The organism is Kitasatospora sp. NPDC088160 (assembly GCF_044741445.1).
Lineage (GTDB): Bacteria > Actinomycetota > Actinomycetes > Streptomycetales > Streptomycetaceae > Kitasatospora.
On the sequence record NZ_JBIUSS010000001.1, the window covers coordinates 336,253 to 392,444 of the forward strand.

The 56,192-nt window shown below is 73.0% G+C and carries 51 protein-coding genes, 1 pseudogene and 1 riboswitch (2 of these 53 only partly in view); of the genes and pseudogenes, 36 read left to right on the plus strand and 16 right to left on the minus strand.

Annotation, left to right across the window (positions count from 1 at the left end):
• On the minus strand, positions 1–1,253 hold the 5' portion of the coding sequence (locus ACIOGZ_RS01405; protein ID WP_400984358.1) for an AMP-dependent synthetase/ligase. Its footprint begins 649 nt before the window's first position; the window shows 1,253 of its 1,902 coding nt (coding positions 1–1,253); the start codon lies at positions 1,251–1,253; the stop codon falls past the left edge of the window.
• 548 nt (positions 1,254–1,801) lie between these two features.
• Here ACIOGZ_RS01405 and ACIOGZ_RS01410 point away from each other — a divergent pair.
• The 5 genes from ACIOGZ_RS01410 to ACIOGZ_RS01430 all read left to right on the plus strand — a co-directional run bounded on the left by ACIOGZ_RS01410 (position 1,802) and on the right by ACIOGZ_RS01430 (position 8,060).
• Positions 1,802–4,687, plus strand: coding sequence for a nitrate- and nitrite sensing domain-containing protein (locus tag ACIOGZ_RS01410; RefSeq protein ID WP_400984361.1), 2,886 nt, complete (start codon positions 1,802–1,804; stop codon positions 4,685–4,687).
• Entirely contained in the window at positions 4,684–5,103 is a 420-nt protein-coding gene (locus ACIOGZ_RS01415) for a roadblock/LC7 domain-containing protein (protein ID WP_063349983.1), read from the plus strand. The genes ACIOGZ_RS01410 and ACIOGZ_RS01415 overlap by 4 nt, the downstream gene beginning before the upstream one ends.
• Before the next feature lie 8 nt (positions 5,104–5,111).
• Positions 5,112–5,642 carry a DUF742 domain-containing protein gene (locus ACIOGZ_RS01420; protein WP_400984364.1) on the plus strand — a complete coding sequence of 177 codons (531 nt, stop codon included), beginning with the start codon at positions 5,112–5,114 and terminating at the stop codon, positions 5,640–5,642.
• A gap of 130 nt (positions 5,643–5,772) precedes the next feature.
• Positions 5,773–6,321 (plus strand): ATP/GTP-binding protein, encoded by a 549-nt coding sequence (locus tag ACIOGZ_RS01425; protein ID WP_350875683.1) that lies wholly within the window; start codon positions 5,773–5,775, stop codon positions 6,319–6,321.
• A gap of 908 nt (positions 6,322–7,229) precedes the next feature.
• A complete protein-coding gene (locus ACIOGZ_RS01430) occupies positions 7,230–8,060 on the plus strand; it encodes a winged helix-turn-helix domain-containing protein (RefSeq protein ID WP_400804987.1) in 831 nt (276 codons plus the stop codon).
• Between the two features lie 81 nt (positions 8,061–8,141).
• Here ACIOGZ_RS01430 and ACIOGZ_RS01435 read toward each other — a convergent pair whose 3' ends face one another.
• Complete coding sequence (locus ACIOGZ_RS01435) at positions 8,142–8,924, minus strand: IclR family transcriptional regulator (protein ID WP_363579304.1); 783 nt, start codon at positions 8,922–8,924, stop codon at positions 8,142–8,144.
• 522 nt (positions 8,925–9,446) lie between these two features.
• Here ACIOGZ_RS01435 and ACIOGZ_RS01440 point away from each other — a divergent pair.
• From ACIOGZ_RS01440 to ACIOGZ_RS01465, 6 genes are all read left to right on the plus strand, one after another.
• Positions 9,447–10,469 carry an ABC transporter substrate-binding protein gene (locus ACIOGZ_RS01440; RefSeq protein WP_363579302.1) on the plus strand — a complete coding sequence of 341 codons (1,023 nt, stop codon included), beginning with the start codon at positions 9,447–9,449 and terminating at the stop codon, positions 10,467–10,469.
• A 112-nt stretch (positions 10,470–10,581) separates the two neighbouring features.
• Positions 10,582–11,610 (plus strand): NrtA/SsuA/CpmA family ABC transporter substrate-binding protein, encoded by a 1,029-nt coding sequence (locus tag ACIOGZ_RS01445; protein WP_363579300.1) that lies wholly within the window; start codon positions 10,582–10,584, stop codon positions 11,608–11,610.
• Complete coding sequence (locus ACIOGZ_RS01450; protein ID WP_363579298.1) at positions 11,607–12,473, plus strand: ABC transporter permease; 867 nt, start codon at positions 11,607–11,609, stop codon at positions 12,471–12,473. The genes ACIOGZ_RS01445 and ACIOGZ_RS01450 overlap by 4 nt, the downstream gene beginning before the upstream one ends.
• Positions 12,470–13,228, plus strand: a complete 759-nt coding sequence (locus ACIOGZ_RS01455; protein WP_363579296.1) for an ABC transporter ATP-binding protein — start codon at positions 12,470–12,472, stop codon at positions 13,226–13,228. Before ACIOGZ_RS01450 ends, ACIOGZ_RS01455 begins: the two co-directional genes overlap by 4 nt.
• A 63-nt stretch (positions 13,229–13,291) precedes the next feature.
• The gene (locus ACIOGZ_RS01460) at positions 13,292–14,197 is read left to right on the plus strand and encodes an ABC transporter substrate-binding protein (RefSeq protein ID WP_363579294.1); all 906 of its coding nucleotides are present in this window, start codon (positions 13,292–13,294) and stop codon (positions 14,195–14,197) included.
• A gap of 3 nt (positions 14,198–14,200) precedes the next feature.
• Positions 14,201–15,274 (plus strand): LLM class flavin-dependent oxidoreductase, encoded by a 1,074-nt coding sequence (locus ACIOGZ_RS01465; protein ID WP_363579292.1) that lies wholly within the window; start codon positions 14,201–14,203, stop codon positions 15,272–15,274.
• 115 nt (positions 15,275–15,389) lie between these two features.
• On the opposite strand, the gene ACIOGZ_RS01470 is transcribed toward ACIOGZ_RS01465, so the two are convergent.
• On the minus strand, positions 15,390–16,379 hold the full coding sequence (locus ACIOGZ_RS01470; protein WP_363579290.1) for an aldo/keto reductase: 990 nt from the start codon (positions 16,377–16,379) through the stop codon (positions 15,390–15,392).
• A 380-nt stretch (positions 16,380–16,759) separates the two neighbouring features.
• On the opposite strand from ACIOGZ_RS01470, the gene ACIOGZ_RS01475 reads away from it, so the two are divergent.
• The 6 genes from ACIOGZ_RS01475 to ACIOGZ_RS01500 all read left to right on the plus strand — a co-directional run bounded on the left by ACIOGZ_RS01475 (position 16,760) and on the right by ACIOGZ_RS01500 (position 21,405).
• Positions 16,760–17,779 (plus strand): LLM class flavin-dependent oxidoreductase, encoded by a 1,020-nt coding sequence (locus tag ACIOGZ_RS01475; protein ID WP_363579288.1) that lies wholly within the window; start codon positions 16,760–16,762, stop codon positions 17,777–17,779.
• A 240-nt stretch (positions 17,780–18,019) separates the two neighbouring features.
• Positions 18,020–18,586 (plus strand): TetR/AcrR family transcriptional regulator, encoded by a 567-nt coding sequence (locus tag ACIOGZ_RS01480; protein ID WP_363579286.1) that lies wholly within the window; start codon positions 18,020–18,022, stop codon positions 18,584–18,586.
• A gap of 134 nt (positions 18,587–18,720) precedes the next feature.
• Positions 18,721–19,335, plus strand: a complete 615-nt coding sequence (locus tag ACIOGZ_RS01485) for a DUF4865 family protein (RefSeq protein WP_363579653.1) — start codon at positions 18,721–18,723, stop codon at positions 19,333–19,335.
• A gap of 17 nt (positions 19,336–19,352) precedes the next feature.
• Entirely contained in the window at positions 19,353–19,802 is a 450-nt protein-coding gene (locus tag ACIOGZ_RS01490) for a carboxymuconolactone decarboxylase family protein (RefSeq protein WP_363579285.1), read from the plus strand.
• A complete protein-coding gene (locus tag ACIOGZ_RS01495; RefSeq protein ID WP_363579283.1) occupies positions 19,799–20,791 on the plus strand; it encodes a phosphotriesterase in 993 nt (330 codons plus the stop codon). The genes ACIOGZ_RS01490 and ACIOGZ_RS01495 overlap by 4 nt, the downstream gene beginning before the upstream one ends.
• A gap of 95 nt (positions 20,792–20,886) precedes the next feature.
• Positions 20,887–21,405: a GNAT family N-acetyltransferase gene (locus tag ACIOGZ_RS01500; protein ID WP_363579281.1), complete on the plus strand. Its 519-nt coding sequence runs from the start codon at positions 20,887–20,889 to the stop codon at positions 21,403–21,405.
• Positions 21,406–21,780: 375 nt separating this feature from the next.
• On the opposite strand, the gene ACIOGZ_RS01505 is transcribed toward ACIOGZ_RS01500, so the two are convergent.
• Complete coding sequence (locus ACIOGZ_RS01505) at positions 21,781–22,545, minus strand: SDR family oxidoreductase (RefSeq protein ID WP_363579279.1); 765 nt, start codon at positions 22,543–22,545, stop codon at positions 21,781–21,783.
• Positions 22,546–22,687: 142 nt separating this feature from the next.
• On the opposite strand from ACIOGZ_RS01505, the gene ACIOGZ_RS01510 reads away from it, so the two are divergent.
• Positions 22,688–23,332 (plus strand): TetR family transcriptional regulator, encoded by a 645-nt coding sequence (locus ACIOGZ_RS01510; protein WP_363579277.1) that lies wholly within the window; start codon positions 22,688–22,690, stop codon positions 23,330–23,332.
• Positions 23,333–23,519: 187 nt separating this feature from the next.
• Complete coding sequence (locus ACIOGZ_RS01515; protein ID WP_363579275.1) at positions 23,520–24,662, plus strand: alpha/beta hydrolase-fold protein; 1,143 nt, start codon at positions 23,520–23,522, stop codon at positions 24,660–24,662.
• Positions 24,663–24,755: 93 nt separating this feature from the next.
• Here ACIOGZ_RS01515 and ACIOGZ_RS01520 read toward each other — a convergent pair whose 3' ends face one another.
• Positions 24,756–25,085 (minus strand): MoaF-related domain-containing protein, encoded by a 330-nt coding sequence (locus tag ACIOGZ_RS01520; RefSeq protein ID WP_063349998.1) that lies wholly within the window; start codon positions 25,083–25,085, stop codon positions 24,756–24,758.
• A gap of 209 nt (positions 25,086–25,294) precedes the next feature.
• Between ACIOGZ_RS01520 and ACIOGZ_RS01525 the strand changes: the two genes are divergently transcribed.
• Together ACIOGZ_RS01525 and ACIOGZ_RS01530 are read left to right on the plus strand one after the other, a co-directional pair.
• Positions 25,295–26,632 (plus strand): lipase, encoded by a 1,338-nt coding sequence (locus tag ACIOGZ_RS01525; RefSeq protein WP_363579273.1) that lies wholly within the window; start codon positions 25,295–25,297, stop codon positions 26,630–26,632.
• Positions 26,633–26,866: 234 nt separating this feature from the next.
• Positions 26,867–27,033, plus strand: a riboswitch (cyclic di-AMP (ydaO/yuaA leader).
• Between the two features lie 2 nt (positions 27,034–27,035).
• Positions 27,036–28,370, plus strand: coding sequence for a glycoside hydrolase family 16 protein (locus ACIOGZ_RS01530; RefSeq protein WP_363579271.1), 1,335 nt, complete (start codon positions 27,036–27,038; stop codon positions 28,368–28,370).
• A 19-nt stretch (positions 28,371–28,389) separates the two neighbouring features.
• Here the strand turns inward: ACIOGZ_RS01530 and ACIOGZ_RS01535 are convergent, their stop codons facing one another.
• Both ACIOGZ_RS01535 and ACIOGZ_RS01540 read right to left on the minus strand, forming a co-directional pair.
• A complete protein-coding gene (locus tag ACIOGZ_RS01535) occupies positions 28,390–28,875 on the minus strand; it encodes a hypothetical protein (protein ID WP_400805004.1) in 486 nt (161 codons plus the stop codon).
• Positions 28,876–29,224: 349 nt separating this feature from the next.
• Positions 29,225–30,022: an IclR family transcriptional regulator gene (locus ACIOGZ_RS01540; protein ID WP_363579268.1), complete on the minus strand. Its 798-nt coding sequence runs from the start codon at positions 30,020–30,022 to the stop codon at positions 29,225–29,227.
• 188 nt (positions 30,023–30,210) lie between these two features.
• On the opposite strand from ACIOGZ_RS01540, the gene aceB reads away from it, so the two are divergent.
• Together aceB and ACIOGZ_RS01550 are read left to right on the plus strand one after the other, a co-directional pair.
• Complete coding sequence (aceB, locus tag ACIOGZ_RS01545; protein WP_363579266.1) at positions 30,211–31,863, plus strand: malate synthase A; 1,653 nt, start codon at positions 30,211–30,213, stop codon at positions 31,861–31,863.
• 153 nt (positions 31,864–32,016) lie between these two features.
• Complete coding sequence (locus ACIOGZ_RS01550) at positions 32,017–32,403, plus strand: gamma-glutamylcyclotransferase (RefSeq protein WP_363579264.1); 387 nt, start codon at positions 32,017–32,019, stop codon at positions 32,401–32,403.
• A gap of 287 nt (positions 32,404–32,690) precedes the next feature.
• On the opposite strand, the gene ACIOGZ_RS01555 is transcribed toward ACIOGZ_RS01550, so the two are convergent.
• The 7 genes from ACIOGZ_RS01555 to ACIOGZ_RS01585 all read right to left on the minus strand — a co-directional run bounded on the left by ACIOGZ_RS01555 (position 32,691) and on the right by ACIOGZ_RS01585 (position 38,653).
• Positions 32,691–34,076 carry an 8-oxoguanine deaminase gene (locus ACIOGZ_RS01555; protein WP_400984374.1) on the minus strand — a complete coding sequence of 462 codons (1,386 nt, stop codon included), beginning with the start codon at positions 34,074–34,076 and terminating at the stop codon, positions 32,691–32,693.
• Between the two features lie 68 nt (positions 34,077–34,144).
• Positions 34,145–35,608, minus strand: coding sequence for a nucleobase:cation symporter-2 family protein (locus ACIOGZ_RS01560; protein WP_363579260.1), 1,464 nt, complete (start codon positions 35,606–35,608; stop codon positions 34,145–34,147).
• A 274-nt stretch (positions 35,609–35,882) separates the two neighbouring features.
• Positions 35,883–36,803: a factor-independent urate hydroxylase gene (pucL, locus tag ACIOGZ_RS01565; protein ID WP_400805009.1), complete on the minus strand. Its 921-nt coding sequence runs from the start codon at positions 36,801–36,803 to the stop codon at positions 35,883–35,885.
• A 32-nt stretch (positions 36,804–36,835) separates the two neighbouring features.
• Positions 36,836–37,171, minus strand: coding sequence for a hydroxyisourate hydrolase (gene uraH, locus ACIOGZ_RS01570; RefSeq protein WP_400984377.1), 336 nt, complete (start codon positions 37,169–37,171; stop codon positions 36,836–36,838).
• A 105-nt stretch (positions 37,172–37,276) separates the two neighbouring features.
• Positions 37,277–37,780, minus strand: a complete 504-nt coding sequence (gene uraD, locus ACIOGZ_RS01575) for a 2-oxo-4-hydroxy-4-carboxy-5-ureidoimidazoline decarboxylase (RefSeq protein WP_400984380.1) — start codon at positions 37,778–37,780, stop codon at positions 37,277–37,279.
• A 250-nt stretch (positions 37,781–38,030) separates the two neighbouring features.
• On the minus strand, positions 38,031–38,411 hold the full coding sequence (locus ACIOGZ_RS01580; protein WP_363630691.1) for a helix-turn-helix domain-containing protein: 381 nt from the start codon (positions 38,409–38,411) through the stop codon (positions 38,031–38,033).
• On the minus strand, positions 38,408–38,653 hold the full coding sequence (locus tag ACIOGZ_RS01585) for a thiamine-binding protein (protein WP_079136014.1): 246 nt from the start codon (positions 38,651–38,653) through the stop codon (positions 38,408–38,410). Before ACIOGZ_RS01585 ends, ACIOGZ_RS01580 begins: the two co-directional genes overlap by 4 nt.
• 224 nt (positions 38,654–38,877) lie before the next feature.
• On the opposite strand from ACIOGZ_RS01585, the gene ACIOGZ_RS01590 reads away from it, so the two are divergent.
• From ACIOGZ_RS01590 to ACIOGZ_RS01650, 13 genes and pseudogenes are all read left to right on the plus strand, one after another.
• The gene (locus tag ACIOGZ_RS01590) at positions 38,878–39,723 is read left to right on the plus strand and encodes a TIM barrel protein (RefSeq protein ID WP_363579252.1); all 846 of its coding nucleotides are present in this window, start codon (positions 38,878–38,880) and stop codon (positions 39,721–39,723) included.
• Positions 39,724–39,852: 129 nt separating this feature from the next.
• A pseudogene (locus ACIOGZ_RS01595) lies at positions 39,853–40,743 on the plus strand (2-hydroxy-3-oxopropionate reductase); the annotation flags it as partial.
• 424 nt (positions 40,744–41,167) lie between these two features.
• Positions 41,168–42,310, plus strand: coding sequence for a glycerate kinase (locus ACIOGZ_RS01600; protein ID WP_363579249.1), 1,143 nt, complete (start codon positions 41,168–41,170; stop codon positions 42,308–42,310).
• A gap of 221 nt (positions 42,311–42,531) precedes the next feature.
• Positions 42,532–43,935 carry an allantoinase AllB gene (allB, locus tag ACIOGZ_RS01605; RefSeq protein ID WP_363579247.1) on the plus strand — a complete coding sequence of 468 codons (1,404 nt, stop codon included), beginning with the start codon at positions 42,532–42,534 and terminating at the stop codon, positions 43,933–43,935.
• Between the two features lie 9 nt (positions 43,936–43,944).
• Positions 43,945–45,204, plus strand: a complete 1,260-nt coding sequence (gene alc / locus ACIOGZ_RS01610; RefSeq protein WP_363579246.1) for an allantoicase — start codon at positions 43,945–43,947, stop codon at positions 45,202–45,204.
• Positions 45,205–45,305: 101 nt separating this feature from the next.
• Positions 45,306–46,766, plus strand: a complete 1,461-nt coding sequence (locus tag ACIOGZ_RS01615; protein ID WP_363579244.1) for a catalase — start codon at positions 45,306–45,308, stop codon at positions 46,764–46,766.
• 326 nt (positions 46,767–47,092) lie between these two features.
• A complete protein-coding gene (locus tag ACIOGZ_RS01620; RefSeq protein WP_063350013.1) occupies positions 47,093–47,872 on the plus strand; it encodes an IclR family transcriptional regulator in 780 nt (259 codons plus the stop codon).
• Between the two features lie 266 nt (positions 47,873–48,138).
• Complete coding sequence (locus ACIOGZ_RS01625) at positions 48,139–49,071, plus strand: metal-dependent hydrolase (protein ID WP_363579243.1); 933 nt, start codon at positions 48,139–48,141, stop codon at positions 49,069–49,071.
• Between the two features lie 116 nt (positions 49,072–49,187).
• Positions 49,188–50,273, plus strand: coding sequence for a PDR/VanB family oxidoreductase (locus ACIOGZ_RS01630; protein ID WP_363579241.1), 1,086 nt, complete (start codon positions 49,188–49,190; stop codon positions 50,271–50,273).
• Between the two features lie 27 nt (positions 50,274–50,300).
• Positions 50,301–51,164, plus strand: coding sequence for a M24 family metallopeptidase (locus tag ACIOGZ_RS01635; RefSeq protein WP_400805020.1), 864 nt, complete (start codon positions 50,301–50,303; stop codon positions 51,162–51,164).
• Positions 51,161–52,999 carry an SDR family oxidoreductase gene (locus tag ACIOGZ_RS01640; RefSeq protein ID WP_400984385.1) on the plus strand — a complete coding sequence of 613 codons (1,839 nt, stop codon included), beginning with the start codon at positions 51,161–51,163 and terminating at the stop codon, positions 52,997–52,999. The genes ACIOGZ_RS01635 and ACIOGZ_RS01640 overlap by 4 nt, the downstream gene beginning before the upstream one ends.
• 74 nt (positions 53,000–53,073) lie before the next feature.
• A complete protein-coding gene (locus tag ACIOGZ_RS01645) occupies positions 53,074–53,412 on the plus strand; it encodes a PIN domain nuclease (protein WP_400805024.1) in 339 nt (112 codons plus the stop codon).
• Between the two features lie 34 nt (positions 53,413–53,446).
• Positions 53,447–54,067, plus strand: a complete 621-nt coding sequence (locus tag ACIOGZ_RS01650) for a LysE family translocator (RefSeq protein WP_400984388.1) — start codon at positions 53,447–53,449, stop codon at positions 54,065–54,067.
• Positions 54,068–54,076: 9 nt separating this feature from the next.
• Here the strand turns inward: ACIOGZ_RS01650 and ACIOGZ_RS01655 are convergent, their stop codons facing one another.
• Both ACIOGZ_RS01655 and ACIOGZ_RS01660 read right to left on the minus strand, forming a co-directional pair.
• On the minus strand, positions 54,077–55,333 hold the full coding sequence (locus tag ACIOGZ_RS01655; RefSeq protein ID WP_400843593.1) for an XdhC family protein: 1,257 nt from the start codon (positions 55,331–55,333) through the stop codon (positions 54,077–54,079).
• A gap of 116 nt (positions 55,334–55,449) precedes the next feature.
• A protein-coding gene (locus ACIOGZ_RS01660) for an NCS2 family permease (protein ID WP_363579227.1) crosses the window boundary here: on the minus strand, positions 55,450–56,192 show its end. The gene runs 760 nt beyond the window's last position; the window shows 743 of its 1,503 coding nt (coding positions 761–1,503); its start codon lies off the right edge, out of view; the stop codon is at positions 55,450–55,452.

A 56,192-nucleotide genomic window follows, 5' to 3' on the forward strand; every position in this document is an offset into this window, starting at 1 on the left:
GCGGCGGACGTCTCGGTCAGCCCGTAGCCCTCGTACAGGTGCAGGCCGGCGCCGGTGAAGAAGAGGCCGAGCTCGCGGCGCAGCGCGGAGCCGCCGCACATCACGCTGCGCACCCGGCCGCCGAGTACGGCCCGCAGCCGCTGGTAGACGGTCCGCTCGTAGGCGAGGTGGCGCAGCCGCAGCTTGGGGCTGGGCCCGGGTCCGCGCCCGAACGCCTTCTGCTCCCGGGCGGCGGCCCAGTCGACGGCCACCTGTCGGGCCTGTTCGAAGAGTTCGCCGCGCCCGGCGTCCTCGGCGGCCCGCCGGGCCTGCTGGAAGATCTTCTCGAAGACGTACGGGACGACGTGCAGGAAGGTCGGCCGGAAGGACTCCATCGCGGGCAGCAGGGCGTCGGTGGAGACCTCGGGGACGTGTCCGATCCGGAAGCCGCCGCGGATCGCCGCGACCTGCACGGCCCGCCCGTAGACGTGTGCCAGCGGCAGGAACAGCAGGGTGGACGGCTGTCCGCCGCCGGTGTCGTGGAAGGCCTCCCGCCAGCCGCCGAGCAGTGCGTCGGCCTCGGCGGCCAGGTTGGCGTGGGTGATCAGGCAGCCCTTGGGGCGGCCGGTGGTGCCCGAGGTGTAGACGACGGTGGCGACGTTCCCGGCCGTGACGCCGAGCCGCTGGCGGTGGACGAGCGAGTCGGGCACGTCACGGCCGTCCTCGGTGATCGCGGCGACGCAGTCGCGGTCCAGCTGCCAGATGCCGGTGAGGTCGGGCAGCGCGTCGCAGACCGCGCCGACCGTCATCGCGGCGTCCTCGTCCTCGACCAGGCAGGCCACCGCCTGGGTCTCGGCGAGGATCCAGCGCACCTGCTCGGCCGCCGCGGTGGGGTAGACCGGGACGGTGATCGCGCCGATCGACCAGAGCGCGTAGTCGAACAGCGTCCACTCGTAGCGGGTGCGGGACATCAGGGCGACCCGGTCGCCGTAGCGCACGCCCCGGGTGAGCAGGCCCTTGGCGAGGGCGAGCACCTCGTCGCGGAACTCCCGCGCGGTGACGCCCCGCCACTCGCCCCGGTGCCCGAACCGGTGCCCGTCCCGGTGCTCGTCGCGGTGCTCGGCGGGTCCGGCGGAGTCAGCGGGGCCCGGCGGGCCGACGCGGCGGGCCAGCTGCACCAGGTCCGGTGTGCGTTCGGCGGTGTCGTACAGCGAGTCGGCGAGTCCTCCGGTGGCCTCGGGCCCGGCCACGGCGGGGGTGGTGAACTCGCGCACATTCCCCCCGTTGGCGTCTCGCGGCGGCACTGCCCGCGCCGGAACCGGTGTCGGCGCCGGAGGCCGTGGCGGCGGTGCCGGGCCGCGCAGGTGGAGCGAAACTATCGGATCGGCCTGTCACTGCCCAGGGTTGTGACCGTGACGCGACGAGATCGGCACCGGTCCCTGCGGAAGGTGTCGCCGCCGGGGAGGAACCGCGTGCGTTCGGTGATCGGGCAAACCGGGCGGCGGCGGATGATCCGGACGCGAGCCCGCAGTGACCGGGACCCGATCCTGACGTGTGCGGGGCAAGCCGGGGAAGTGGACTGGTTCGACCCTCGAACGAGTGGTCAGGGCGTAGTAGGCTCTCGCAGACCTGCGACCGGGGGCCTCCCGGCCAGGCCCGATCCGACGACGCACCATCCACGCCGACCAGCCCCGAAGCCGATCTCCGAAGCCCGCACCCGAAGTCCTTTCCGAAGCCCTTTCCCAAGCCTTTTCCGGCCGAGCCCCGCGGCTCCTCCGAACCGCTCCCCGTCCGCGCCTGGCACTTCCCGACCGAGGACTCCATGCGTCTGCGCAGCAGCTCGATCCGCGCGAAGATCATCGCGCTGCTCCTGGTGCCCATCGTCGCGCTCACCGCGCTGTGGGTGTACGCGACCTTCGCCACCACCGGAGACGTCTGGGGCCAGCTGGAGATCAGCCGTACGTACAAGGAGTTCGGGACCCCGGTCGACCAGTACGCCGACGATCTGCAGAACGAGCGCCGCGCGGCCGTCCAGCGACTGGCCGTCCCGAACTCGCAGGTCGCCACGGACGCCTACGAACACGCCAAGGCCGCCACCGATCGTAGCCTCGACGTCCTGCGGCAGAAGAAGGACCACGTGGGCGGCAAGCTCTCCAGCTCCCAGCGCGGCCGCTTCCTGCAGATCATCGCCGCCGCCGACCAGATCGGACCGCTGCGCGCGCAGGTCGGCCGCTCCGCGCTCAACTGGGAGTTCGCGCTGGGGCAGTACAGCGACCTGGTCAAGCCGGTGTTCGGCTTCCGGTCCGCCTACGTCGCCCGGCAGACCGGCCAACTCCCGCGCCAGGGAACCATCCTGATCGAGCTGGTGCGCGCCCGCGAATACCTCGCGCAGGAGGACGCGGCGATGGAGGGCCTGCGCGGCGGCGCCGCCAAGCCCACCGCCGAGCAGTACCAGGTCGCCCTGGACGCCCTGCACAACCAGCAGGCCCTGTTCACCGTCTACATCGCCGAACTCGAACCCGCCGACCAGTCTGACTACATCGCCCTGCGCGGGGGCGAGGCCTGGGCCGCGCTGGCCCGCGCCGAAGCGGACTTCGTCGGCGCCGGCGGCCCCGAGCGGGTCGCCCAGGCGATCAACGGCGACTCCTGGCGGGAGACCGCCGACCGGGCGCTCGGCGACCTCACCTCGATCAACACCCGGATCGCCAACGGGATCGGCGAGCGCGAACGGTCCGCCGCGATCGGGATGCTCTGGCGGGGCGGCATCGCCGGCGCGATCGGCCTGGTCGCGGTCGTCCTGTCGGTGCTGATCTCCTTCCGGATCGGGCGCGGCCTCGCCCGCGAACTGATCGGACTGCGCAACGCGGCCAACGAACTGGCCGGCGCCCGGCTGCCCTCCGTCATGCTGCGGCTGCGCCGGGGCGAGGCGGTGGACGTCGCGGCCGAGGCGCCCGAACTACGCTTCGGGGCAGCCGAGATAGGCCAGGTCGGCCAGGCCTTCAACGCCGTCCAGCGGGCCGCCGTCGAGGCGGCGGTCGAACAGGCCGAACTGCGGCGCGGCGTCTCGGCGGTGTTCGTCAACCTGGCCCGGCGCAGTCAGGTGCTGCTGCACCGCCAGCTCACCCTGCTCGACACCATGGAGCGCCGCACCGAGAACCCGACCGAGCTGGCCGACCTCTTCAAGGTCGACCACCTCACCACGCGCATGCGGCGGCACGCCGAGGGCCTGATCATCCTCGCCGGCGGCTCGCCCGGGCGCGCCTGGCGCAAGCCGGTCCGGATGGTGGACGTGGTCCGCGCGGCGGTCGGCGAGGTCGAGGACTACGCCCGGGTGATCGTCCGGCCGTTCCCCGGCACCGGCCTGCTGGGCAGCGCCGTCGCGGACGTCACCCACCTGATCGCCGAACTCGTCGAGAACGCCGCGGTGTTCTCCCCGCCGACCACCCAAGTCACCGTCCAGGGTGAGGTGGTGGCACACGGATTCGCGCTGGAGATCGACGACCGCGGGCTCGGGCTGAGCGATCAACTCCTCGCCGACATCAACGAACGCCTCGCTGTGGAGCAGGAGTTCGACCTCGCCGACACCGACCGGCTGGGCCTGTTCGTGGTCAGCCGGCTGGCCCGGCGGCACGGCATCCGGGTCCACCTGCGCCCGTCCCCGTACGGCGGGACGACGGCGGTCGTGCTGATCCCGCGCGAACTGCTCGCCGAGGCGCCGGACGGCCTGCCCGAGCCGCCGCCCACCGGACAGCGCTCCGCCCCGGTCCGGCGCGGACAGCGCGACCTGATCGCCGTGCCCGCGCTCGGTGGTGGCGGTGGCGGTGGCGGTGGCGGTGGCGGTACGGCGGAGGGCTCGGCTCGGGCCGCTGCCGGTGCCGGGTCCGGGGCCGGTTCCGTTGCGGGGGAGGACGAGCGGCACCGGGGCAGCGGCGGTCCCCGGCCGTCCACGTCCGAGCCTGCCCGGACGCCGGGCGGGCTGCCGCGACGGGCCTCGCGGACCAAGGGCGGGCCGGTGCTGGTGCCCGCGCCGCCCAGGGACACCGAGGACGGTGCGGCGACGGGGCGCCACCGTCGGGACGAGCCGACCACGGCCGCTCCCGTCCTCGACGGGCCCGCGGACCCGCCGTTGGTCGCAGGCCCGCGGACCGAGGGCGGGCTGCCCCGGCGGGTCCGGCAGGCGAACCTCGCGCCGCAGCTCAAGGAACAGCTGAAGGAGCGCCTCCGGGACCGGACCGACCACGGGCCCGAGGACGAGGCCGCGCTCGCCGCCCGCCGGGCCCGGGAGGCCCAGGAGGCCGAGCGGGCGCGTGAGCGCTCGCCCGAGGAGGCGCGGGCCACCTTCGCCTCGTTCCAGCGCGGCTTCACCCGGGGGCGCGGTGCCGCCACGTCCGGGTCGGCCCCGGCGAGTGCCCGACCCGCCGCCGTACCCGTCTGGCAGCCGCCGGACCCCGCCCGGCGGGCGATCAGTCCGGCACCCGCCCCGGCGGCGCTGTCCGCGCCGTCGGACGGTGCCCGGGCGCCGCTCGCCCGTCGGGTGCCGCCCGGCCCGCCCGTCCGGCGGAACCCGGCGCCCGCACCCACGGCACGACCCGTGCCACCTGCATCAAGGGCAACACCTGAACCATGGGCAACACCTGCACCATCGGCAGCACCTGTACCAACAGCACCACCTGCACCACCCGCTCCATCGGAAGGAACTGATTCATGACCACTTCGACGCAGCCGTCCGGGGACCTCAACTGGCTCCTGGACGACCTGGTGGGGCGCGTCGCGGCCCTGCGGCACGCCGTGATCCTCTCCAGCGACGGCCTGGCCACCGGCGCCTCCCGCGACCTCGACCGCGAGGACGCCGAGCACCTGGCGGCCGTCGCGGCCGGGTTCCACAGCCTGGCCAAGGGCGCCGGCGGGCACTTCAAGGTCGGCGGGGTCCGCCAGACGATGGTGGAACTGGACGAGGCATTCCTGTTCATCACGGCGGCCGGTGACGGCAGCTGCCTGGCCGTGCTGAGCGAGGCCGAGGCCGACATCGGCCAGATCGCCTACGAGATGGCGCTGCTGGTCAAGCGGGTCGGCGAGCACCTGGCCGCCGAGCCGCGCACCGAAGCCGCGCCGCCGGGGAGATGAGCGGTCCGATGGCGGATCCGAAGGCTGAGGCGGCGGGGCGGCCCGAGCCGGGCGGCTCGGCCGCGTCGGCCGGGACGGCAGGTACGGCAGGGGAGGTGGCGGAGCAGATGGGCCAGGACGGGGCCGAGTCCGACCTGCTCCACCCGCGTGCCCCTGCCGACGACCGCTGGTTCGACGACGAGGCCGGCCCGGTCGTGCGGCTCTACTCGATGACCCGCGGCCGCACCCGGCCGGTCGAGGACGGCCTGTTCGACCTGATCTCGCTGATCACCGCCGCCGAGCCCGGGCCGAACGCGGGGGCCGTGCCGGCGCACGTCCTCGACCCGGAGCACCAGACCCTCCTGGCCTGGTGCCGCCGCGAGCCGCTGTCCGTCGCCGAACTCGGCTCCTACACCGACCTGCCGGTCAGCGTCGTCCGGGTGCTGCTCGGCGACCTCTACGACGCCGAGCTGATCAGCGTCACCCGACCCGTTCCGCTCGCCGAGCTGCCGGACGAGCGCCTGCTGCGAGACGTGATCAATGGACTCCGTGCGCTCTGACCACGACGGCCGCGCCGCCGCCGGCGGTACCTCTGGTGGCGGCACTCCCGGCACTCCCGGCACCCCCGTCGGCCACGGCTCCGGCGGTCGCGCCAACGACCCGCGCTGGCGCGGCGGCCCGGCCGTCGCGGTGAAGATCCTCGTCGCGGGCGGCTTCGGCGCGGGCAAGACCACGCTGGTCGGCTCGGTGAGCGAGATCCGACCGCTGCGCACCGAGGAGGAGCTCAGCGAGCTGGGCCGCCCGGTGGACGACACCTCGGGCGTGGAGGCGAAGCGCACCACCACCGTGGCGATGGACTTCGGCCGGATCGACCTGCGGCCCGGACTCGCGCTGTACCTGTTCGGCACGCCCGGGCAGGACCGGTTCTGGTTCGTCTGGGACGAGTTGGCCCGCGGCGCGCTCGGCGCACTGGTGCTCGCGGACACCCGGCGGCTGGCCGACTGCTTCCCCTCGGTCGACTTCTTCGAGCAGCGCGGCATCCCGTTCGTGGTCGCGGTGAACTGCTTCGACGGCACCGAGCGGTTCTCCCCGGACGAGGTCCGCGACGCGCTCGACCTCGACCCGGACATTCCCGTGCTGCTGTGTGACGCACGCCTGCGGGAGGACGGGAAGGAACTCCTGGTCGCGCTCGTCGAGCACGCCGCCGCCCGTCGCCACCGCGCCCCGGCCCGGACCTGACGCCGCCGCGACCCGGTCTGACGCCGCCGCACCCCGGTCCTGGCGCCGCCGCGACCCGGTCTGACGACACCGCGCCCCCGGTTCGGCACTGCACCCGCACAGAGGCTTCACAGAGCCTCCGAGCCACCCGACGTCTCATTCGGTTGTCCGCATCCCGGACGTTCGGTGTGCCGAAGGTTGCCTAGACCGGCCCGGCGTGGAAGGCTCTGGGCACGAAAGCCGCCCGGCCATGCCGTCGGGAGGGCCGGAAACGTTCCGTTCACGAAGGCGCGCATCGACGACGACGCGCCATTGTGCAGAGCAAGGGGGAGGGCAGCAGGATGACCGTCGGCCAGCAACGTGCCACGACCGATCCCGCCCCCGTCACGCCGGTGCTCACCGTCCGCCGCTACATCGACCAGGCGCTGATCTGCAGCGCCTGTTGTCGGTGACCGGCCGGCCCCTTCCCGGTACGTCCCCGACGATCCCGGCCCACCCGGCCGCCGTCTGACGCACCGCCAATCCCGTCGACCAGGCCGTAGCGGACCCGCCCCATCCGGCGTGCCCGCGACCGCCGATCCGGACCCGCCTCGCGGAGAGACCACCAGTGAACATCGCCTGCACCAGCCCCGCCCCCGGCATCGCCGGCCGTCCCCGCTCGACCGGGGCGGCCTCCGCGCTGTGCGACGGTGGACCGGCCAGGCGGTGGAACGGGCGCGCGAACCGCGCCGGGGACAGCCACCAGGGTCACCTCGACCTTGAGCCGTTCTGGCCGTCCCGGCAGCCGCACCTGTTCGATCAGACGTGTCCGGGCTCGCCCAGCGCGTCCCGGCCCTCCGCAGGCTGATTTCGGATCAGCCCGGCAGTACGCCCGGTCGACGCGCAGACGACTCCACCCCGTCCGTCACGCGCGAAATGAGCGGCACACCATGTCTTCTTCATCCACGGCCACCCTGCCCCTGCCTTCCCCGACCCCGCACCTGCGCGCGGTCCGTTCCGTCCCCGGCGTCCTCCCGGCCGGGTCCGGCCTCTCCGGCGCGCCGGGCTCCTCCGCCTCCCCGCTGTCGCACGGCTCGCCGGCCGCCGAGCGATGGCCCGGGGGAGCGGTCCGGTCCTCCCATGCGGCCCCGTCCCGTCCGGCGGGCGCGGGCGTCGCACCCCAGCCGGGCGCGGTCCTCCCGGCCGCGCCGGCTGCCCTGCTCGCCGCGCTGCCCGAGGGCGCGACCGTCGTCGCCGCCCTGCCGCAGGGCGCACTGCCGCAGGGTCTGCTCGCCCAGTACGGCACACAGTTCGGCGCCGGTACCGGGAACCCGATGGTCGGGTACCTGGTGCTCGTGCCGGCCGACAGCCCGGTGGCGGCGGTTCCCGGTGCGTCCCTCGGCGGGCCCTCGGCTGCGCAGCACGTCGGTGCGCACGCCGGTGCGCCCGTGAGTGTGCCCGCACAGGGCGGTGTCCGTCCGGTCCGACCGGCCGGGCGCGGCATCGCCGTCGATGCGGAGCGGCGCAACGCCTACGTCGACGGGCGGCTGCTCGACCTCACCTACCTGGAGTTCGAGCTGCTCGCCCACCTCACCGAGCACCCGCAGCGGGTGCACACCCGGGACCACCTGGTCTCGGCGGTCTGGGGTTACGGCCACGTCGGCGACGGCCGCACGGTCGACGTGCACGTCGCCCGGTTGCGCCGCAAGCTCGGACCGGTCTACCGCGACACGATCGTGACGGTCCGTCGGGTCGGCTACAAGTACACCCCGGCCGGCTGATCGGCCACTGAACCTCCTGCCGCGGCGGGTTGCCCGTGACCTCGTGGAACGGGCAGCCCGCTGCGGCATTGTGACGTGACGTCAGGCACGCTGGTCGGGCGGCAGCAGCAGGACGGCGAGTGCGTCGGCGCAGGTGCGGGCGTGGCCCAGGAACCAGTCCAGGCGGTCGTCGGTCAGGTGCGCCGGGGTCGAGCGGACGGCCAGCGCGAACCGGGCCTGCCCGGTGCCGTCCAGGACGGGCACGGCCACCGTCCGCACTCCGGCAGCCGACTCGCCGTCGTTGAGTGCGTACCCGGAGCTCCGGACCTTCGCCAACTCCTCGTCGAGCAGCGCCGGTTCGGTGATCGTCCGGTCGGTGAACGACGGCAGCGGGCCGAGCGCCGACACCGCCGGCTCACCCGGGCGCGGCCAGGCCAGCAGCACCTTGCCGAGCGCCGTGGAGTGCAGTGGCCGGCGCAGCCCGAGGCCGGTGTCCGGGCGGACGGAGGCCCCCACCAGGATGACCGCGTGCGGACCGCTGCGGATCGCGAGGTCTGCGGTCGCACCGGTGCGTCGGGACAGCCTGTCCAACTCGGGTGCGGCCAGGTGCAGTCCGCGCTGGTGGAAGGTGAGTTGGCCGAGTTCGGCGACCGCCGGGCCGAGCCGGTAGCGCGCGGTCTGCTCGTCCTGCTCCAGGAAGCCGGCGCTCACCAGCGTCCGGGCCAGCCGGTGCGCGGTGGAGACCGAGAGGTCCATCCGGCGGGCCAGGTCGGAGGCGCTCAGGTCGGGGCCGTTGTCGTGGAAGCAGTGCAGCAGCCCCAGCGCACGCTGGACGGCCTGCGCACCGGCCGGCGGGCCCTGGACGGCGGTGGCGGCCTCGGCCATGGCACCTCGCGTTTCGGTTCGGGAATCCGGCTGGATCACCGGGAGGAGTCTCAGCGTAGGGCAGCGAGTGCTGCGGGATTGTGTCGACGACGTTGCAATGGAATGGCGTTGATGAACAAGTGATCCCACCATGTGGCAAAACCTTGCCTCCGGCTCGATCGTCGTGGAACGCTCCTCACATCGCGCCGGACGCCCGCCGCCCGGCGCACCACCCGCAACCCCGACCCGCAGGAAGGAGCGACGCCGTGACGATCCACCGGTGCCCCGCCTCCTGCGCGTGTTGTCGCTGACGCTCCCCTCGCGCCGCACCGTCCGGCGTTCCCCGCCTCGCGCGACTCACGGCCTCGCCCGTCTCGCCCGTCTCGCCCGTCTCGCCCGACACGCCCGACCCGCCCGACCCGCCCGCCTCGCCATCTCGTGCAACTCCCCGACGCCGTGGGCCCCGTGACCCGCGCGGCGTGCCCAGACCCGTAGCCTTCCGGCGCCCGCCGAACCCGCCCCCTCCGCAGAGGACCACACCCCGTGCCCAGCCCTTCCCCCAGTGCCCCCGACACCCTCTGGTTCACCCGCTGCCCGGTGCCCACCGCCACCGGGATCGCCGCCGACCAGGGTTGGCTCGCCCGCGAGTTCGCAGCCGACGGTATCGCCGTCCGCTCGCTCCAGGACGCCCCGCCGGAGGTGGCCGCAGACCACCACTACACCCACGCGCTCACCGGACTGTTCCGCGAGGGCGGCAACGTCCCGGCGCTGTGGGCCCGTTCGCACGGCGAGCGGACCCGGCTGGTCGGCCTCACCTGGATCGAGGAGCGCCAGGTGGTCCTGGTCCGGGCCGGCAGCGGCATCACCGGCCCCGGCGACCTGCGCGGGTTGCGGCTGGCGGTCCCACATCATGACATCGGCATCGACTTCTGGCGGGCGATGGCCCTGGCCGGCTTCCGTGGCGCCCTCGGCCTCACCGGGCTCACGCTGGACGACGCCGAGCTGGTCGACGTCCCGGGCCTACCCGGCGGCGGGCAGTGGGCCGGCGAGCTGGCCGCGCTGCGGGACGGGGTGGTGGACGCCGTGTACGTGAAGGGGGCGCTCGCCGTCGAGGCGGCCCGCCGGGTCGGGGCGGAGGTGGCTGTGGAGCTGGACGCGGTGCCGGACCGCCGGGCCCGGGTCAACAACGGGACGCCCCGGCCGGTCACCGTCCACCAGCAACTGCTGGACGAGCAGCCGGAGCTGGTCGCCCGTTTCCTCGCCGTTCTGCTGGAGGCCGCCGACTGGGCGGCCGAGCACCCGGCGGAGGTGGTGCGGATCCTGCGGGCCGAGACCGGCGCGGGCGCCGAGGGCGTGGCCGGGGCGTACGCGCCGGGTAGCCACCGCACCCTGCACCTGGACCTCTCGGCGGACCGCCTGGAGCTGCTGGCGCAGCAGGAACGATTCCTCGGGGAGCGGGGATTCCTCGCCGCCCCGGTCGACATCCCCGGCTGGGCCGACCCGGAACCACTGCGCGCCGCCCGCGAGCTGCTGCGTGAACGGCGCCGCGCCGCGATGGGCGGCTGAGCGCCGTCGACCGCCGGCTGACAGATCACAACTAACAGATTTCAGCAGACAGATTTCAGATAACAGATTTCGAAAGTTGTCACTTGTCAGCTGTCCTTCGTTTGGAGACCCCGTGAAGACCCCCCGCTTCGCCCTCGCCGCCACCGCGCTGCTCGCCTCCACCGCACTGGCCGCCTGCGGCTCGTCCGCCGACGGGGCCAAGGCCTCCGCCGACGGCGGGGCCGGCGGCAAGGCCGACGTGGTGCTCCGCCTGCCCGACCCCGGAAACAACGGGTTCCTCGCCCGCGGCAAGAAGGACGGCTCGCTGGACAAGGCTCTGGCCGCCGTCCACGCGAAGGTCGCCTGGACCGGCAGCGCGGGCCCGTTCGCCCCGGCCGCACAGGCCCTGTCCGCCGACCAACTGGACGTCGCCCAGGGCTCGATCACCTCGGCCGTCGCCGCGCTCGCCCAGAAGCCCGGCTTCAAGCTGTTCGCCCAGACCGCGCCCGACGGCGTCGGCGAAGGGATCCTGGTGAAGAACGACTCGCCCATCAAGTCCGTCCAGGACCTGGTCGGCCGCAAGGTCGCCGTCTCCCAGGGCGGCACCAGCGAGTACCTGCTGCTCAAGGCGCTGGAGAAGAACGGCGTCCCGGCCGACAAGGTCGAACGGGTCTACCTGCGCGCCGACCAGACGGCAGGTGTCTTCAACTCCGGCCAGGTGGACGCCTGGGCGACCTGGAACACCTTCTCCACGCCCACCATCGCCAACGCCGGGGCGCACTTCCTGGCCAACGGCAAGGAGGTCGGCTCCGACAACTACGCCGTCTGGGCCGTCCGCAACGGCTTCGCCGACAAGCACCCCGAGGTGGTCAAGACCTTCTACACCTACCTGCGCGAGAACGGCCTCAAGGAGAAGGCGGACCCGGCCGCCTACCTCAACGTCTTCACCGACTCCGGCCCGACCGCCGTCACCCCCGCCGAGAAGGACATCGCGGTGAACGTCAGCGGGCAGGGCGCCGCCGCGGAGGCCATCTCCGACGCCGACACCGCCCGCTTCGGCACCGTCGCCCGGTTCTTCGCCGACCAGAAGGTCACCAAGCAACTCGTGGACGTCAAGCCGTACCTGATCGACATCAACAAGCTCGGGGACGGTGCCAAGTGACCACCGCCGCCCCCGAACGCGCCACCGACGAGACCCGAACCGCCCTCGACGCCGGACTCGTCACCCCGCACACCAGGCGGCAGCGACCCCGCCCGCGCGCCCTCGCCGTGATCCTGCGCACCCTGGGCCCGCTCGCCCTGCTCGGCGGCTGGGCGCTCGCCTCCGCCACCGGCGCCCTCACCCAGGACGTCCTCGCCTCACCCGCCCAGGTCGCCGAAGCCGTCGGCGAGTTGTGGGGCAACGGCCAGCTCGCCGATGCCCTCGGGGTCTCCCTCACCCGGGCCGGCCTCGGCCTGTTCTTCGGCGCGACCACCGGTCTGGTGCTCGGCGTGGTCACCGGCTTCACCCGGCTCGGCGAGGAACTGCTCGACTCCGCGATCCAGGTGCTGCGCACCGTCCCGTTCCTGGCGCTGGTCCCGCTGTTCATGGTGTGGTTCGGCATCACCGAGACCGCGAAGGTCGCCCTGATCGGCGTCGCCACCAGCTTCCCGATGTACGTGTCCGCTTCCGGCGGCGTCCGCAACACCGACCGCAAGCTGGTAGAGGCGATGCGCAGCTTCGGGCTCGGCCGCTGGGCCATCGTGCGCACCGTCGTCCTGCCCGGCGCGCTGCCCGCCCTGCTGTCCGGCCTGCGGCTGTCGATGACGCTCAGCGTGATCGCCCTGATCGCCGCCGAGGAGATCAACTCCACCGAGGGGATCGGATACTTGATGGCCCAGGCGCAGAACTACTCGCGCACCGACATCCTCGCCGTCTGCATCCTGATCTACGGGTTGCTCGGCCTTACCGCCGACGCGGTCGTCCGGGTCCTGGAACGCCTCCTGATGCCGTGGCGCCAGGCCGTCCAGGGGGCAGCCCGATGAGCACCGCTACCTCCGCGACCTCTGCCGCCTCCGCGCCTGCGACCTCCGCGCCCGCGACCGCGGCTCCGGCCGTCCACCTGCGGGGCCTGCGACGGGTGTTCGGCACCCGGGCCGTCCTCGACGGCGTCGATCTCTCCATCGCCCGGGGCGAGTTCGTCGCGCTGCTGGGCGCCAGCGGCACCGGCAAGACCACCCTGCTGCGCATCCTCGGCGCGCTCGACCGGGCCGACGAGGGCACCGTACTCGTCCCGCCGGTGCGAACGGTGGTCTTCCAGGAGCCCCGACTCGTGCCGTCCAAGCGGGTGTTGGCCAACGTCACGGTCGGCCTGCCGCGCGGCGCCGCCACCCGGGAGACCGGACTCAAGGCGCTCGCCGAGGTCGGCCTCGACAAGCACGCCGACGCCTGGCCGGCCACCCTCTCGGGCGGCGAGGCGCAGCGCGTCGCCCTCGCCAGGGCCCTCGTCCGCGAACCCCAACTGCTGCTGCTCGACGAGCCGTTCGCCGCACTGGACGCGCTCACCCGACTGCGCATGCAGGACCTGGTCGGTGACCTCGTCCGCCGCCACCGCCCCGCCGTGCTGCTGGTCACCCACGACGTGGAGGAGGCCGTCCGGCTCGCCGACCGCGTCGCCGTCCTGCGCGACGGCCTGCTCGTGCGCGACGAGCCGGTCGCCGTCGACCACCCCCGCGACCCCGCAGACCCGGCCTTCGCCGACCTGCGCCGCCGACTGCTGGCCGACCTCGGCGTCCACTGACCCGTAATCGGCCCCACCGAACCGTCCTCGATAACGCCAGCCCGCACCACCGGAGTTGAACAGATGACCGTGACCCTCGGCGTCCACGCCAGCAACCCCTCGCTCTACTACCTCGCCCGACTGCCCTACCTGGACGAGGAACTGGCCCCGCTCGGCGAGACCGGCGCCTTCCACCACTACGCCGACGGCACCCGCACCGGTGCGCTGCTCGCCGACGGCACCATCGACTTCGGCGGGACGGGCTCGACCCCGCCGGTCACCGCCCAGGCGGCCGGCCACGACCTGGTGTACGCGGCGGTCTCCGCACCCCGGCCCGACCACGGCGCTCTGCTGGTGCTGGACGGCGGCCCGGTCCAGGCGGTGGCGGACCTCAAGGGCGGCACCGTCGTGCTGGGCATCGGATCCTGGCAGACCCATCTGCTCGCCAAGGCCCTGCACGCGCAGGGACTTTCGTACGCCGAAGACGTCACCCCGGTGCGCCCGGCGGCCGGCCAGGACCAGGCCCAGCGGCTGCGCGACGGCGAGATCGCGGGGTGGATCGCCCAGGGCGCCGAACTGGCCGCCGCCCGCCGGAGCGGGGGCTTCCGGGAGCTGATCCGCACCGGCGACGTCATCACCGACCGCTCGGTGTTCTTCACCCGCCGGGACTTCGCGACCGAGCGCCCCGAGGTGGTCGCCGCGATCGCCGCCGCGCTGCGCCGGGCCGACGCCTGGGTGGCCGCCCACCCGGCCGAGGCGGCTGCGATCGCGGCGGAGCAGCTGGGCGGCTCGGCCGTCGACTGGCAGGCGGCGCTGGCCGCACTGCCGTGGCAACTGGAGCCCGCCACCGCCGGGTTCATCGCCGAGCAGCAGGAGGCCGCGGACATCTTCCACGGGGTCGGGTTCATCGACCGGGCGCTGACCGTCGCCGACGCCCATCTGCCCGAGCTGGAGGCCCCGGTGGCCGCCGCGCTCGCCAAGGCGGTCTGAACCATGGCCTCCGAAGTCCTCTGGTACATCATCCCGCGCGAGGGCCGCTACCCGTGGGAGCCGGCCGGACGCCGCCCGGTGGATCTCCGCTACTTGCAGCAACTGGCGGGGAGCGTCGAGCGGTTGGGCTACACCGGCGCCCTGCTCGCGACCGACCTCTACGATGTGTGGACGCTCGGCAGCGCGCTCGCGGCCGCCACCACCCCGGCGTTCAAGCCGCTGCTGGCCGTCCACCCGGGGCTGGTCTCGCCCACCCTGCTGGCCAAGATGGCGCTCAGCTTCGACCGGATGCACGGCGGCCGACTGCGGTTCAACGTGGTCAACGGCTCGACCGCGCAACTGCGCGAGTACGGACTGGACGTCGAGCACGACGACCGCTACCGGCTCAGCGCCGAGTACTGGTCGATCGTCAAGCGCCTGACCGCCGGCGAAGTCTTCGACCACAAGGGCGAGTTCTACGATCTGAAGAACGCGGGCGCGAGCCTGAGGGAGCTGGCGCCGGTCCAGCCCGGCGGCATCCCGCTCTGGTTCGGCGGCAGTTCGGCGGCCGGCATCGAGATGGCGGCCGAGCACGTGGACGTCTACCTGACCTGGGGCGAGCCGCCGCACCTGCTCAAGGAGAAGCTGGACCTGGTCCGGGCGCGGGCCGCCGCCCACGGCCGGACCCTGCGGATCGGGCTGCGGCTGCACCTGATCGTCCGCGACACCGAGGATGAGGCCTGGGCGGCCGCCGACCGCCTGCTCGACGTCACCAGCGAGGCCACGTACGCCCGTCAACTGGGCGGCGCCAAGGGGGAGGACGGGGTCGGCTGGCAGCGGCAGTTCCGCCAGCACGGCGGCAAGGTGCCCGCACGGGCCCGGGAGCTGGAGGCCTACCCGAACCTCTGGCCAGGAATGAGCCTGTTCCGCCCCGGCCCCGGTACGGCGGTGGTCGGCTCGACTGCCCAGGTGGTCGAGCGGTTGCAGGAGTTCGAGTCGTTGGGCGTCGACACCTTCATCCTCTCCGGCAACCCCCTGCTGGAGGAGGCCCACCGGGTTGCAGAAACGGTATTGCCCGCCTTGGGCATCCGCCGCTGACAGATGACAACTGACAGCTGACAGCCGACAACTGACAGCTGACAGATGATGAAATCTGTCAGCTGTCAGTTGTTTGCCCGTTCCGCCGGCAAGCCCCGCCCGCCCCCCTCCCCGCTCAGAGGCTGAGTCGGTCGATCTCCGCCAGCTCCTCCGCGGTCAGCGGACCGCCCGCGAGCGCGTCGATGTTCTGGTCCAGCTGGGCGACGCTGCTCGCCCCGATGATCACCGAGACCACCCGCGGGTCCCGCAGGACCCAGCACAGCGCGAGCTGCGCCAGCGTCTGCCCGCGCCGCTCGGCGACCTTGTTGAGTGCCCGCAGCTGCTCCAGCTTCGGCCCGCTGAGTGCCTCCTCGGTCAGGAACCGCCCGACCGACATCCGCGAACCGGCCGGCACCTCACCTGACAGGTAGCGATCCGTCAGCAGGCCCTGGGCGAGCGGCGAGTAGGCGATGAGGCTGGTCCGGGTCTCGCCCACCGCGTCCAGCACGCCCTCCTCCACGTACCGGTTGAGGATCGAGTACGCCGACTGGTTCAGCAGCACCGGCGTGCCCAGCTCGCGCAGGATCGCCACCGCCTCCCGGTGCTGCTCCGCCGGGTAGTTCGAGATCGCCGCGTACAGCGCCTTGCCCGAGCGCACCGCGCTGTCCAGCGCGCCCATCGTCTCCTCGAGCGGGGTGTCCGGGTCGTAGCGGTGGGAGTAGAAGACGTCGACGTAGTCCAGCCCCATCCGGCCCAGCGACTGGTCCAGGCTGGCCAGCAGGTACTTGCGGCTGCCGCCGTTGCCGTACGGGCCGGGCCACATGTCCCAGCCGGCCTTGCTGGCGATGAACAGCTCGTCGCGGTACGGGCGGAAGTCCTGGGCGAACAGGTAGCCGAAGTTGCGTTCGGCGCTGCCGTACGGCGGACCGTAGTTGTTCGCGAGGTCGAAGTGGGTGATCCCCCGGTCGAAGGCGCGGCGCAGTACCGCCCGCTGGACCTCCAGCGGCTGGGCGTCACCGAAGTTGTGCCAGAGGCCGAGGGAGACGGCCGGCAGCTGAACGCCGCTGCGGCCGGCCTTGCGGTAGGTCATTGAGGCATAGCGGTCATCCGCGGCGAGGTAGCTCATGCCGGACATCTTGCCAGTCGCCGCGGGCGGATCAAGCCCTTGCCCCGTTTCTGACCGGTGCTTATGCTCGCGGAGGATCGTACGCGTGCGAGGCGAAGGGGGAGTCACGATGACCGTCCAGGCTGTGACCGCGCCCGCGACCCCAACCGCGACCGCACCCGCGACCGCCGCGCCCCGCTGTTGTCGTCGCCGCCGCACCTCGCGCTGACGCCGCCCCAGAGCCGCTCCGCCGCGATCCCCTCCCGGTGCCGCCCGCGTGAGCGCAGCCCGTACCGGGGCGTTCCGCGCGGGCCGCCGCCACCCCTCCTCGGCAGCCCTGCCCGCGCCTCGGGTCAGGGCGTCGCGCCGAGGCCCCATCGAGCGCCCCCAAGGAGACCGCCGTGCGGTTCACCGTCTCGTCCCTCGTCGCCAACGGACCCGATCCCGTGACCGGCGTCCAGCGCACCCCGCAGGAGAAGCTGTGGAACGTCATCGACCAGGCGGTCGTGGCCGAGCAACTCGGTTACGACGGCTACGGCGTGGGGGAGCGGCACGGTGAACCGTTCCTCTCTCCGGCGCCGCCGGTGCTGCTCAGCGCGATAGCGGCCCGCACCTCCACCATCCGGCTGTTCACCACGGTGACGGTGCTGAGCATCCTGGATCCGGTCCGGGTCGCCGAGGACTACGCCCTGCTCGACCAGCTCTCCGGAGGCAGGGTCGAGTTGATCATCGGCAAGGGCAACGACCCGCGGCACTTCGACCTGTTCGGTCTGCCCGAGGAACGCCAGTGGGACGCGCTCGCCGAGAACTACGGCCTGTTGCGCCGGCTCTGGCGCGAGGAGAGGGTGACCTGGGAGGGTTCGACCCGCCCGCCGCTCAAGGACGCGGCCGTCGTGCCGCGCCCGTTGCAGGACCCGATCCCGGTGTGGCACGGCAGCGCGACCAGCACCCAGTCCACCGACCTGGCCGCCCGCTACGGTGATCCGCTCTTCTCCGCCAACTCCTTCCACCCGCTGGCCAAGTACCGCTCCCTGGTGGAGCACTACCGCGAGCGCTGGGCGCACTACGGGCGCGATCCGAGGGGGGCCAGGGTGGGCGCGAGCTTCGGCGGGCTGTACGTCGCCAAGCGCTCGCAGGACGCGGTCGAGGGCTTCCGTCCGTACTGGGACGCGATGTTCGGTTCGGCGGCCGGCCGGCACAACAAGTCGCCGTTCACCTCGCTGGAGGACGCGCTGGAGCACGGTTCGGCCCTGGTCGGAAGCCCGCAGCAGGTGATCGAGAAGATCCACCGCTATCACGAGGCCTTCGGCAACGAGGTGGTCGGGATCGGAGTCGACGCTCTGACGGAAGGGGCGCAGCGGGAGCAGTTGGAGCTGTTCGCGGCGGAGGTAGCCCCGGTGGTCAGGCGCGAGCTTCCGTGAGCGCCCGCCCGACGTGACGCGCGCCACCGGCCGCGGTGGAGTGCCGCCGGTCGGGGAGGGGGAGACGAGCGGGCGAGGGGCCGTGGCCGCCGGGGGGCGGCGCACGGCCCTCAGTCGTCCCCGGCGCGTACCCGTCCGCCCGCCTTGTCCACGGCGCGGACCGCGTCGGCCCGCCTCGCGTCCGCGTCGAGCCGGGCAATCCCTGGCCTTCTGTACCTACTGGTATGTACAGTGGTTCGCATGACCACCCAGGACCGCCTCATCGAGAGCACCCAGGCACTCCTCTGGGAGCGTGGCTACGTCGGCACCAGCCCCAAGGCCATCCAGCAGCACGCCGGCGTCGGCCAGGGCAGCATGTACCACCACTTCGCCGGCAAGCCCGACCTCGCCGCCGCCGCGCTGCGCCGCAGTGCCGAGCAGCTGCGGGGAGTCGCCGCCGCCGACCTGTCCGCTCCCGGCAGCGCGTACGACCGCATCGCCGCCTACCTGCGCCGCGACCGCGACGTGCTGCGCGGCTGCCGGATCGGCCGGATGGCCCAGGACCCGGACGTCATCGCCGACCCCGAACTGCGCGCCCCCGTCGAGGAGACCTTCGACTGGCTGCGCGCCCGGATCGCCGAGTTGGTGGCCGAGGGCCAGGCGGCGGGCGAGCTCGCCCCCGGTGTCGACCCGGCCGACACCGCCGCTGCCGTGGTCGCCGTCGTCCAGGGCGGCTACGTTCTGGCCCGCGCGGCCGGCCGGGCCGAGCCCTTTGATCAGGCCGTACGCGGTGCCCTCGGCCTGCTCGCCGCCCAACGCACCGCCTGACCCGCGCCGCGCACGGCTGAGCGGCCGCGTGACCGACTGACCGAGTGACCGAGTGACCGCGTGACCGCGTGACCGAGCGCGTGACCGACTGGCCGAGCGACGCCCGCTCGACGATCCGACCGAGGAGACCCGCCGTGCACGCCATGCAGTACGAGATCACCCTCCCCGCCGACTACGACCTGGGGATCATCCGCAAGCGCGTCGCCGACAAGGGCCATCTGCTCGATACACACCCGGGCCTCGGGCTCAAGGCGTACCTGGTCCGTGAGCGGGGCCGCGACGGGTCGCCCGTCAACCAGTACGCGCCGTTCTACCTCTGGCGCACCGTCGAGGGCATGAACAGCTTCCTCTGGGGACCGGGCTTCCGCGGCCTGAGCGCCGACTTCGGCCGCCCGGTCGTCCGTCACTGGCTCGGCGCCGGTCTGGCCCACGGCGCCGTGCCGGACGCTCCGGCGACTTCGACTTCGACCTCGATCGTGACCACGACCGCGACCACGGCTACCCGCCACACCGTCAGGCTCCCCGAGTCCGACGATCCCGCCGAGGCGGTCGAACGGGCCCTCGCCGAGTTCCCCGCGCACCCCGCTCTGCACACCGCCGCCGTCGCGGTGGACCCGAGCCGCTGGGAACTGGTCCGCTTCGCCCTCTGGCACGGCCCGGCCCCGGACGACGTGCCGGGCAGCCGCTACCAGGTGCTGCACCTGTCCCGTCCCGAACTCGACCGGCTGCCTGGCGGCCGGCACTGGTGAAAGGTTTCGCCACTCCCATGACCAGCCCCACGCCCGCCTCCGCGACCGCCCCCGTCACCCCCGCGACCCTCGGCGGCCTGGACGGTCTCGCACCCGGTTTCCCCGACTGGATCGTCACCAGTCTCTTCGGCGGCACCTACCAGCGCCCCGGTCTCGCCCTGCGCGACCGGCAGGTGGCCAACCTGGCCGCGCTCACCGCCCTCGGCGGCGTGGAGCCGCAGCTCGCCGATCACGTCCGCAACAGTCTGCGGATCGGCCTGACCAGGGAGGAGATCACCGAGGTCATCGTCCACCTCGCCCCCTACGTCGGCGTCCCCAAGGCTCTGGCCGGCCTGCGGGTCGCCACCGCCACCTTCGCCGAGGTACCCCCGACCGAGGTACCCCCGACCGAGACGTCCCCGACCCCCGCATCCCCGACCCCCGCATCCCCGACCCCCGCATCCCCGGCCGAGGCGGACCGGGCATGACCCCCACGATCCGTACCGTTCTCGGCGACCTCGACCCCGCGGAACTCGGTGCCACCGACTCCCACGACCACCTCTTCATCCGCAGCCCCCTGCTCCCCGGCGAGGAACTGGACGACCCGGCCGCCGCCGAGGGTGTCCTGCGCGCCTTCGCGGCGGCCGGCGGACGGTCGTTCGTCCAGTGGACCCCGTACGGCATGGGTCGCGGAGCGGACTCCCTCGCGAAGCTCTCCCGTGCGACCGGAGTCCACGTCGTCGCCGCCACCGGCCTGCACCAGGCGGCCCACTACGACCCGGACACCCTCCCTGCCGTGTACGACGGGCTGGCCGAACGCTTCACCGCCGAACTCACCACCGGGCTGACGGCCGAACCGGCCACCGAGTTGCCTGGACCGCCCGTAGCAGCCGAGGCCCCCGTAGCCGCCGAGGTCCCCGAAGCACCCGCGTCGCCCGAGGCCGTCCGGGCGGGCCTGATCAAGATCGCCTGCGACCCCGGGGCCATCACGGCGCACACCCGCCGGGTGATGGCCGCGGCCGCCGACGCGCACCACGCCACCGGTGCCCCGATCGCCGTCCACCTCGAACCCCGAGCCGACCCGCACCTCGTCCTGAACCGGCTGCACGTTCGACACGGCGTCCCGCCCCACCGGATCATCCTCGGTCACCTCACCCGGCTGCCGGATGTGCGGGTGCACCGCGAACTCGCCGCGGAAGGCGTCTACTTCGCGCTGGACAGCCCCTCCCGGGCCGGCCACCCGGCCGACCACCAGGCCTTCGACGTCATCGCCGACCTCGTCGAGGCCGGCCACGCCTCCCGACTCCTCCTCGGCGCCGACACCACCACCCGCACCGCCCGTCGGGCCGACGGCCCGACCGCACTGCTCGACGACCTCGCCCCACGGCTCGCCCGCACCTTCGGCCCCGAACTGCCCGGCCTCCTCCTCACCGCCAACCCGGCCGCCGCCTTCGCCACCGAGTGGCGCACGCCCTGAACCGTTCCCGCTCGGCCCGCCCCGGTCTCGACCGGCCGCAGGCCGAACCCGGGTCCTCGGTGAAGGCCCGCCGCCCACGCCCTACCGTGACGGCCATGGTGACCCTGCGCATCCTCACGACCGACGACTGGCCGCTCTGGCGCGACCTGCGCCTCGCCGCCCTCTCCGACGCGCCGCACGCCTTCAAGGCCCGCCTGGCGGACTGGCACCACGGCGGCGAGGAACGGTGGCGCGCCCGGTTGCACCTTCCGGGCGCCCACCACGTTGCGGCGCTGCTGGACGGTCCGGACGGTCCGGACGCCACGCCCGTCGGCCTGGCGGACGGTCTCCCCGGAGCCGGCGGCGTACGGGAGTTGCGCTCGGTGTGGGTCGGACCGAAGGCGCGCGGCAGGGGCGTCGCCGACCGCCTGCTGGAGGAGGTCGAGCGCTGGGCCCGCGCATCCGGCGGCAGCACGCTGCGCCTCGCGGTGCTCCCCGGCAACGAACCCGCGATCACGCTCTACCGCCGGCACGGCTTCACCGAGCTCACCGAGCTCACCGAGCCCGGCGGGCCCGGCAGGCCGCTCGCCGGCGGGGTCGCCCGGGAGCTCGTGATGGCGAAGCCGCTGCGCTGACGGTTGCAGCTGACGGCCGGGCGGGCCGGTCACCCGCCGATCCACCCCGCCACCCGCTCGACGGCCGCGAACGCGCCGAAGGCGAGCAGCTGCCACCCGGCACCGACCCGGCCGAGGTCATCAAGAACCTCGCCGCGCCGTTGTACTTCCGGGTCCTGATCACGGCCGAGCGGGTGGACGGCGACACCGCCGACCGAGCCGCCGCCGCCGTTCTCGCCGCGGCCCGCAACGGTGGCCTCGGCTGACCCGGGCGGCCGTCACGAGCCCGGCTGCCGTCACGAGCCCGGCCCCGCCGTCCGCGACGCGACGGCGGGGCCCGTGTCACCGGGGGGGGGGAGTGGCCGGGGCCCCGCCGTCGCGCGGCCGTCCGGCGGCTCACATGTGAGTGCCGCCGTCGATGCGGAGCTCGGTGCCGGTGACGAACGCGCCGTCGTCGGAGGCCAGCATCGCGATCACCCCGGCCACCGTCTCCGGACCCGCGAAGCCCTGGCCGAGGGCCGGGGCGAGCTTGGCGAGCAGGCTGAAATCGGCGTCGGCGGGCAGCCCGGGGTTGTGGGTCATGCCGCTGTCGATGCTGCCCGGCGCGACGCAGACCGCACGCAGGCCCTGCTTCGCGTACTCGGAGGCGATGGCGTGGGTGAAGGACTGGATGCCGCCCTTGGTCGCGGCGTACGCGGCCATGTAGGGGTGGGCGAAGCTCGCCGAGGTGGAGCTGAAGTTGACCACCACGCCCCTGCCACCCGCGAGCAGCGAGGGGAGCGCCTCGCGGGTCATCAGGAAGGTGCCGGTCAGGTTGACCGCGAGGAGCTTGTTCCAGAACTCCAGGCTGGTCTCGTGGGTGTGCGAGGAGCGGAGGATGCCGGCCGCGTTGACCAGGGCGTCCAGCCCGCCGAGGTCCGTGATCGCCGCCGCGACGCCGGTGACGACGGCCGCCTCGTCCGAGATGTCCAGGACCTGGATGGCCAGGCGGTCCGCGGTGCCGTCGGCGGTCGCGCGGTCCAGGGTCGCCTTCAGGCCGTCCTCGTCGACGTCGACGGCGACGACCTTCCCTCCCTCGGCGAGGATCCGGTGCACGGTGGCCTGGCCGATGCCAGAGCCGCCGCCGGTGATCAGGACGTTCCGTCCGCTGAAGCGCTCCATGGTGGTACTCCGTTCGTTCGTTCGTGGCCTCTCGACCTCAAGAGGCACGGTACGCCTTTATGGCATAACGTGCCAATAAGTCCTCCGGGTGTCACTTCGGCGCAACGCGCCACAGTGACACCGGCCTGCGTACGCTGACCCTGTGACCGGACGCCCCACCCTGAATCAGCGCCGCCGCGACGCCACCCGGCTGGACATCGCCCGTACCGCCGCCGCACTCTTCGCCGAGCGCGGGGCCGAGGCGACCACCGCCGAGGAGATCGCCCTCGCGGCCGGCATCTCGCTGCGCACCTTCTACCGGTACTTCTCCGTCAAGGAGGACGCCGTCGCGCCGCTGCTGGCGGCCGGTGGGCGTCGCTGGGTCGACCAGCTCGCCGAGACCCCGGCCGATCTGCCGCTGCGCGAGGCTCTGGAGCGCTCGGCGGTCGCCTCGCTGACCCCGCCCGACGAGGAGGCGGTCGAGGCGATGGAGTGGACGCGAAGCCTGCTGCGCGACCCGCGCCTCGACGGCACGTGGCAGCGCGTCCACGCCGACTCCGAGGAGCGGCTGCGGGCGGTCCTCGCGGCGCGTTGCCCGGGCGGCACCGACCCGCTGGAGATCCGACTGGCCGCCGCTGCGGCGACGGCCGCGATCCGGGTCGCGCTGGAGGAATGGGCCGCCTCGGACGCGCCCACGACCGGCCCGGGCTCCCCGCGGGAGCTCGGTGCGCGCTGCATGCGCGAACTCACGGCGGGGCTGCGGCTCTACGGGCGGGAGGGCTGGGCCCGCCCGGCCGCGAACAGGTGACAGATAACAGCTGACAGATTTCGTTATCTGTTATCTGTTATCTGTCGGCTGTCATCTGTCATCTGTTCCTCCTCCCCGGCCCCGTTAGGGTGGGTGATCGCGCGCCCCGGTGGGGGAACCGGGGTGACCACCTCGGATGTCCTGGACGGAGGGGGCGGGGAGTTCGAGGCGTGGGAGCAAGTAGGACATGGGTCTGACGAGCCACAAGGTGTTGGCGCTGGCCGTATTGATCGCCGTCGTGATGACGGCCGGCACGGTCTGGCTGTGGCCAAGACTCGCCAAGCAGACCTGGCAGGCGGTGCTCGGCCGGATCGGCTCCCTGCTCGCCACCCAGCTCGCGGTGCTGGCCGCGCTCGGCCTGGTGGCGAACAACTACTTCGCCTTCTACAGCAGTTGGGACGACCTGCTGGGCACCGGTGACACCGGCCCGGTGGTGATCCACAACAAGGCGGACGCGTCCGGCCGGCTGCTCGTGGAGACGATCGGCCACGCCTCCGTCAAGGGCGGCGGCGCGATGGGCCGCGAGCCCAGCCAGTCCGGTGAGATCCGCAAGGTGCGGATCGACGGCGCGGCCAGCCGGCTGTCCACCGAGGGGTACGTCTTCCTGCCGCCGCAGTACTTCCAACCGGAGTACGCGCAGCGGCAGTTCCCGGCGGTGATCGTCAGCACCGGCTTCCCCGGGATCGCCGAGAACCTGATCACCCGGTTCAACTACCCGGGCGCAGCGCTCAAGTTGCTCCAGGACGGCAACATGCAGCCGACCGTCATGGTGCTGATGCGCCCCTCGCCGGCCCTGCCGCAGGACACCGAGTGCGAGGACATTCCGGGCGGCGCGCAGTCCGACACGTACTTCACCAAGGACGTCCCTTCAGCGATCCAGGCGAGCTTCCGGGTCTCCTCCGACCCGCAGGCCTGGGCCTTCATGGGCAACTCGACCGGCGGCTACTGCGCCCTCAAGCTGGCCATGCGCCACCCGGACGTCTTTCCGACCGCCGTCGCGCTCTCCGCCTACTACGACGCCGCCGACGACCCGACCACGGGCGACCTGTTCGGCGGCAGCAAGCAGCGTCGTGACGAGGCCAACCTGATGTGGCGGTTGAAGAACCTGCCGCAGCCCAAGGTGTCCGTGCTGCTGGCCGGCACCAAGAAGGGCGACGGCGACTACCGGCGCGACACCGAGGCCTTCGTCGACGCCGTGCAGTCCCCGATGAAGGTCTCCTACAGCATGTTGGAGAACGGCGGCCACAACTTCGAGACCTGGAGCGCGCTGCTGCCGTCCTCGCTGGAGTGGCTGTCCCAGCACCTCAAGGTCCCGAACCAGGCCGCCTGAGCAGACCGTCTGAGCAGACCGTCTGAGCAGGCAGTCTGCCCAGACGGCCTGAGTAAGCCGACGGACAGCGAGGGGGCGCGGGGGCGGTGAGGCTCAGGCCACCCGCTCCAGCGTCCCGGTGTGCAGCTCGCCGACCCGGCCGCCCTCGCCCTCGTACGTCCAGAAGGCGCGTACCGTCAGCCGGCCGAGGTCCATCACGTGGCTGACGGTGATCCCGCTCTCCTCGGTCCAGCTGATGAAGTAGATCTCCGGCGCCACCTCGGCGACGTGCAGCCGCACGTCCTCCCACTGGCCCGCCGACTCGCCGAGGCCCTCCCAGCGCAGCCGCCTGCCGTCGGCCGAGTAGGTGTTGCGGAAGGCCGCGCCGTTGTCGGCCCGGAAGAGGTAGGTGCGGCCGGCGAAGGCGGGCAGGGGCGCGGTCATGGTGGGGCGGTACCTCGTTCCTGTGGGGCCGTGCACGGCGGTCTTGTGCACTGCGGAAGATGTCGGACCTCCAATTTATCCGACCCGGTGAGCCGGGTGGGCGCACCCGTGGACGGTGCGCCACGGCACCGGCCGCCACCGCGCAGGCCGGCGCGGTGTGCGGCGGGCACCTGGGCGCCCGCCGGCGGCCGGTCCTACCGTCCACCCCCATGAGACGCACCCCCACTCCCGTGCGGCACACCCCCACCGCCGTCAGACGCACCCCCACCGCGTTGTCCGCCCTCCTGCTCACCCTCGCCGCGCTGCTCCTCGGCACCCCCACTCCCGCCCAGGCCACCGTCGCCCAGACCGCCACTGCCCAGACCGCCGCCCAGGCGGCCACCGCCCCGCTCGCCCTCGAAGCCGCCTTCCCCGCCCCCGGCAACGGCTGGGCCAAGGTCGAGCGCTACCTCGACACCACCCCCGGCTTCCGTACCGAGCAGTACCCGGCCGACGGCCGCGGCGACCAGGACGGCGCCCGCCGGACGTACTTCGGCGGCACCGGCCAGCCCTCCTCCAGCCGCTTCCTGCTGTACTCGGCGACCGGCTGGGACACCGGTAGCCGTCCGACCCCCGTGCTGCTGGTCCACGGCGCCAACGACAACGCCGACCGCGCCTGGGCGAACCCGGGGGAGAGCGGCACCTGCGGTGCCTCCGCCTGCCCGTCCACCGGCCTCGCCCAGTACCTCGCCGGCACCGGCCACCGGGTGTTCGCCATCGGCTTCGCCCACAAACAGGGCGACAACCTGCTCCAGGCGCAGGCCGTCGGCGACGCCGTCGCGCTGATCCGGGCCCGCCTCGGCGTCCCCCAGGTGGACGTGGTGGCCTGGAGCAAGGGCGAGGTCGCCGCCCGGGCGTACGTGTCCTCGGTGCGCCCGTCCTGGGGGCGGGCCTACGCGGGCGACGTGCGCCGCCTGATCACCCTCGGGGGCCCGAACGGCGGGCTCGACTACGTGTACGCGCACGGCTGGTCGTTCGACCTCGCGAGCTGGCCGGCCTGCGGCGGCACCGCCAACGCGCCGTCCCCGCACCTCTACATGACCTGCTACGGCACCTACACGGCGCAGCCCTGCCTCGGCGTGCTGCCCACCGGCGGCTACGACTGCTACCCGGGCCAGCGCCAGCTGCTCGCCCGCTGGGACGGCCGGTACGGGGTGGACGGCACCGCCCAGGACTGGTGGACCACCTACTACGGCGGCCAGGGCTTCTACACCTCCGGCCAGGGCATCCAGGCGGCGATCGACGCCGGTTCGCTGATCGCGCCGCTGCAACAGGCGGGCGTCCCCGCGTCGGTGCGCACCTATCTGCTCGCGGGCGGGTCCGCCGACATCCCGGGCGTGCTCAACGAGAACCGGGGGCCCAGCGACGGCATCGTGTTCACCGCGAGCGCCCTGGACACCACCGGCATCGCGACGATCGGCGGCACCCGGCTGCTCACCGGCCTCAACCACCTGGAACTCGCCTGGGCACCGGAGGCCGAGAGCCAGGTCGACAACTGGCTCGCTTGACCCGTGGACCGCCGATTCGCCGATTCGCCGATTCGTCGTTCGGCAGCTCGACGGCTCCGCTGATCCGTCCCAACTGATCCACCACGCAGCGTCGTTGATCGACACCACTGTGACCTGTGCGACAACCGGCCCGAGCAGGTTGTCCGTTCACGGACGGCCTGCCTAGCCTGCAACCGTCGTCCGCCCTCGCGGACCCCCGCCGCCGGGACGCCGAGTCCTGTCCACCCGCCGGCCGGCAACCGAGCACCACAGCGGACGGGAGCGGGGGAACCAAGGTCAGCGCCCGGCCCGTACGCTCCCGCGTGCGGGCCGTGGCTAGGGGTGAAGCCGCTTCCACCGGCGGCCGGGCTGCCTCAGCCCGAATCCGACAGCTCACCTCGCAGGCGTCGCAGAGGACACTGCCATGCACCAGCCTGCCCGGCGCCGCGCGCCGCGCCACGCCCGCCCCTCCCACCGGGGCCGCAACGCCGCCCTCGCCGTCACCGGAGCGCTCGCCGTCACCGGCGCCGGACTGCTCGGCCTGCCGGCCGTCTCCGGCGCCCAGGCCGCCACCGCCCCGACCGTCACCCAGGACCGGCTCGCCCCGGCGACCATGGTCGCCAACCAGGCCGCCACCGCCTCGCTGACCCTCCACTCCTCGGCCTGCTTCACCGCGAAGACCGTCGGCGTGGGCGTCCGGAACGCGGCCGGTGCGAACCTCGACTTCCCGGGCAACGCCTCCAATGTGCAGATCTGCCCGAGCGGCCTGTCCTTCACCAGCGGCGCACGCGCCCTGCCGGCCGGGACGTACACCCAGTTCGGCTTCTGGCAGGACCTCGGCGGGGCCTGGCACAACCTGGCCTCGCAGCAGCTGGTGGTCTCCAGCACCCCGGCGCCGACTCCGCCCCCGACCCCGACGCCCACCACGAAGCCGACTCCCGCCCCGACCCCGACTCCCGCCCCGACCCCGACGGCGACCCCCACCGCGAAGCCGACCCCGACGAGCAGCCCGAGCCCGAGCAGCCCGAGCGCCACCGCCAGCCCGTCGGCCGGCACCCCCGCATCCCCGGTCGCCGGCAAGTCGCTGACCTGGTCCGACGAGTTCAACGGCCCGATCAGCTGGGGCTCGCGCTGGGTCGGCGACAAGAGCACCGCGTACAAGTACGGCAACCACAACCCGGACGACAACAAGCTCGACCTGCTGAACAAGAACAACGTCAGCGTCGCGAACGGGGTCGCCACCTTCACCGCCGCGCCCGGCACCACCACGCTGGAGAACGGCAAGCAGGCCTGGAACACCGGCTTCCTGACCACCGAGGGCTCCAGCGAGGGCTTCCAGGTCAGGACCGGCGACTACGCCGAGACCCGGGTCAAGCTGCCGTCCGGCTCCGGCGCCTGGCCGGCCTTCTGGACCTGGAAGAACGGCAACGGGGAGGTCGACTCCTTCGAGTACCACCCCGACAACCCGAACCTGCTGGAGCTGACCAACCACGTCAACCCCGGCAACCCCAAGTACTACACCGACGCCGGCGCCGTCGCGAAGGACCAGTGGGTGACCATCGGCACCTATTACGGCGCCACCTCGGTGGACTGGTACGTCAACGGCGCCAAGGTGTTCTCGGACGGCAAGGGCGTCGGCGCCAACTGGTCGGCGTACCTGATCCTCAACCTGTCGGTCGGCGCGGGGAAGTACCACCCGGCGCCGCAGGGCACCGCCCCGATCACCTTCGCCGCCGACTACGTCCGCGTGTACCGGTAGGGCCTTCGGGGCTTCCGGGTCAGGAACCGGGAGCCGTCTCGACCACCGTGATGTCGAACGGCTGCCGGTTGTTCCCCTCGTCCGGGTCGTCCACGCCGCGCACCGCGACCGAGCCGCCGGTGAGCTTGCCGATCCGCAGGTCCGGGGAGAGGTGCACCGGTACCAGCGCGGTCGCGCTGCGCAGCGGGGGCAGTCCGGCCGGGAAGACACAGCGCACCTGTCGGCCGTTGAGCCGTACCTCGCAGTCCTCGGGGAAGTACGGGCCCACTGGGGAGACCCCGGGAGGCAGCGTCACCAGCACGGTGAACGGTGCGGCGGTGGTGTCCGGGCCGCGGTTGGCGATGAAGGCGTGGACGGTGGTGGTGCCGCCGGGCGGGGCGGCGTCCGGGTCGAGCCGGACCACCTCCAGATCGGAGCGGGACGCCGTGGGGGCTGCCGTGTCCACCGCCGGCCGGGGCTCGGGCCGCCGCAGCGCCCAGGACGGGCCGGCGGTCAGCGTCGCCACCGAACAGCCGGCCGCCATCGCGGCGACGAGCGAGGCCGCGCGGAATCCGCAGAGCCTGCTGGCCTGCCCGGACCCGCCCCGCCTGGACCCGCCCCGCCTGGACCCGCCCCGCCTGGATCCGCCCTGCCCGGACCCGCCTCGCATTGTCGAACGCCTGTACGTCATCGTCGTCCACCCTGTCCCGGGGCCCCGGCCGCCCGCGCCGCTGCGGGCCGCGTCCGCACCAGGGTGGCGGAGCCTGCGCCGGGGGCCGGTGCAACCCGCTCGGCGTCCGCCCGAACGGGGGAGCGTACGTACGGGAAGTCGACCGGATCGACTTCCCGTGCGTGAAGCGGGCGGTGGCGACGGGTCAGGGTGCGAGGACCTGCCCCAGCCGGGTCGCGATGTGGTGCATCACCGGCACCAGCGAGGACGTGCCGGCCTGCTCCTCCAGGGCCCGGATACGGGCCTCCGGGCCGGACACCGACAGGGCGGTGGGCGTCGGCGCGCCCGGTACGGCGAGCGCGATGCAGCGGACGCCGATCTCCTGCTCCTGGTCGTCGACCACGTAGCCGCGCTCGCGAGCCTCGGCGAGCTGGTGCAGCAGCTCCTGCGGGTCGGTGACGGTGTACTCGGTGTGCGCGGGCAGCGGGTTGGGGCCCAGGACGGCGCGCGCCTCGTCCTCGGGGAGCTGGGCCAGCAGCGCCTTGCCGACGCCCGTGCAGTGCGGCTGCACCCGTCGGCCGACCTCGGTGAACATCCGCATCGAGCGCCGCGACTGCACCTGCCCGACGTACACCACCTCGCCGCCCTCCAGCACCGCCAGGTTGGCGGTCTCGCCGGTGGCCTCCATGAGTTCGGCCAGGTAGGGGCGGGCCCAGCTGCCGAGCAGCCGGCCGGCCGTCTCGCCGAGGCGGATCAGCCGGGGGCCGAGGGTGTAGCGACGCGCGGTGTCCTGGCGTACATAGCCCTGCTGGACGAGGGTACGAACCAGGCGGTGGATGGTCGGCATCGGCAGGCCGGAGCTGGCGGAGAGCTCGCTGAGGGTGGCCACGCCGCCGGAGTCGGCCAGCGCCTCCAGGAGTTGGAAGGCGCGCTCGACGGACTGCACGCCGCCGGTCGCGCGGTCCGGGCTGGTCGTCGATGCTGTGTCGGGGGTCGAAACCACCGGCGTTCCCTTCGCTGTCGGGGAGGAGTAGAGTCCCGGCGATCACATCAACAAACCGTTGAAATTCTGTATCGCGGAAACTAGTCTCCACCTTACAGAATCGAACCCGCCGACAGGTGGGTTCCGATCAAGGAAGTTCCCACCGGAGCTCCCTTCGCCAGGCTCAACCGCTTAGGAGTGTCCTGCCCATGGCTACAGAACAGGGACCCGTCGGCGCCTCCCCCGCTGCTCCGGTCGTCACTGTCGCCGGTCCGCGCGTTCACCGGGCGGAGGAGGTGCTCACTCCGGAGGCGGTCGCCTTCGTCGTCGGCCTCCATCGCGCTTTCGAAGGGCGCCGACAGGAGCTCCTGGCCGGGCGGAAGGCCCGCCGGGCGGAGATCGCCAGAGCCGGCACGCTGGACTTCCTCCCCGACACCGCCGACGTCCGGGCCGCCGACTGGAAGGTCGCCGAGGCGCCCCGCGCGCTCCAGGACCGCCGGGTCGAGATCACCGGTCCCACCGACCGCAAGATGGTCATCAACGCCCTCAACTCCGGCGCGCGGATCTGGCTCGCCGACTTCGAGGACGCCACCTCCCCGACCTGGGAGAACGTGGTCAGCGGCCAGATCAACCTGATCGACGCCTTCGAGGGCCGGATCGACTTCACCACCTCCGCCGGAAAGGCGTACGCCCTCAAGCCCGCCGCCGAACTCGCCACCGTCGTGGTCCGCCCGCGCGGCTGGCACCTGGACGAGAACCACCTGCTCGTCGACGGCGCCCCGGTCGCCGGAGCCTTCCTCGACTTCGGCCTGTACTTCTTCCACAACGCCGCCCGGCTGCTCGCCAAGGGCGCCGAGGACCCCAACTCCGGCCCGTACTTCTACCTGCCGAAGACCGAGAGCCACCTCGAAGCCCGGCTCTGGAACGACGTGTTCACCCACGCCCAGGCCGCGCTCGGCATCCCGCACGGCACCGTCCGCGCCACCGTGCTGATCGAGACCATCACCGCCGCGTTCGAGATGGACGAGATCCTCTACGAGCTGCGCGACCACGCGGCCGGCCTCAACGCCGGGCGCTGGGACTACCTGTTCTCGATCGTCAAGAACTTCCGCGACGCCGGCGAGCAGTACGTCCTGCCGGACCGCAACAGCGTCACCATGGCCTCGCCGTTCATGGCCGCCTACACCCGCCTGCTGGTGCAGACCTGCCACAAACGCGGCGCCCACGCGATCGGCGGCATGGCCGCGTTCATCCCCAGCCGCAGGGACCCGGAGGTCAACGCCGCCGCCCTGGAGAAGGTCAAGGCGGACAAGGACCGCGAGGCCGGCAACGGCTTCGACGGCTCCTGGGTCGCCCACCCGGACCTGGTGCCGGTCGCCCGCGCCTCCTTCGACGCGGTGCTCGGCGAGCGCCCCCACCAGAAGGACCACCCCGGGCCCTCCGAGCCGGTCACCGCGACCCAGCTGCTCGACATCGCCGGCGCCGACGGCAGCTGCACCCACGCGGGGCTGCACAACGCCGTCCAGGTCGGCATTCGCTACATCGAGGCCTGGCTGCGCGGCCTCGGTGCGGTCGGCATCTTCAACATGATGGAGGACGCCGCCACCGCGGAGATCTCCCGCTCGCAGATCTGGCAGTGGATCCACAACGGCGTCGTCCTGTCCGACACCGGTGAGAAGGCCACCGCGGACCTCGTCCGCGCCCTGGTCGCCGCGGAGTTGGCCGAACTCCTGGCCGAGCTGGGTGCGGACGCGTACGCCGGCGGCCGCTGGCGCGAGGCCGCCCAGCTCTTCGAACAGGTCGCCCTGGCCGAGGAGTTCGCGGACTTCCTGACCCTCCCCGCGCTTCCCCTGCTGGGCTGAGTCCCAATCCATCCGCCGGCGCCGCCGCTGCCGCCTGCCAGGCTGTAGCGGTCCCGCCGGCCCATTGCTCCGTTCCGTACGGCGACGATTCCACCTGTCCTCTCGTCGCCGTGCGGAACGGCTTTTTCCCGGTACCCGGTAAGGAGTTCAACCGTGCCCCGCATCTTCTTCAACGGCCAGGCCATGGTCGGCGGACCGTTCCACGCCAAGGTCGCCGACTCGCTGGTCGGCCCGGCCCGGACGGCCCCCGGCTACCGCTTCTTCTCGATCGACGACGTCTGCCCGGGCCTGCTCGCCGATCCGGCGGTCGACACCGCCATCGAGGGCGAGCTCTACGAGATCACCCTGGAGCACCTGCGCGACGTCATCCTCCCCGGCGAGCCGCGGGAGTTGGAGCTCGGCGTCATCAAGCTCGACGACGGCTCCGCCTGCCTGTCGATGCTGCTCGCCCGCGGCGAGGTGGAGCGGGGGGTGCACCGCGAGATCACCCACCACGGGGGCTGGCGCGCCTACCTCGGCTCGCTCGGGCGCACCGCCTGAGACCGGGCGCGTAGCGGCGGACGCACCACGGCGAACGGATCACAGCAAGCGAATCACGGCGAACAGATTTCAGCGAACAGATAACAGATGACAACTTTCGTCAGCTGTCATCTGTTCGCTGTTATCCGTCACTCGTCACCCGCCCCCGGGCACGCCGCAGCCCCGGACCCTCGCCGTGGGTCCGGGGCTGCGGTCCGCGCGCCGGCCGGGAAGGCCGGGTTGCGGAGTCCGGGTCACGCACCGTCCCTGGGCGGCCCGGAGTTCAGGGGTGGAGGAGGAGCGGGGCGTCAGAGCGGCCGGGCGGCGAGCTCCTTGGCGGCGCGGGCGCAGGCGCGGGCGATCCGGTCCTCGTCGACGGTGGTCAGCTGGCCCTTCTCGACGACGGCGTTGCCGTTGACGAACAGCACGGCCAGCGGCGGCAGGGCGCCGAAGGTGAGGGCGGCGACCGGGTCGGCGATGGAGGAGTGCAGGACACCGTCGATCTTCCACAGCGCGAGGTCGGCGAGCTTGCCGACCTCGATCGAGCCGATCTCGTCCTGGCGGCCGAGCACCCGGGCGCCGCCCATGGTGCCCAGCCGCAGCGCCTGGCGGCCGGTGAGGGCGGCCGGGGACCCGTGCAGACGGTTGATCAGCAGGGCGTTGCGCAGCTCGGTGCCGAGTTCGCCGGACTCGTTGGAGGCGGTGCCGTCGACGCCGAGGCCGACCGGGACGCCGGCCCTGAGCATGTCGGGGACGCGGGCGATCCCGGCGGCCAGCCGGGCGTTGGAGGAGGGGCAGTGGGCCACGCCGGTGCCGGTCTCGGCGAACTTGGCGATGTCGGAGTCGTTCATGTGGACGCAGTGCGCCATCCAGACGTCCTCGCCGAGCCAGCCGACGGACTCGAAGTAGTCGGTCGGGCCCATGCCGAACAGTTCCTTGCAGAACTGCTCCTCCTCGGCGGTCTCCGAGCCGTGGGTGTGCAGCCGGACGCCCTTGCGGCGGGCGAGTTCGGCGGACCGGCGGAGCAGGTCGGTGGAGACCGAGAACGGCGAGCAGGGCGCGATGGCGATGTGCAGCATCGAGCCGAAGGAGGAGTCGTGGTAGGTGTCCACGGCGGCCTCGGAGGCGGTGAGGATGTCGTCGAGCTCCTCGACCGCGTGGTCCGGCGGGAGGCCGCCGTCCTTCTTGCCGCGGTCCATGGAGCCGCGCAGCGCCGTGAACCGCAGGCCGAGCTCCCGGACGGCCTCGATGGAGGCGCCGAGGACGTCGCCGCCGTCCTTGGGGAAGACGTAGTGGTGGTCGGAGGCGGTGGTGCAGCCGGACTTGAGGAGGGCGGCGGCGGAGCCCTGGCTGGCGGCGTGGACGAGCTTCTCGTCGATCCGGGCCCAGGTCGGGTAGAGGGCGACGAGCCAGTCGAAGAGGATGTCGTCCTGGGCGAGGCCGCGGGTGATCCACTGGTAGAAGTGGTGGTGGGTGTTGACCAGGCCGGGGGTGATCAGGTGGCCCTCGCCGTTGATCCGGCGCACCACGTTGTCCAGCCACTGCGGGGCGGGTCCGTCGCCGACCGACTCGATCGTGTTGCCGAGGACGACCACGTGGCCGCGGGCGTACTCGGTGTCGTCGGCGTCGACGGTGGCGATCGCGACGTTCTCGATGACGATCCGCTGGTCGGCGGGTGGGGGCTGGACTGCCATGGTGTCACTCCTATGGGGGAGGGCCGGGAGGGGCGTGCGCCGCGCGGCGTGTGCCCCTCCCGGGCCGGTCAGGACGGTGTCGCCGTCGGCACCGTCGCGCCGGAGGTCTTGCCGGACCTGGTCCGGCGGGCGGCTCCGGCGTGGTGGAAGAGCAGGTTGAGCAGGACGGCCATCACGCAGCCGACCGAGATCCCGGAGTGCATCAGGGTCCGGACGGCCTCCGGGAAGGAGTCGTAGAAGGTCGGCACCGCGATGGGGATGATGCCGACGCCGAGCGACACGGACACCAGGATGGTGTTCGAGCTGGACTCCATCCCAGCCTCCGCGAGGGTGCGGATGCCACTCGCCGCGACGGTGCCGAAGAGCACGATCCCGGCGCCGCCCAGGACGGGCTGCGGTACCAGGGAGACGAGCGACCCGAGCACGGGGAAGAGCCCGAGCAGGATCAGGATGCCGCCGCCGGCCGCGACCACGAAGCGGCTGCGGATCTTGGTCAGCGCCACCAGCCCGATGTTCTGGGCGAAGGCGCTGGCGGCGAAGCCGTTGAAGACGGGGCTGAGCGCGGTGGCCAGTCCGTCGGCCCGCAGGCCGGCGGCGAGCGTGGGTTCGTCGGCCTCGCGCTCGACGATCTTGCCCAGGGCGAGCATGTCGGCGGTGGACTCGGTCATGGCGACCACCATGACGATGCACATCGAGACGATCGCGGCGGCGTCGAAGACGGGCGCGCCGAAGTGGAACGGGGAGGGGAGCGCGAAGACCTTCGCGTCCTTGACCGCGCCGAAGTCGGCCAGGCCCAGCGGGAAGGCGATCAGGGTGCCGAGCGCCAGGCCGATGAGCAACGAGAGCTGCTGCCAGAAGCCGCGCAGCAGCCGGTTGCAGAGCACCACCGCGACGAGGGTGATCGCGGCGAGCCCGACGGCCCGCATGGAGCCGTATCCGGGGGCGCCCGGCGAGCCGCCGCGCGCCCAGTTGACCGCCACCGGAAGCAGGGACACCCCGATGAGGGTGATCACGGTGCCCTGGACGACCGGGGGGAAGAACCGGATGAGCTTGCAGAAGTACGGTGCCGCGAGGAAGCACAGGATCCCCGCGACGATCACCGCTCCGAAGATCACCGGGAGGGCGTCCTTCGGGCCGTGCTCCTTGGCTATGGCGATCATGGGCGCGACTCCCGCGAAGGAGACGCCGTTGACGAACGGCAGTCGCGCGCCGATCTTCCAGATGCCGAGGGTCTGGAGCAGGGTGGCCAGTCCGGCGGTGAACAGGCTGGCCGAGATGAGCAGGGCGAGTTCGGCGGGGGAGAGCCCGACGCCGGCGCCGACGATGAGCGGGGGTGCGACGACCCCCGCGTACATCGCGGCGACGTGCTGGAGTCCGGTGGAGAAGAGCTTCACCGGGGGCAGCAACTCGTCCACGGGGTGGGTTCCGGGCCCGGACGGCTCACCGGGGAGGTGCGCCGACGTGCCGTCCGGGCCAGAGGTTCTTTCCGGGGTGGAACCGCCGTCTTTACTGCTGGTGTCGCTGGGTGCCATGTCGAGCCCCTCTTGTGCCCGTGACTCCCGGCGCGCCCGCGGCGCTGGAGGTGCCCCGAGGGCGGGACGGCGGTGCAGGAGTCCCTCGGGGCGCTTCTCCAGTGCCCCGGGCCGGCCGCCGCGAGGCAGACACGAACTCCGGTGGGTGGGGGTGGAGAAACTGGTGGAACGGGTGGTTCTGGTGGTGCGGGTACTGCTGTCCGCCCGGACGCGGCCGGCGTTCGGGGGCCGGCGGGTGCGGCGACTCCGGGCGGTGCCCATTGGGGTGGGGCGGTCAGGCGACGGGGATGACCGGGACGACGCCCTCGCGGTGCACGGTGCCCTCGATGAGGCCGTACATCCGGTCGGCGGCGTAGTAGACCTCGTTGTCGTTCTTGAGGCCGAAGGGCTCCAGGTCGACGAGGAAGTGGTGCTTGTTGGGTAGCTCCAGGCGGACTTCGTCCACCTCGGCGCGGTTGTTGAGGACCCGGGTGCCCATCGAGTGCAGGGTCTGCTGCAGCGAGTAGGAGTAGGTCTCGGCGAATGCCTCCAGCAGGTGCCGCCGCACGTGGGTGTAGGAGCGGTTCCAGTTGGGCTGGGCCTCGCCGTCCCGGCCGTCGTAGCCGTACTTCCAGCGGGCGGTGACCTGGGTGGCGAGGATGCGGTCGTACGCCTCTTGCAGGGTGGTGTACTTGTCCTTGATGTAGCCCCAGAACTCCGAGTTGGTGGAGTTCATGACGACGAGGTCCTTGAGGCCGGAGATGACCTGGACGGTCTCGCCGTCGTAGACGATCTCGGCGGTGCGGGTCTCCTGGCCGTTGCGGACGAAGGAGTGGCCGACCTCCTCCGAGCCGATGAAGCGGGCCGAGTTGTCCGGCGTCTTGATCCGGTCCCAGGCGTACTCCTCGATCCGGATCCGGGCGCTGTGCACGACGCCGCGCTCGGTGTCGTCGACGAAGTGGCGGGCCAGGATGATGCCGAAGGCCTCGGCCGACTCGATCCCGTGCTCCTTGGCGAAGGCGTACACGGTGTTCTTGGTGGTGTCGGTGGGGAGGCAGTTGGCGTTCGACCCGGTGAGGTGGACGTCCTCGAACTCGCCCCGGAGGGAGACCGAGACGTTCAGGTCCTTGATCTCGTGCCGGGTGGAGTCGCGGTAGACCCGCACGATGCGGTTCTCCGCCTTGCCGTACTGGTTCTGACCGAGCACGTGGGCCATGACGTGGCTCCTAGGGCTTCCAGGTCGGTCTACTAGCTTCCGCGGTAGACCGAGTATCCGAACGGGTTGAGCAGCAGCGGCACGTGGTAGTGGTGCTGCGCGGGCGCGACCGTGAAGACGATCGAGACCTCGGGGAAGAACGGCGGCTCCGCGGACTTGAGCGCGTGGTAGGCGCAGGTGTCGAAGAGCAGCCGGACGACCGAGCCCGCCTCCACGGCCGGCAGGTCCTTGACCCGGCCGTCGGAGTCCGTGGCGGAGGTGTCGAGCACCTGCCAGCCACCCTCGGTGTGCAGTGCGAGCTCGACCGGGACGCCCTCGGCCGGGCGGCCGAGGCTGGTGTCGAGCACGTGGGTGGAGATGCCAGTCATGGGTGAAGTGACCTTACTGATCGCAGAAGTGATCATTCGTCAACACATGCTAACGATCCGTCAGGATCTGCCCGTCGGGGCCCGCCAGGACCCCGCCAGGGCCTGTCAGGACGCGTCGAGCAGGCGATTGAGCCGAATGTCGTTGATCTTGCGCAGTTCGCCCCGGACGATCTCCGCCTCGGTGGCGGCGTCGTTGGGGTGGCGCTCGCGCAGGGCGGCGAGCATGGTGGCCGCGGTGCGGCCGGTCGCGCAGATCAGGAACACGTGGCCGAACTTGGCCTCGTAGGCGGCGTTGGCCTCGTGCAGTTCGTCGAGGAGGGCTTGGTCCACGCCCCGGATGCCGGCCTGCTCCCGCTGCGAGGTGGCGTCGCCGGTCCTGGGCTTGCCGATCCGGGCGTGGCCGGCCATCGCGTCGTGCAGGTCGGCGACCGTCAGCCCGGCCACGGCCGCCGCGTTGGCGGCGAGCAGGGACTCCCGGTCGGGCCAGGGCCTGGCCCGCGCGACGTCGGCGGCCCAGTGGGGGCTGGAGCAGGCCTCCAGCAGAACGGCTTCCAGGTCCGCGGTGTCGGCCGCGGCCAGGGCGTCAAGGGTGTGGGGGTGGTTGGTCACGGGTGGACCTCCTGAAGAGTGGTGCCACCCGCACAAGCTAGATCCACCCCACCCGGCCGTCAACACTTTGTTGAACGGTTGGTGGTTACGTTTTGAACCGGCCGCCGTTGCCGGCGCGATTCGTGTGCGATTCGCCAAGTGCGCCCCGCCGGGGGCTGGTTCGGACTGGCCGCGCCGGCGGGGTCCGCCTGTCCGGAAGGTTTCCGCCGGGAGGAGGTCCTGGAGGAGTCGACCGGGGGATCGACCGGGGTCAGGAGGGCTTCGAGCCGTCCTGGCGGTTGAGGTAGTTGTACACCGTGAACCGGCTGACGCCGAGCGCCGAGGCGACCGTCTCGACCCCGTGGCGGACGGTGAAGGCGCCGCGCTCCTCCAGGAGGGCGACGACCCGCTGCTTCTCCCCGCGGTCCAGCTCGGCCAGCGGGCGGCCGTCGAACTGGCGGGCCATCTCGGCCAGCAGGCGGTCCAGGGCGCTGCTCAGGTGCGGCAGCCGGACGGCGAGCGCCGGGGTGCCCTCCCACTCCAGGACGACGTCCTCGGACTTCGCCTCGTCCAGTCGGACGGGCGTCGCGCCGACGGCGTCCAGCAGCGGCTTGATCGCCAGGGCGAGCGGGTGTTCCGCGTGCTCGGTCACGGCGTGCCGCCCTCCTCGCCGAGCACGCTGACCTGGACCGAGATCCGGGTCGCACCCGCGGTCAGGGTTTCCCGGAGCAGCTTGGTCACCGCGGCGAGCACCTGGTCGGCCTCGCCCTCGGCGCCGGTCCCGAAGGGGCCGACCGAGACGGCCAGGCCGGCCTCGTCGACGACCTGGCGGGCCGCCGCGGCGTGCTCGGGGAACGTGTCCAGTTCGAACGGTTCTGTCGTGAACTCCACCATCAATCGCACGTGCTCACTGTAGCGAGCGCCGGTGCGGGCGGGCGGGGGTCGGTCGATCCGGCGCCCGCGGTGCCGGCGGGAGGGGGTTCCGGGTTCACGTCCGGACTTCTTCAACAAAACGTTGCGGCGGTCTTGACACCTGCTCGCCGAGCCGGAGATGCTTCCACCACGCAGAATCCCTCTTCCGGATCGTGGAAGTAGCGGATCTCGGAAGAGAGTGAGAGGTGAGTGACGTGACGGCCGCTTCCCGGCACAGCTTCACGGTCAACCTGTCGATCCTGTTCGGCGAACTGCCGCTGCTGGAGCGTCCCGCCGCGGCCGCGGCCGCCGGTTTCACCGCCGCCGAGCTGTGGTGGCCCTTCGGCGCCGAGCCCACCCCGTCCGAGGCCGAGCTGGACACCCTCCGCAAGGCCTTCGGCGACGCGGGCGTACGGCTCACCGGCCTCAACTTCCTGGACGACCTCACCCTCGGGGCCCGCGGCACCGTCTCGGTGCCCTCCGAGCAGGACCGCTTCCGGGCCAACGTCCCGGTCGCCGCGGGGCTCGCCGCCTCGCTCGGTGCCAAGGCGCTCAACGCGCTGTACGGCAACCGGATCGAAGGCGTCGAGGCCGCCGAGCAGGACGCCCTCGCGCTGGAGAACCTGGTGCTCGCCGCCGGGGCCGCGCACGAGATCGGCGCGATCCTGCTGATCGAGGCCCTCAACGCGGCGGAGTCCCCGGACTACCCGCTGGTCTCCGCGGCCGCCGCGGTCGAGGTGGTCGACAAGGTCAACGCGGCCACCGGCCTGGGCAACGCGAAGTTCCTCTGCGACCTGTACCACCTGGCCAGGAACGGCGAGGACCTGCCGGCCGTCATCGACGCCTACGCCGACCGGTTCGGCCACGTGCAGATCGCCGACAACCCGGGCCGCAACGAGCCCGGCACCGGTGGACTGGACTTCGAGGACCTCTTCGCCCGGCTCACCGCCGCCGGCTACACCGGCCCGATCGGCCTGGAGTACCGCCCCTCCACCGGCGTCAGCGCCGACAGCTTCGGGTGGCTGCCGCGCGAGCACCGCGCCGCCGAGTAGCCGCTGAGTAGGCGCCGAGCAGGCGCCGAGCAGGCGGGCCCTGCGCTGCCGCCGAGCAGGCGGGCCGCACGCCGCCGAGCAAGCCCGGCCCACCACCCTCCCCACCCCACGAACGACGTAAGGAACGACGCGATGAGCCGCAAGATCGCCTTCATCGGCCTCGGCATCATGGGCAGCCCGATGGCCGCCAACCTGGTCAAGGCCGGCCACCACGTCACCGGCTACAACCTCACCCAGCCGCCGATCGACGCCCTGGTCGCGGCCGGCGGTCACGGCGCCACCAGCATCGCGGACGCGGTGAAGGACGCCGAGGTCGTCATCACCATGGTCCCGGCCGACCCGCACGTCGAGCAGGCCATCCTGGGCGAGGGCGGCGTGCTGGAGAACGCCAGGCCCGGCACCCTCGTGATCGACATGTCCTCGATCACCCCGCAGACCTCCCAGAAGGTCGAGGCGGCCGCCAAGGAGAAGGGCGTGCGCACCCTGGACGCCCCGGTCTCCGGTGGCGAGGCCGGCGCCGTCGAGGCGGTGCTGTCGATCATGGTCGGTGGTGCCGCCGAGGACTTCGCCGAGGCCAAGCCGCTGTTCGACGTCCTGGGCACCACGGTCATCCACGTCGGGCCGTCCGGCGCCGGCCAGACCGTCAAGGCCGCCAACCAGCTGATCGTCGCCGTCAACATCCAGGTGCTCGCCGAGGCCGTGGTGTTCCTGGAGAACGCCGGCGTCGACCTGCCCGCCGCGCTGGACGTGCTCGGCGGCGGCCTGGCCGGTTCGACCGTGCTGAACCGCAAGAAGGCGAACATGGTCGACCGCGAGTTCGCCCCCGGCTTCCGGATCGACCTGCACCACAAGGACATGGGCATCGTCACCGATGCCGCCCGCGCCGTGGGCGCCGCGCTGCCGGTCGGCGCCGTGGTGGCCCAGCTGGTCGCCTCCGCCCGCGCCAACGGCGACGGCTCGCTCGACCACTCGGCGCTGCTGCGCGGCGTCGAGCGCCTCTCGGGCCGCGAGGTCAAGTAGGCCCCGGGGCTCCTCGGGCCCCCGTGAACTCCTCCTGGTGGCGTGTACCTCATCCGGTCGTGCCCGCGCCACCAGGAGGCCAGACCCGACCGGCGGGCGGGCCGGGGCTCATCCGCCCGCCCGCCGGTCGATCCAGCCGGTGATGCGTACTCCCCTGTCGGGGGCACTTCGGTCGTGCCGGTACGCCTCGCCTGGCCCCCTCCCCGCCGAGGGGAGCCTCTCGTACGTCGGAAGCGGGACGAGGGGAACGGCGGGGAGGGGGTCGCACCTCCCGGCGGGAGTCGCACCCTCCCGGCGGGAGGCGCATCTCCCGGCCGGGGGCGTTTCTCCTGACGGGGGGTCGCACCCCAGGTGCACCCGGGCCCATGCTTGGCACAGGCTGTCGAAACATCGCCAGACCCCGTACGGAAGTGAGGACCGCACCATGCCCGTCACCCCCCACCAGGGCCATGTGGTCGTAGCTCCCGACAAGTTCAAGGGCACCCTGGAGGGTGCCGAGGTCGCCGCCCGGATCGCCGCCGGCGTCCGGCGCGCCGCGCCCGGCGTCGAGGTGCGCGAACTGCCCGTCGCCGACGGCGGCGAGGGCACCCTGGCCGCCGCGCTCGCGGCCGGCTTCACCCGCGTCCCGGCCAAGGTGGCCGGCCCGACCGGCCTGCCGGTGGACGCCGCGCTGGCCGTGCGGGGCGACACCGCCGTGGTCGAGCTGGCGCAGTCCTCCGGTCTCGCCCGGCTCCCCGGCGGACGCACCGCCCCGCTCGCGGCCGGCTCCTACGGCGTCGGCCAGCTGATCGGCCGGGCCGTGGCGCTCGGCGCCAAGCGGATCGTGCTCGGCCTCGGCGGCAGCGCCTGCACCGACGGCGGCGCGGGCATGGTCCAGGCTCTCGGGGCCCGCCTGCTCGACGCGGATGGCGCCGAACTGCCCCCCGGCGGAGCCGCGTTGCGCAGGCTCGACCGGATCGAGCCCGGCCCGCTGACCGACGTACTGGCCGGCGTCGAGATCGTCGTGGCCTGCGACGTGGACAATCCGCTGCTCGGCCCGCGCGGCGCCACCGCCGTCTACGGCCCGCAGAAGGGCGCCGACGGCGCCGACCTGGTGATCCTGGAGGAGGGCCTGACCCGCTTCGCCGACCAGGTCGCCCTGGCCACCGGACGGGACGTGCGCGACGCCCCCGGTGCCGGGGCCGCCGGCGGGGTGGGCTTCGCCGCCCTCGCGTTGCTCGGCGCCACCATGCGACCCGGTATCGAGCTGCTGCTCGAACTGCTGGGTTTCGACGAGGCCGTGCGTGGGGCACGCCTCGTCGTGACCGGTGAGGGCTGTCTGGACGCGCAGACGCTCCACGGCAAGGCCCCCGCCGGCGTTGCCTCGGCGGCCACCCGGGCGGGGGTTCGGGTGGCCGCCGTGGCGGGGCGGCTGGAGCTGTCCGAGCCCGAGTGGCGGGCCGCCGGGTTCGCCGCCGCGATCGCCCTCACCGACCTCGCGGAGCAGCCGGGGGACAGCATGACCAAGGCCGGCGAGCTGGCCGAGGTCGCGGGGGAGCGGCTGGCGGGCGAGCTGCTGTCCGGCTGATCTTCGGGCCGATCCCCCGTGCCGACGGGGCGCGCGGATCCCCCGTGCGTTTCCCTCGCACGTTCCTCCATTGACGTTTTGTTGAAGGCGGGCCTAGGCTCCCGGCAATCCTTCGCTTCCCCGCCCGGTTCCCGCCCGCTTCCCCGCCCGGTTCCCGCCCGGTTCCCCTCCCGGTCCCTGCCCGGCGCCCACCCCCAACTTCCAGGTTTCGGAGGTCTCCCATGCCTTTCAGCCAGCCAGCGGTGATCCGCTCCCGACGGGTGGTCCTGCCCGACGGTGAGCGCCCCGCCGACGTGCTGATCCGGGACGGGAAGATCGAGCAGGTCGCCGCGTACGGCTCGCTCCTCGCGGGCGACCGGCCCGACGGCGACGGCGGCCTCGCCGACCTCGGCGAAACCGCCCTGCTGCCCGGCCTGGTCGACACCCACGTGCACGTCAACGAGCCCGGCCGCACCGAGTGGGAGGGCTTCGCCACCGCCACCCGGGCCGCCGCGGCCGGCGGCGTCACCACGATCATCGACATGCCGCTCAACTCCGTCCCGCCCACCACCACGCTGGAGGGCCTGGCCGCCAAGCGGAAGACCGCGGACGGCCAGGCCTGGGTCGACCTCGGTTTCTGGGGCGGCGCCGTCCCCGGCAACGTCCCGGACCTCGCGCCGCTGCACGAGGCCGGCGTGTTCGGCTTCAAGAGCTTCCTCGCCCCCTCCGGCGTCGACGAGTTCCCGCACGTCGAGGCCGCGGACCTGGAGGCCGCGCTGGCCGAGCAGGCCCGGCTCGGGGCGCTGGCGATCATCCACGCCGAGGACCCGGCCGTGCTGGCCGCCGCCCCGCAGCAACCCGGCGTCCACTACCGCGACTTCCTCGCCTCCCGCCCCGCCGACGCGGAGACCGTCGCCGTCGCCGTCCTGCTCGACACCGCCCGGCGCACCGGCGCCCGCGTCCACATCCTGCACGTCTCCTCCGCCGCCGTGCTGCCGCTGCTGCGCCAGGCCCGCGAGGACGGCGTCCAGGTCACCGCCGAGACCTGCCCGCACTACCTGACCCTGGCGGCCGAGCAGGTGCCGGACGGCGGCACCGCCTTCAAGTGCTGCCCGCCGATCCGCGACGAGACCAACCGCGACCTGCTCTGGCAGGCCCTGGCGGACGGCGAGTTCATCGCCGTGGTCTCCGACCACTCGCCCTCCACCCCCGACCTCAAGCTGCTGCCCGAGTACGGCGGCAGCGGTGACTTCGCGGCCGCCTGGGGCGGCATCGCCTCCCTGCAGCTGGGCCTGCCGGCGATCTGGACCGAAGCCCGCCGCCGCGGCCACGGCCTCGCCGACGTGGTCCGCTGGATGTCCGCCGGACCGGCCGAACTCGTCGGCCTCACCGGGGTCAAGGGCGCCATCGCGGCGGGCTGCGACGCCGACCTGGTCGCCTTCGACCCCGACGGCGAATTCGCCGTCCACCCCCGCGAGTTGCACCACCGCAACCCCGTGACCCCGTACGCGGGCCGGACGCTGACCGGCGCGGTCCGCACCACCTGGCTGCGCGGCCGCGCGGTGGACGTCTCGGCCGAGCCCTTCGGCCGCCGGCTTACCCGGCCCGCCGCCGCCCCCACCACCCCGTCCGATCGCCCGTCCTGAGGAGACTTCGTGACCACTGCCGACACCCCGAGCGCTCCCTTCACCGAGCTGGTCAACCTGGCCTCGCGGCTGCTCGGCGCGGGCGTCGTCGCCACCAACGAGGACACCTTCGCCGACGCCGAGAACCTCCTGGTCGCCAAGCCCGCCGAGTTCCGCCCGCACACCTTCGGCCACAAGGGCCAGATCATGGACGGCTGGGAGTCCAAGCGCCGCCGCGGCGTCTCCGCCGACCAGCCCCACCCCACCGACCAGGACCACGACTGGGCGATCGTCCGGCTCGGTGCCGCCGGTGTGGTCCGCGGCCTGGTGGTGGACACCGCCCACTTCACCGGCAACTACCCGGAGAGCGCCTCCGTCGAGGCCGCCTCCGTGCCCGGCCACCCCTCGCCCGAGGAAGTGGCGGACGCCGAGTGGACCACGCTGGTGCCGCGCACCCCGCTCCAGGGCGACACCGCCCACGAGTTCGCCGTCGACGACGCCAACCGCTACACCCACATCCGCCTCAACATCTTCCCGGACGGCGGCGTCGCCCGGCTGCGCGTCCACGGCGAGGTGCTGCCCGACCCGCGCGAACTGGACGGCCTCACCTTCGACCTGGCCGCCCAGGAGTACGGCGGCGTGGCCGAGGCGGCGTCCGACCGCTATTTCTCCTCCCCGCACAACCTGAACGCTCCCGGTCGCGCCTCCGTCATGGGCGAGGGCTGGGAGACCCGGCGTCGGCGCGACAAGGCCAACGACTGGGTGCAGATCGCCCTGGCCGGGGGCGGTGAGGCCCTGGCCGCCGAGGTGGACACCACCCACTTCGTCGCCAATGCCCCCGGCTGGGCCGACCTCGTCGGCTTCGACGCCTCGACCGGGGCGGACCCGGCCGACGGCGAGTGGTTCGAGATCCTGCCCCGCACCCGCCTGCAGCCCGACACCCGGCACCGCTTCCGGCTCGACGCGGGCCGCCCGGTGACCCACGTGCGCATCAACGTCCACCCGGACGGCGGCCTCGCCCGCCTCCGGCTCACCGGCCGCCTCACCGAGGCGGGCCGCGCGGCCCTCGCGCTGCGTTGGTTCAACGCCGTCCCGGCCGCCGAGGCCGCCGCGGCCCTCACCGAGGCCGGCCTGACCGCCGACGAGGCCGCCGCGCTGACCGCCGCCCGCCCGCTGGCGGACCAGGCCGCGGCCGCCGGCGCCGTCGCCGCGCTCCGGCCCGCCGACGGCCCCGACGGCGAGCACTCCTCCCGCCGCCGCTCGGCGGTCCGGCGCCTGCTGGGCGTCTGACGCCCGTTCGGTGATTCGGCGGAGCCCGCGCCCGCCGAGAACTGATGCCACGTCACATCACTCTCCACGCAACGCTTTTATCGACACCTGAAGGACCCTCCATGTCCAAGATCCTGACCACGGAGTCCGGCGCCCCGGTCGCCGACAACCAGAACTCGGCCTCGGCCGGCGAGTACGGCCCGCTGCTGATCCAGGACCAGCAGCTGCTGGAGAAGCTGGCCCGCTTCAACCGCGAGCGCATCCCGGAGCGCGTCGTGCACGCCCGCGGCTCCGGCGCGTACGGCTACTTCGAGGTCACCGACGAGGTGTCGCAGTACACCCGCGCGGACTTCCTCGCCGAGGTCGGCAAGCGCACCGAGGTCTTCCTGCGGTTCTCCACCGTGGCCGGCAACCTGGGCTCCAGCGACGCGGTGCGCGACCCGCGCGGCTTCGCGCTGAAGTTCTACACCGGGCAGGGCAATTACGACCTGGTCGGCAACAACACCCCGGTGTTCTTCATCAAGGACCCGCTCAAGTTCCCCGACTTCATCCACTCGCAGAAGCGCGACCCGTACACCGGCGTGCAGGAGGCGGACAACGTCTGGGACTTCTGGGCCCACTCGCCCGCCTCGACCCACCAGATCACCTGGCTGTTCGGCGACCGCGGCATCCCGGCCTCCTACCGCCACATGAACGGCTACGGCTCGCACACCTACCAGTGGGTCAGCGCCGACGGCGACGCCTACTGGGTCAAGTACCACTTCAAGACCAACCAGGGCATCCGCTCGCTGGACGGTGACCAGTCCGCCGAGGTGCTCGGCGCCGACGCCGACTCGCACCAGCGCGACCTGCACCAGGCCATCGAGCGCGGCGTGTTCCCGTCCTGGACCCTCTACGTCCAGCTGATGCCGGTGGCCGAGGCCGTGGACTACCGCTTCAACCCGTTCGACCTCACCAAGGTGTGGCCGCACGCCGACTACCCGCTGGTCAAGGTCGGCCGCCTGGTGCTCAACAGGAACCCGGAGAACGTCTTCGCCGACGTCGAGCAGTCCGCGTTCTCGCCGAACAACTTCGTGCCCGGCATCGGCCCCTCCCCGGACAAGATGCTCCAGGGCCGCCTGTTCGCCTACGCCGACGCCCAGCGCTACCGCCTCGGCGTCAACCACACCCAGCTGCCGGTGAACGCCCCGCGCGCCACCGAGGCGGACAACTACGGCCGCGACGGCCTCCACGCCGTCAACAAGTCCGGCCGCGGCAAGAACTACGAGCCCAACTCGTACGACGGCCCCGCCCAGACCGACACCGCGCTCGCCGCGCCGGTCCGGCTGGACGGCTACACCGGCACCTACACCACGCCGGCCCACACCAAGGACGACGACTTCTTCCAGGCAGGCGAGCTGTACCGGCTGATGTCCGCGGGCGAGAAGACCCGGCTGATCGACAACATCGCGGGCTTCCTCGCCCAGGTGAGCCGCGACGACGTGGTCGAGAAGAACCTCGCCCACTTCCACGCCGCGGACGAGGAGTACGGCGCCCGCCTTGAGGCGGCCGTCGCCAAGCTGCGGGCGGGCGACGAGGGCTGAGTCGCTCCGCCATGACGCGCCACGCGCAACGAGGGCCGAGCCACCCCGCCGTGGCGCGCCGCGCGTGACGCCCCGCTGACCGACTGACCCGCCCTCACCGGCCGCCGGGGCCCCGCAACCCGGCGGCCGCGGGACGGTCCCCTCCCCCCGGGGCAGTGGGGGAGGGGACCGTCGCGTTGTCCTCCACTACCGTTCCTCCAGGCGATCGGTGGGTGCTCCACGGAATGTTCACGGATATTCACGGACGGCAGTCGCCGGGCCCGCCGGGTCGATAGGCTGGAAGGCGCCCGCGGTCGCTCCGTGGGGGGACATCGGAAGGGGACGACATGTCGACACCAGCCCCGGGTCGCCACGCCGCGCTGGACCAGGGCCTCGCCGGCCCGTTCACCTCCCTGCAGCACGCCCTCAGACTGCTGGAGGCCGTCGACCGGCACCCTGACGGCGCCACCCTGGTCGCCCTCGCGCGGGAGACCTCGCTCGGCCTGCCGACCGTCCGGCAGCTCGCCGAGATCCTTGAGATCGAGGGCTACCTCCAGTGCCAGGACGGCGGTTGGGTGCTCGGCGGCACCTTCGCCCTGCTCGGCCAGCACAACCGGGAGCAGCTGGTGAAGGCCCGGCTGAACCGCAAACTCGCCGAGCTGCGGGACGAGTTGGGCGCGGCAGTGTACTTCACCCGCTACCACGACGGCGAGTTGTCGGTGGAGGCGGTGTCCGCGGCCGAGTACGCGCCGGCCGTGCAGGAGTGGGTGGACTTCCGGGCCACCGCGCACGCCAGCGCGATCGGCAAGTGCCTGCTCGGCCAGCTCGACGCGGACGCCCGCTGGGACCACCTCTCCCGCCACCCGGTGGCCCGGCTCACCTCCCGGACCGTCACCGACGCCGACCAGCTGATGCACCGGCTGGAGCGGCAGCCGGCCACCGTGCCGGTTCTGGACATCCAGGAGTACGCGCTCGGCACGGTGTGCGCGGCCGTCCCGATCACGGCGGGCAGCACGGTCGGCTGCCTGGCCACGTCGATGCCGGTGGACAACGTGCACAAGCTGAAGGCCGCCGCCGAGCTGCTGGCGGCCCGGGCGGCGCCGCTGATGCTGGCGATGGCGGTCTGACGGCCGGTCGTTCCCGTGGGCCCCGCCGGATCCGAGTGATCCGGCGGGGCTCGCCTGTTTGTTCGTGGGCGTGTCGGCTCGCATCGGTTCGCGGGCGTGTTCGTTCACGGGCGCGTCCGTTCGCAAGTGTTTCCGGTGACGGTCCCGGAGGGTGTCACTTATTAGACTCGATGTCGATAAGAGTCGCCGAACCCCTTGTCTCAGCCGCTACCCGCGAGTACGTTTCCCTGAGTCGAGCCGCCGCCCCGAGGTCAGGAGGGCCTGCCGTGCCCCGCTCCACCCCCGTACCCGCCCTTGCCGTCCCCGCCGCGCGCGTCCACGACAGCCTCGTCCTCGAACCCCGGGACGTCCGCTTCGACTGGGACCGGCTGCCGCTGCACTGGATCCCCGACGAGCCGATGGCCACCCACGTCATCAACGTGCTGCACCTGCTGCTGCCCGAGGGCGAGCGCTGGTTCGTCAAGGTCTTCAAGGAGGCGCTGCCGCTCATCCGCGACGAGCAACTGCGCGAGGAGGTCCTCGGGTTCATCGGCCAGGAGGCCATCCACGCCGAGGCGCACCAGGAGGTCCTCGACCACCTGCTCGGCCAGGGGCTCGACCCGCGTCCGTACGTCCGGCAGATTGCCTGGCTGTTCCAGCGCGTCCTCGGCGACAAGCCCGGGCTCAGCCCCGCGCGGCGACGCGAGAACATCATCGAGCGGGTCGCCTTCGTGGCGGCGATCGAGCACTTCACCGCCTTCCTCGGCAACTGGGCGCTCAACTCCCCGGGCCTGGACCGCGCCAAGGCCGACCCGACGATGCTCGACCTGCTGCGCTGGCACGGCGCCGAGGAGGTCGAACACCGCAGCGTCGCCTTCGACCTGATGGTCCACCTCGACCCCGGCTACCTGCGCCGGGTCCGCGGCATGGCGGTCTCCGGGCCGCTGCTGGTCCACCTCTGGGTGCGCGGCGCCCGCTTCCTGCTCGCCGCCGACCCCACCCTCGACGGACGGCTCAAGCCCACCTGGCGCGAGGCCGGCAGGATCGCCAGGCGCGGACTGCTGCCCGACCCGGTCCGGTCGATCCGCTCCGGCCTACGCTACCTGCGGCCCGGCTACCACCCCACCCAGGAGGGCTCCTCCAGTCAGGCCCTCGGCTACCTCGCCGCCTCCCCGGCCGCCCGCGCGGCAGCAGTGGGCCACTGGCAAGGGGTCAAGTAACGGAGTTCAGATAACAGATAACAGAAGACGTTATCTGTTATCTGTTATCTGAACTTTGAAATCCGAAACTTGTCACCTGTCGCTCGCGCCCCCTCCCAGACGCCAAGGACCGCCGGATGGACCTGCTCAACCCGCCCCCCGACCTCTACGGCCGCCCCCGCGCCGACGCGTTCATGCGCCGGCTCACCGCCTTCGGCGACCGCTACACCCCGGCCCTCGGCAGCCCCCTGCTGCGCCGCAACCCCCGCCGCCCGCTCAGCCGCCCCACCCCGCCGCTCCAGCTGGTCGTCGCCGCCCGCCTCCAACTCACCCCCGACGTCGTCGAATTGCGGCTCGCCGACCCCTCCGGCGGCCCGCTCCCCGGCTGGCAGCCCGGCGCCCACCTGCGCCTCGCCCTGCCCTCCGGCCGCGAACGCCACTACTCGCTCTGCGGCGACCCCGTCGACCGCGCCGCCTACCGGATCGCCATTCGGCGACTGCCCGAGGGCGGCGGCGGCTCCGTCGAGATCCACGACACCCTGCACCCCGGCAGCCGCCTCACCGCCCGCCGCCCGCGCAACGGCTTCGCCTTCTGCGCCGAGCCCGCCGTCCTGCTGCTCGCCGGCGGCATCGGCATCACCCCACTGCTCCCGATGGCCCGCGAGGCGCAGCGGCACGGCCTGGACTGGCGCCTGGTGCACGTCGGCCGCAGCGCCGACACCCTCCCGTACGCGGACGAGCTGCGCGCCCTGGACCCGAGCCGGGTGGTGCTGCGCACCGACGACGAGCACGGCGTGCCGACCGGCGCCGACCTGCTCGCGCACGCCCCGCGCGGCGCCGCCGTCTACTGCTGCGGCCCGGCCCCGATGCTCACCGCCGTGCAGCGCTCCCTGGGCGAATCCCCCTCCACCGCGCTGCACTTCGAGCGCTTCGGCGCCGCCCCGATCATCGGTGGCGCGCCCTTCGCCCTGCGCCTGGGCGCCGACGGCCCGGCGCTGGACGTCCCCGCCGACCGCTCCGCCCTGGACGTGTTGCGCGAAGCCCGTCCCGACCTCCCGTACTCCTGCCACCAGGGTTTCTGCGGCACCTGCGAGGTCCGCCTGCTGGCCGGCACGCCCGAGCACCGGGACCGCCGGCTCACCCCCGAGCAGCGTGCCGCCGGCGCCGTGCTGCCCTGCGTCTCCCGGGCCGCCGAGGGCGAGACCCTGGTGCTCGACCTGTAGCGTGCTCGACCTGTAGAAGGAGCCCCGATGGCGAACCCCCCGACCTTCCCCTACGACGAGCGCGACCTCGCCCGCTTCCGCGAGACCCAGCAACTCGCCTACCACTGCGCCGAACAGGTCGCCGCCTGGATCGAACCGGGCGTCACCGAGCGCCAGGCCACGGCCGAGCTGCGCCGCCGCCTGGTCGCCGCCGGGGTGCAGGACTTCTTCCACGTCCCGTTCGCCTGGTTCGGCGACCGCACGGCCTTCCGGCACTTCCACACCCCGCTCCAGTTCTTCGCCGGCAACCGCCGCCTGGAGGAGGGCATGCCGTACGTCCTGGACTGCGCGCCCATCGTCGACGGATACACCGCCGACATCGGCTACGGCGGCAAGGTCGGCGAGAACCGGGTCTGGGACCGCCTGGCCGCCGACCTCCAGGTGTACCGCGAGCTGATCCTCGCCGAGGTGCGCGCCCGCCGTCCGCTCAACGAGGTGTACGCGGCCGTGGACGCGCAGATCGCCGCGCACGGCTACGACAACCGCCACCAGGTCTACCCGGGCCGGGTGATCGGCCATCAGGTCACCCGCACCACCGTGCGCGGCCCGGCCGGGGTCAACGTCTTCGGCTTCGGCGTGCGCACCCTGCAGACCCTCGGGCGCGAACTGATCTCCGAGCGCCTGCACGGCCGTTCACCGCTCTGGGCGGACGGCCGGTCGTCCCGGCACGTGCCCACCCCGGGCCTGTGGGCGGTCGAGCCGCACATCGGCTTCCGCGGCGTGGGCATCAAGTTCGAGGAACTGCTGGTGGTCACCGAGGACGACGCCCACTGGCTCGACGACGACCTGCCGCACGTCCGCCGCTGGACGGCGGGCGCCGCCCACGACGTTGCCCTGGAGGCCGCCCGATGACCACCCCCGCCGCAGACGCCCCGGACGCCCCGGACGCCCCGGACGCCCCGGACGCCCCGGCTGCCTCGCAGGCCCCGGACGCCGCAGCTGCCCCGAAGGCGCTGGCCGCCCCGCCCGTGCGCCGCCGCACCGTGCACTCCGACGGCCTCCCGCTCGCCGTCTTCGAACAGGGCGACCCGGCCGCACCCACCGTCCTCCTGGTGCACGGCTACCCGGACACCCACGCGGTCTGGGACGACGTCGCCGCCGACCTCGCCCGCGACCACCACGTGGTCCGCTACGACGTGCGCGGCGCCGGCCGGTCCGGAGTGCCCGCCACCCGGGACGGCTACCGGCTGGAGCGCCTGGCCGCCGACCTGTTCGCGGTCGCCGACGCCGTCAGCCCCGACCGCCCGGTGCACGTGGTCGCCCACGACTGGGGCTCGCTGCAGTCCTGGGAGGCCGTCACCGCGCCCGGCTCCGAGCGGCGGATCGCCTCGTACACCACCATGTCCGGCCCCTGCCTGGACCACATGGGGTACTGGCTGCGCCACCGGATGCGCCGGCCCACCCCGCGCCACCTGCGCCAACTCCTCCACCAGGGCCTGCACTCCTGGTACATCACCGCCTTCCACCTGCCCTTCCTCGCCCCCGGCGTGTGGCGCCTGGGCCTGGCCCGGGCCTGGCCGCGGGTGCTGCGCGACCTGGAGCAGGTCACCCCGCGGCCCGACCACCCGCAGCCCGGCCTGCGCCGCGATGCCGTCCGCGGCATCGAGCTGTACCGGGCCAACTTCCGCCCCACGCTGCGCAGTCCGCGCGAGCGGCCGACGCAGGTGCCGGTCCAGCTGATCACCCTCACCCGGGACCGCTACGTCGCCCCGTTCCTCTCCGAGGGGCTGGAACGCTGGGTGCCCGAGCTGACCCGACGGACGCTGCACGCCGGCCACTGGTCGGCGCTGCTGGAGAAGGGAGCCACCGTGGCCGAGATGGTCCGCGAGTTCACCACCCGCATCGAACGCGGAAGCGCCGAGCCGACCCGGGAGCAGGGCGACGGCCGGCTGGTCGTCGTCACCGGCGGCGGCAGCGGCATCGGCCGGGCCACCGCGCTCGCCTTCGCCGAGGACGGCGCCCGCGTCGTGGTCTGCGACCTCGACCTCGCCGCCGCCGAGCGCACCGCCGAACTCGCCTCGCTGATCGGCCCGCAGGCGCACGCCTACCGGGTGGACGTCGCCGACGGCGCGGCGGTGGACGCCTTCGCACAGGCGGTCGCGGAGGAGCACGGGGTGCCCGACGTGGTGGTCAACAACGCCGGCATCGGCCACTCCGGGACGTTCCTGCAGACCACCGAGAAGGAGTGGCAGCGCGTCCTGGACGTCAACCTCTGGGGCGTCATCCACGGCTGCCGCGCCTTCGGCACGCTGATGGCCGACCGCGGCCAGGGCGGTCACCTGGTCAACGTCTCCTCGGCCGCCGCCTACCTGCCGTCCAAGGCGCTCACCGCGTACGCGACCAGCAAGGCCGCGGTGTTCATGCTCTCGGACTGCCTGCGCGCCGAACTCGCCGGGCACGGCATCGGCGTCTCCACCATCTGCCCGGGCATCGTCAACACCAACATCACCCGCACCTCCACCTTCTCCGCGACCACCGCCGACCAGCAGGCCGCCAAGCGGGCCCGCGCCGCCAGGCTCTACGCCCGCCGCGGCTTCCCCCCGGAGAAGGTCGCCACCGCCATCCTCACCGCCGTCCGCACCGGCAAGCCGGTCGTCCCCGTCACCCCCGAGGCCAAGGCCGCCCGCTTCCTCTCCCGCCTCAGCCCCGGCCTCCTGCGCCTGGCCGCCCGCCTCAACGTCACCTGAGCGGCCCCTGCGGGTCTGCGATATCGGACAGCCTTTGATACTCCAAGTCGGCGGTTCAGGCCGAGACCGACCGGTTGTTCAACGAGGGGCGGCTCGCGCTCTGTGGAGCCGTCGAGCTGGAGATCATGCACAGCGCCCGGTCCAAGGCCGACGCCGATCGCATCCGGGAGGGCTTGCGTGGCTTCGACTGGCTGACTACGCCCGATGAGGTGTGGGACCGCGCCATCGAAGTGCAGGCACTCCTCACCGCCGCCGGAAACTGGCGGGTGCTGTCCGTGGCGGACCTCGTCATCGCCGCCACCGCCGAGCGCCACAGCGTCACCGTCCTGCACTACGACGGGGACTACGACATGATCGCCGCCGTCACCGGCCAGCCGACCGAGTGGGTCGTCCAGCCGGGGACGGCGGACTGAGGGCCCCATCGGGCCTGTGAGAGCATCGAGGCCCATGGAGATGACAACGGCTCTGTGGTCCTTCGCCCTCGTCGTGGGGTTGCTCACGCTCACACCCGGGCTCGACACCGCGCTGGTGCTGCGCACGTCCGCGCTCGGGCGGCGGCGCCAGGCGTGGGGGGTGGTGCTGGGGATCCAGACCGGGACGCTGGTCTGGGGGACGCTGACCTCGGCCGGGGTGACGGCGCTGCTGACCGCCTCGCAGGTGGCGTACGAGGTGCTGCGCTGGGGCGGGGCCGCGTACCTGGTGTGGATGGGCGTCGGCATGCTGCGCAGCCGGGGCGGGGAGGCGGCGGTCGAGGAGGAGCCGGCCGAGGGCGGCTTCGGGTACGGCTGGCGGCGCGGCACGCTGACCAATCTGCTGAACCCCAAGGTCGGGGTGTTCTACGTGGCCGTGCTGCCGCAGTTCATCCCCACCGGGGCCCCGCACTTCGCCGCCGGGGTGGCGCTCACCTGCGTCCACGTGGTGGAGGGCGTGCTGTGGTCGACCGTCCTGGTCGGCTTCGCCCGGGCGCTGCGCGGCTGGCTGCGCCGCCCGGCCGCCCGGAGGCTGATGGACAGGGTGACCGGCGCGGTGGTGGTGGGCTTCGGCGTGAAGCTGGCGCTGAGCGACTGACCGCCGGCCTCAGGCGGCGTGCGTCCGTCGCGTGCGTCGTGCCCGGGGCTCCTCGGGGGTGGCCGGTGCCTCGTGGTGGATCGGGCCGTCCCCGGTGTTGAGCGGCAGGCAGCTGCCGCCGCGCCGGTGGGCGATGATCTCGGCGGCGACGGAGACCGCCGTCTCCTCGGGGGTGCGGGCGCCGAGGTCGAGGCCGATGGGGGAGCGCAGCCGGCCGATCTCGGCCTCGGTGAGCCCGACCTCGCGCAGCCGCGCCTCGCGGTCGCGGTGGGTGCGGCGCGAGCCCATCGCGCCGACGTAGCCGACCGGCAGCCGCAGTGCGCGTTCCAGCAGCGGGATGTCGAACTTGGCGTCGTGGGTGAGCACGCAGAGCACGGTGCGCCCGTCGATCCGGTCGAGCTGGGAGTCGAGGTAGCGGTGCGGCCAGTCGACGACGACCTCGTCGGCCTCGGGGAAGCGCCGCTTCGTGGCGAAGACGGGCCGGGCGTCGCAGACGGTGACGCGGTAGCCGAGGAAGCGGCCGATCCGGACGACGGCGGCGGCGAAGTCGATGGCGCCGAAGACGAGCATCCGCGGTGCGGGCACGTAGGACTCGACGAAGCAGGTGACGGTGCCCTGGTCGCGGTCGTCGCAGGGGCGTCCGTCGAGGCCGAGCACGATCCGGCCGGTGCGTCCGGCGTCGAGCATGGCCCGGGCCTCGGTGACGACCGCCCGTTCCAGCGCGGTCAGGAGGTGTCGCGGGGGGCGCGTCGCCGGAAGGGTGGTGGCGGGCGACGGCTGGGCCTTCGAGGGGGCGGGGGGGAGGGCGGGGGAGAGGGCACCGTGGTGGGTGTCGGCGGTGACGGCGACGGTGGCGCCGACGAGCCCGCCGGGCCCGGCGATCACCCGGGCGAGCGCGACCGGGGTGCCGGAGGCGATGTAGGCGATGCCGGCGTCGAGTCCGTCGTCGGCCCCGGGCCGGATCGGCTGGACGAACACGTCGAGGACGCCGCCGCAGGTCAGGCCGACGGCGAAGGCGTCCTCGTCGCTGTAGCCGAACCGTTCCAGCACGGGTTCGCCGGACTCGATGGCAGCCTGGCACAGCTCGTAGACCGCGCCCTCGACGCAGCCCCCGGAGACGCTGCCGATCGCCTCGCCGGCCGCGTCGACGGCCAGGGCCGCCCCCGGGTCGCGGGGCGCGCTGCCGGAGACGCCGACGACGGTGGCCACGGCGAAGGAGCGCCCGGCCGCGTGCCAGGCCTGCAACTGCTCGGCGATGTCCTGCATGTCGGGGAGCTCCTTACACAAGCGAGGGTAGACGGGAGGTGCCGCCGTACGGGAAACGATTCCCGCACGGCGGCGGTGCGGCCAGGTCCTCTCCGGCCGAGAGGGTCAGACACGTCCTAGTGCACGCCCAGCCAGGACTTGATCGGGGTGAGCGCGAAGTAGACCACGAAGACCCCGGTGAGGATCCACATCAGCGGGCCGGGCTCGCGCCACTTGCCGGTGCCCGCCTTGATGACCGTGTACGAGATGACGCCCGCGGCGACACCGGCGGTGATGCTGTAGGTGAACGGCATCAGGGTGCAGGTGAGGAAGGCCGGGATGGCGACCTCGCGGTCGGACCAGTCGATGTGCCGGGCCTGGCTCATCATCATCGAGCCGATCACGACGAGGGCGGCGGAGGCCACCTCGGTCGGGACGATCGCGGCGAGCGGCGAGAAGAACAGCATCAGCGCGAACACGCCGCCGGTGACGGTCGAGGCGAGGCCGGTGCGGGCGCCGTCGCCGACACCGGTGGCGGACTCGACGAACACGGTCTGGCCGGAGGCGCCGGACAGGCCGCCGACGGCGCCGCCGGCCCCGTCGATGAACAGGGCCTTGGAGAGGCCGGGCATCCGGCCCTGCTTGTCGGCCAGCCCGGCCTCGGTGCCGACGCCGATGATGGTGGCCATCGCGTCGAAGAAGCCGGCCAGCACCAGGGTGAAGACGGCGACCGAGGCGCTGATGGCGCCCAGGCCGTGGCTGCCGAAGGCACCGAAGAGGTCGACGTGGCCGAAGAGGCCGAAGTCGGGCGCGGAGACCGGGCTGCCCGGCCACACCGGGGCGGAGCTGACCCAGGTCTTCGCGGGGAGGTCGGCGACCG

What these genes read in the sequence shown, in the direction of transcription:
- ACIOGZ_RS01435 (WP_363579304.1), bottom strand. Translation starts at nt 8,924, where the DNA reads ATGGCCGAGGCCGCCACCGCCGTCCAGGGCCCGCCGGCCGGTGCGCAG.
- ACIOGZ_RS01415 (WP_063349983.1), top strand. Translation starts at nt 4,684, where the DNA reads ATGACCACTTCGACGCAGCCGTCCGGGGACCTCAACTGGCTCCTGGAC.
- ACIOGZ_RS01480 (WP_363579286.1), top strand. Translation starts at nt 18,020, where the DNA reads ATGACCACCCAGGACCGCCTCATCGAGAGCACCCAGGCACTCCTCTGG.
- ACIOGZ_RS01620 (WP_063350013.1), top strand. Translation starts at nt 47,093, where the DNA reads ATGTCGACACCAGCCCCGGGTCGCCACGCCGCGCTGGACCAGGGCCTC.
- allB (WP_363579247.1), top strand. Translation starts at nt 42,532, where the DNA reads ATGCCTTTCAGCCAGCCAGCGGTGATCCGCTCCCGACGGGTGGTCCTG.
- ACIOGZ_RS01520 (WP_063349998.1), bottom strand. Translation starts at nt 25,085, where the DNA reads ATGACCGCGCCCCTGCCCGCCTTCGCCGGCCGCACCTACCTCTTCCGG.
- ACIOGZ_RS01560 (WP_363579260.1), bottom strand. Translation starts at nt 35,608, where the DNA reads ATGGCACCCAGCGACACCAGCAGTAAAGACGGCGGTTCCACCCCGGAA.
- ACIOGZ_RS01615 (WP_363579244.1), top strand. Translation starts at nt 45,306, where the DNA reads ATGTCCAAGATCCTGACCACGGAGTCCGGCGCCCCGGTCGCCGACAAC.
- ACIOGZ_RS01465 (WP_363579292.1), top strand. Translation starts at nt 14,201, where the DNA reads ATGGCCTCCGAAGTCCTCTGGTACATCATCCCGCGCGAGGGCCGCTAC.
- ACIOGZ_RS01410 (WP_400984361.1), top strand. Translation starts at nt 1,802, where the DNA reads ATGCGTCTGCGCAGCAGCTCGATCCGCGCGAAGATCATCGCGCTGCTC.
- aceB (WP_363579266.1), top strand. Translation starts at nt 30,211, where the DNA reads ATGGCTACAGAACAGGGACCCGTCGGCGCCTCCCCCGCTGCTCCGGTC.
- ACIOGZ_RS01530 (WP_363579271.1), top strand. Translation starts at nt 27,036, where the DNA reads ATGCACCAGCCTGCCCGGCGCCGCGCGCCGCGCCACGCCCGCCCCTCC.
- ACIOGZ_RS01490 (WP_363579285.1), top strand. Translation starts at nt 19,353, where the DNA reads ATGACCAGCCCCACGCCCGCCTCCGCGACCGCCCCCGTCACCCCCGCG.
- ACIOGZ_RS01585 (WP_079136014.1), bottom strand. Translation starts at nt 38,653, where the DNA reads ATGGTGGAGTTCACGACAGAACCGTTCGAACTGGACACGTTCCCCGAG.
- ACIOGZ_RS01640 (WP_400984385.1), top strand. Translation starts at nt 51,161, where the DNA reads ATGACCACCCCCGCCGCAGACGCCCCGGACGCCCCGGACGCCCCGGAC.
- ACIOGZ_RS01635 (WP_400805020.1), top strand. Translation starts at nt 50,301, where the DNA reads ATGGCGAACCCCCCGACCTTCCCCTACGACGAGCGCGACCTCGCCCGC.
- ACIOGZ_RS01430 (WP_400804987.1), top strand. Translation starts at nt 7,230, where the DNA reads ATGTCTTCTTCATCCACGGCCACCCTGCCCCTGCCTTCCCCGACCCCG.
- pucL (WP_400805009.1), bottom strand. Translation starts at nt 36,803, where the DNA reads ATGGCCCACGTGCTCGGTCAGAACCAGTACGGCAAGGCGGAGAACCGC.
- ACIOGZ_RS01455 (WP_363579296.1), top strand. Translation starts at nt 12,470, where the DNA reads ATGAGCACCGCTACCTCCGCGACCTCTGCCGCCTCCGCGCCTGCGACC.
- ACIOGZ_RS01420 (WP_400984364.1), top strand. Translation starts at nt 5,112, where the DNA reads ATGGCGGATCCGAAGGCTGAGGCGGCGGGGCGGCCCGAGCCGGGCGGC.
- ACIOGZ_RS01650 (WP_400984388.1), top strand. Translation starts at nt 53,447, where the DNA reads ATGGAGATGACAACGGCTCTGTGGTCCTTCGCCCTCGTCGTGGGGTTG.
- ACIOGZ_RS01460 (WP_363579294.1), top strand. Translation starts at nt 13,292, where the DNA reads ATGACCGTGACCCTCGGCGTCCACGCCAGCAACCCCTCGCTCTACTAC.
- ACIOGZ_RS01630 (WP_363579241.1), top strand. Translation starts at nt 49,188, where the DNA reads ATGGACCTGCTCAACCCGCCCCCCGACCTCTACGGCCGCCCCCGCGCC.
- ACIOGZ_RS01555 (WP_400984374.1), bottom strand. Translation starts at nt 34,076, where the DNA reads ATGGCAGTCCAGCCCCCACCCGCCGACCAGCGGATCGTCATCGAGAAC.
- ACIOGZ_RS01495 (WP_363579283.1), top strand. Translation starts at nt 19,799, where the DNA reads ATGACCCCCACGATCCGTACCGTTCTCGGCGACCTCGACCCCGCGGAA.
- ACIOGZ_RS01600 (WP_363579249.1), top strand. Translation starts at nt 41,168, where the DNA reads ATGCCCGTCACCCCCCACCAGGGCCATGTGGTCGTAGCTCCCGACAAG.
- ACIOGZ_RS01500 (WP_363579281.1), top strand. Translation starts at nt 20,887, where the DNA reads ATGGTGACCCTGCGCATCCTCACGACCGACGACTGGCCGCTCTGGCGC.
- uraH (WP_400984377.1), bottom strand. Translation starts at nt 37,171, where the DNA reads ATGACTGGCATCTCCACCCACGTGCTCGACACCAGCCTCGGCCGCCCG.
- ACIOGZ_RS01655 (WP_400843593.1), bottom strand. Translation starts at nt 55,333, where the DNA reads ATGCAGGACATCGCCGAGCAGTTGCAGGCCTGGCACGCGGCCGGGCGC.
- ACIOGZ_RS01505 (WP_363579279.1), bottom strand. Translation starts at nt 22,545, where the DNA reads ATGGAGCGCTTCAGCGGACGGAACGTCCTGATCACCGGCGGCGGCTCT.
- ACIOGZ_RS01470 (WP_363579290.1), bottom strand. Translation starts at nt 16,379, where the DNA reads ATGAGCTACCTCGCCGCGGATGACCGCTATGCCTCAATGACCTACCGC.
- ACIOGZ_RS01525 (WP_363579273.1), top strand. Translation starts at nt 25,295, where the DNA reads ATGAGACGCACCCCCACTCCCGTGCGGCACACCCCCACCGCCGTCAGA.
- ACIOGZ_RS01515 (WP_363579275.1), top strand. Translation starts at nt 23,520, where the DNA reads ATGGGTCTGACGAGCCACAAGGTGTTGGCGCTGGCCGTATTGATCGCC.